53 protein-coding genes and 3 tRNA genes are annotated in these 54,303 nt (G+C 55.5%); 23 read left to right on the top strand and 33 right to left on the bottom strand.

Annotated elements, in window-relative coordinates:
• Positions 1–611: 611 nt before the first annotated feature.
• Positions 612–1,763 (top strand): cell division protein FtsZ, encoded by a 1,152-nt coding sequence (locus WC370_07110; protein MFA5309235.1) that lies wholly within the window; start codon positions 612–614, stop codon positions 1,761–1,763.
• Positions 1,764–2,319: 556 nt separating this feature from the next.
• On the opposite strand, the gene WC370_07105 is transcribed toward WC370_07110, so the two are convergent.
• From WC370_07105 to moaA, 6 genes are all read right to left on the bottom strand, one after another.
• Positions 2,320–2,526, bottom strand: a complete 207-nt coding sequence (locus WC370_07105; protein ID MFA5309234.1) for a type II toxin-antitoxin system HicB family antitoxin — start codon at positions 2,524–2,526, stop codon at positions 2,320–2,322.
• Positions 2,527–2,535: 9 nt separating this feature from the next.
• Positions 2,536–3,669: a DNA polymerase III subunit beta gene (dnaN, locus tag WC370_07100; protein MFA5309233.1), complete on the bottom strand. Its 1,134-nt coding sequence runs from the start codon at positions 3,667–3,669 to the stop codon at positions 2,536–2,538.
• A 52-nt stretch (positions 3,670–3,721) separates the two neighbouring features.
• On the bottom strand, positions 3,722–4,204 hold the full coding sequence (gene moaC / locus WC370_07095) for a cyclic pyranopterin monophosphate synthase MoaC (GenBank protein MFA5309232.1): 483 nt from the start codon (positions 4,202–4,204) through the stop codon (positions 3,722–3,724).
• Positions 4,204–4,569, bottom strand: coding sequence for a DUF5615 family PIN-like protein (locus tag WC370_07090; GenBank protein MFA5309231.1), 366 nt, complete (start codon positions 4,567–4,569; stop codon positions 4,204–4,206). Before WC370_07090 ends, moaC begins: the two co-directional genes overlap by 1 nt.
• The gene (locus WC370_07085) at positions 4,566–4,790 is read right to left on the bottom strand and encodes a DUF433 domain-containing protein (GenBank protein ID MFA5309230.1); all 225 of its coding nucleotides are present in this window, start codon (positions 4,788–4,790) and stop codon (positions 4,566–4,568) included. Before WC370_07085 ends, WC370_07090 begins: the two co-directional genes overlap by 4 nt.
• A 61-nt stretch (positions 4,791–4,851) precedes the next feature.
• Positions 4,852–5,835: a GTP 3',8-cyclase MoaA gene (gene moaA / locus WC370_07080; protein ID MFA5309229.1), complete on the bottom strand. Its 984-nt coding sequence runs from the start codon at positions 5,833–5,835 to the stop codon at positions 4,852–4,854.
• A 165-nt stretch (positions 5,836–6,000) separates the two neighbouring features.
• On the opposite strand from moaA, the gene WC370_07075 reads away from it, so the two are divergent.
• The 3 genes from WC370_07075 to WC370_07065 all read left to right on the top strand — a co-directional run bounded on the left by WC370_07075 (position 6,001) and on the right by WC370_07065 (position 8,232).
• Complete coding sequence (locus tag WC370_07075; GenBank protein ID MFA5309228.1) at positions 6,001–7,017, top strand: serine hydrolase domain-containing protein; 1,017 nt, start codon at positions 6,001–6,003, stop codon at positions 7,015–7,017.
• Between the two features lie 78 nt (positions 7,018–7,095).
• Complete coding sequence (locus WC370_07070) at positions 7,096–7,662, top strand: 2'-5' RNA ligase family protein (protein ID MFA5309227.1); 567 nt, start codon at positions 7,096–7,098, stop codon at positions 7,660–7,662.
• A 54-nt stretch (positions 7,663–7,716) separates the two neighbouring features.
• Positions 7,717–8,232, top strand: a complete 516-nt coding sequence (locus WC370_07065) for a hypothetical protein (GenBank protein ID MFA5309226.1) — start codon at positions 7,717–7,719, stop codon at positions 8,230–8,232.
• 49 nt (positions 8,233–8,281) lie between these two features.
• Here the strand turns inward: WC370_07065 and WC370_07060 are convergent, their stop codons facing one another.
• The 5 genes from WC370_07060 to WC370_07040 form a co-directional block, all read right to left on the bottom strand.
• Positions 8,282–8,881 carry an XTP/dITP diphosphatase gene (locus WC370_07060; protein ID MFA5309225.1) on the bottom strand — a complete coding sequence of 200 codons (600 nt, stop codon included), beginning with the start codon at positions 8,879–8,881 and terminating at the stop codon, positions 8,282–8,284.
• A gap of 2 nt (positions 8,882–8,883) precedes the next feature.
• Positions 8,884–9,420 (bottom strand): cob(I)yrinic acid a,c-diamide adenosyltransferase, encoded by a 537-nt coding sequence (gene cobO / locus WC370_07055; protein ID MFA5309224.1) that lies wholly within the window; start codon positions 9,418–9,420, stop codon positions 8,884–8,886.
• A gap of 67 nt (positions 9,421–9,487) precedes the next feature.
• Positions 9,488–10,072 carry a glycerol-3-phosphate acyltransferase gene (locus tag WC370_07050; GenBank protein ID MFA5309223.1) on the bottom strand — a complete coding sequence of 195 codons (585 nt, stop codon included), beginning with the start codon at positions 10,070–10,072 and terminating at the stop codon, positions 9,488–9,490.
• 9 nt (positions 10,073–10,081) lie between these two features.
• Positions 10,082–10,166, bottom strand: a tRNA-Leu gene (locus WC370_07045).
• A 174-nt stretch (positions 10,167–10,340) separates the two neighbouring features.
• Entirely contained in the window at positions 10,341–10,604 is a 264-nt protein-coding gene (locus WC370_07040) for a hypothetical protein (GenBank protein MFA5309222.1), read from the bottom strand.
• Between the two features lie 246 nt (positions 10,605–10,850).
• On the opposite strand from WC370_07040, the gene WC370_07035 reads away from it, so the two are divergent.
• From WC370_07035 to WC370_07010, 6 genes are all read left to right on the top strand, one after another.
• Complete coding sequence (locus WC370_07035; protein MFA5309221.1) at positions 10,851–11,618, top strand: hypothetical protein; 768 nt, start codon at positions 10,851–10,853, stop codon at positions 11,616–11,618.
• A gap of 395 nt (positions 11,619–12,013) precedes the next feature.
• Positions 12,014–12,937, top strand: coding sequence for a Mu-like prophage major head subunit gpT family protein (locus WC370_07030; GenBank protein MFA5309220.1), 924 nt, complete (start codon positions 12,014–12,016; stop codon positions 12,935–12,937).
• Positions 12,938–12,998: 61 nt separating this feature from the next.
• Complete coding sequence (locus tag WC370_07025; GenBank protein MFA5309219.1) at positions 12,999–13,457, top strand: hypothetical protein; 459 nt, start codon at positions 12,999–13,001, stop codon at positions 13,455–13,457.
• A gap of 675 nt (positions 13,458–14,132) precedes the next feature.
• Positions 14,133–14,612: an HNH endonuclease gene (locus tag WC370_07020; protein ID MFA5309218.1), complete on the top strand. Its 480-nt coding sequence runs from the start codon at positions 14,133–14,135 to the stop codon at positions 14,610–14,612.
• A complete protein-coding gene (locus tag WC370_07015; GenBank protein ID MFA5309217.1) occupies positions 14,602–15,021 on the top strand; it encodes a hypothetical protein in 420 nt (139 codons plus the stop codon). Before WC370_07020 ends, WC370_07015 begins: the two co-directional genes overlap by 11 nt.
• A 673-nt stretch (positions 15,022–15,694) precedes the next feature.
• Positions 15,695–16,339: a hypothetical protein gene (locus WC370_07010; GenBank protein MFA5309216.1), complete on the top strand. Its 645-nt coding sequence runs from the start codon at positions 15,695–15,697 to the stop codon at positions 16,337–16,339.
• 438 nt (positions 16,340–16,777) lie between these two features.
• On the opposite strand, the gene WC370_07005 is transcribed toward WC370_07010, so the two are convergent.
• From WC370_07005 to WC370_06990, 4 genes are all read right to left on the bottom strand, one after another.
• The gene (locus WC370_07005; protein ID MFA5309215.1) at positions 16,778–17,866 is read right to left on the bottom strand and encodes a hypothetical protein; all 1,089 of its coding nucleotides are present in this window, start codon (positions 17,864–17,866) and stop codon (positions 16,778–16,780) included.
• 94 nt (positions 17,867–17,960) lie between these two features.
• The gene (locus WC370_07000) at positions 17,961–18,851 is read right to left on the bottom strand and encodes a tyrosine-type recombinase/integrase (protein MFA5309214.1); all 891 of its coding nucleotides are present in this window, start codon (positions 18,849–18,851) and stop codon (positions 17,961–17,963) included.
• A 217-nt stretch (positions 18,852–19,068) separates the two neighbouring features.
• Positions 19,069–19,557, bottom strand: coding sequence for a hypothetical protein (locus tag WC370_06995; GenBank protein ID MFA5309213.1), 489 nt, complete (start codon positions 19,555–19,557; stop codon positions 19,069–19,071).
• Positions 19,558–19,722: 165 nt separating this feature from the next.
• Positions 19,723–20,427, bottom strand: coding sequence for a GAF domain-containing protein (locus tag WC370_06990; GenBank protein MFA5309212.1), 705 nt, complete (start codon positions 20,425–20,427; stop codon positions 19,723–19,725).
• 226 nt (positions 20,428–20,653) lie between these two features.
• On the opposite strand from WC370_06990, the gene WC370_06985 reads away from it, so the two are divergent.
• Positions 20,654–20,911: a hypothetical protein gene (locus WC370_06985; GenBank protein ID MFA5309211.1), complete on the top strand. Its 258-nt coding sequence runs from the start codon at positions 20,654–20,656 to the stop codon at positions 20,909–20,911.
• A 309-nt stretch (positions 20,912–21,220) separates the two neighbouring features.
• Here the strand turns inward: WC370_06985 and WC370_06980 are convergent.
• Together WC370_06980 and WC370_06975 are read right to left on the bottom strand one after the other, a co-directional pair.
• A tRNA-Cys gene (locus WC370_06980) sits at positions 21,221–21,295 on the bottom strand.
• A 140-nt stretch (positions 21,296–21,435) separates the two neighbouring features.
• A complete protein-coding gene (locus WC370_06975) occupies positions 21,436–21,729 on the bottom strand; it encodes a DUF6504 family protein (GenBank protein MFA5309210.1) in 294 nt (97 codons plus the stop codon).
• A gap of 113 nt (positions 21,730–21,842) precedes the next feature.
• Between WC370_06975 and purM the strand changes: the two genes are divergently transcribed.
• From purM to WC370_06960, 3 genes are all read left to right on the top strand, one after another.
• The gene (purM, locus tag WC370_06970) at positions 21,843–22,880 is read left to right on the top strand and encodes a phosphoribosylformylglycinamidine cyclo-ligase (GenBank protein MFA5309209.1); all 1,038 of its coding nucleotides are present in this window, start codon (positions 21,843–21,845) and stop codon (positions 22,878–22,880) included.
• Positions 22,881–23,014: 134 nt separating this feature from the next.
• The gene (locus WC370_06965) at positions 23,015–24,544 is read left to right on the top strand and encodes a nicotinate phosphoribosyltransferase (protein MFA5309208.1); all 1,530 of its coding nucleotides are present in this window, start codon (positions 23,015–23,017) and stop codon (positions 24,542–24,544) included.
• A gap of 14 nt (positions 24,545–24,558) precedes the next feature.
• Entirely contained in the window at positions 24,559–25,416 is an 858-nt protein-coding gene (locus tag WC370_06960; protein MFA5309207.1) for a YhfC family glutamic-type intramembrane protease, read from the top strand.
• On the opposite strand, the gene tilS is transcribed toward WC370_06960, so the two are convergent.
• Both tilS and WC370_06950 read right to left on the bottom strand, forming a co-directional pair.
• Positions 25,413–26,843: a tRNA lysidine(34) synthetase TilS gene (tilS, locus tag WC370_06955; GenBank protein MFA5309206.1), complete on the bottom strand. Its 1,431-nt coding sequence runs from the start codon at positions 26,841–26,843 to the stop codon at positions 25,413–25,415. The genes WC370_06960 and tilS overlap by 4 nt on opposite strands.
• A gap of 42 nt (positions 26,844–26,885) precedes the next feature.
• Positions 26,886–27,533, bottom strand: coding sequence for a TIGR03936 family radical SAM-associated protein (locus WC370_06950; protein ID MFA5309205.1), 648 nt, complete (start codon positions 27,531–27,533; stop codon positions 26,886–26,888).
• A 207-nt stretch (positions 27,534–27,740) separates the two neighbouring features.
• On the opposite strand from WC370_06950, the gene WC370_06945 reads away from it, so the two are divergent.
• On the top strand, positions 27,741–28,028 hold the full coding sequence (locus tag WC370_06945) for a type II toxin-antitoxin system HicB family antitoxin (GenBank protein ID MFA5309204.1): 288 nt from the start codon (positions 27,741–27,743) through the stop codon (positions 28,026–28,028).
• Here the strand turns inward: WC370_06945 and WC370_06940 are convergent.
• The 3 genes from WC370_06940 to nrdR all read right to left on the bottom strand — a co-directional run bounded on the left by WC370_06940 (position 28,021) and on the right by nrdR (position 31,395).
• A complete protein-coding gene (locus WC370_06940; GenBank protein MFA5309203.1) occupies positions 28,021–28,275 on the bottom strand; it encodes a type II toxin-antitoxin system HicA family toxin in 255 nt (84 codons plus the stop codon). The two genes, WC370_06945 and WC370_06940, sit on opposite strands and share 8 nt — an antisense overlap.
• Positions 28,276–28,291: 16 nt before the next feature.
• On the bottom strand, positions 28,292–30,541 hold the full coding sequence (locus WC370_06935) for a vitamin B12-dependent ribonucleotide reductase (GenBank protein MFA5309202.1): 2,250 nt from the start codon (positions 30,539–30,541) through the stop codon (positions 28,292–28,294).
• Positions 30,542–30,861: 320 nt separating this feature from the next.
• Positions 30,862–31,395 carry a transcriptional regulator NrdR gene (gene nrdR, locus WC370_06930; protein MFA5309201.1) on the bottom strand — a complete coding sequence of 178 codons (534 nt, stop codon included), beginning with the start codon at positions 31,393–31,395 and terminating at the stop codon, positions 30,862–30,864.
• 160 nt (positions 31,396–31,555) lie between these two features.
• Between nrdR and WC370_06925 the strand changes: the two genes are divergently transcribed.
• Entirely contained in the window at positions 31,556–32,863 is a 1,308-nt protein-coding gene (locus tag WC370_06925; protein ID MFA5309200.1) for a folylpolyglutamate synthase/dihydrofolate synthase family protein, read from the top strand.
• Between the two features lie 510 nt (positions 32,864–33,373).
• Here the strand turns inward: WC370_06925 and WC370_06920 are convergent.
• The 3 genes from WC370_06920 to ribD all read right to left on the bottom strand — a co-directional run bounded on the left by WC370_06920 (position 33,374) and on the right by ribD (position 36,007).
• Complete coding sequence (locus tag WC370_06920) at positions 33,374–33,787, bottom strand: endonuclease domain-containing protein (protein ID MFA5309199.1); 414 nt, start codon at positions 33,785–33,787, stop codon at positions 33,374–33,376.
• A 254-nt stretch (positions 33,788–34,041) separates the two neighbouring features.
• On the bottom strand, positions 34,042–34,890 hold the full coding sequence (locus WC370_06915) for a hypothetical protein (GenBank protein ID MFA5309198.1): 849 nt from the start codon (positions 34,888–34,890) through the stop codon (positions 34,042–34,044).
• 19 nt (positions 34,891–34,909) lie between these two features.
• A complete protein-coding gene (gene ribD / locus WC370_06910; GenBank protein MFA5309197.1) occupies positions 34,910–36,007 on the bottom strand; it encodes a bifunctional diaminohydroxyphosphoribosylaminopyrimidine deaminase/5-amino-6-(5-phosphoribosylamino)uracil reductase RibD in 1,098 nt (365 codons plus the stop codon).
• A gap of 109 nt (positions 36,008–36,116) precedes the next feature.
• On the opposite strand from ribD, the gene WC370_06905 reads away from it, so the two are divergent.
• A tRNA-Lys gene (locus tag WC370_06905) sits at positions 36,117–36,192 on the top strand.
• A 250-nt stretch (positions 36,193–36,442) separates the two neighbouring features.
• Positions 36,443–37,438: a DUF4382 domain-containing protein gene (locus tag WC370_06900; GenBank protein ID MFA5309196.1), complete on the top strand. Its 996-nt coding sequence runs from the start codon at positions 36,443–36,445 to the stop codon at positions 37,436–37,438.
• Between the two features lie 214 nt (positions 37,439–37,652).
• On the opposite strand, the gene WC370_06895 is transcribed toward WC370_06900, so the two are convergent.
• The 6 genes from WC370_06895 to WC370_06870 all read right to left on the bottom strand — a co-directional run bounded on the left by WC370_06895 (position 37,653) and on the right by WC370_06870 (position 44,146).
• Positions 37,653–40,241 carry a cation-translocating P-type ATPase gene (locus WC370_06895; protein MFA5309195.1) on the bottom strand — a complete coding sequence of 863 codons (2,589 nt, stop codon included), beginning with the start codon at positions 40,239–40,241 and terminating at the stop codon, positions 37,653–37,655.
• A 427-nt stretch (positions 40,242–40,668) separates the two neighbouring features.
• Positions 40,669–41,271 carry a flavodoxin family protein gene (locus WC370_06890; protein ID MFA5309194.1) on the bottom strand — a complete coding sequence of 201 codons (603 nt, stop codon included), beginning with the start codon at positions 41,269–41,271 and terminating at the stop codon, positions 40,669–40,671.
• Positions 41,272–41,327: 56 nt separating this feature from the next.
• On the bottom strand, positions 41,328–41,645 hold the full coding sequence (locus WC370_06885) for a type II toxin-antitoxin system PemK/MazF family toxin (GenBank protein ID MFA5309193.1): 318 nt from the start codon (positions 41,643–41,645) through the stop codon (positions 41,328–41,330).
• On the bottom strand, positions 41,645–41,899 hold the full coding sequence (locus tag WC370_06880; protein MFA5309192.1) for a ribbon-helix-helix protein, CopG family: 255 nt from the start codon (positions 41,897–41,899) through the stop codon (positions 41,645–41,647). Before WC370_06880 ends, WC370_06885 begins: the two co-directional genes overlap by 1 nt.
• Positions 41,900–41,968: 69 nt before the next feature.
• A complete protein-coding gene (locus WC370_06875) occupies positions 41,969–43,183 on the bottom strand; it encodes a methyltransferase (protein ID MFA5309191.1) in 1,215 nt (404 codons plus the stop codon).
• Between the two features lie 96 nt (positions 43,184–43,279).
• Complete coding sequence (locus WC370_06870; protein MFA5309190.1) at positions 43,280–44,146, bottom strand: presenilin family intramembrane aspartyl protease; 867 nt, start codon at positions 44,144–44,146, stop codon at positions 43,280–43,282.
• 198 nt (positions 44,147–44,344) lie between these two features.
• Here WC370_06870 and WC370_06865 point away from each other — a divergent pair, with 198 nt between their 5' ends.
• From WC370_06865 to WC370_06855, 3 genes are all read left to right on the top strand, one after another.
• Complete coding sequence (locus tag WC370_06865) at positions 44,345–46,192, top strand: aldehyde ferredoxin oxidoreductase family protein (protein MFA5309189.1); 1,848 nt, start codon at positions 44,345–44,347, stop codon at positions 46,190–46,192.
• Positions 46,193–46,601: 409 nt separating this feature from the next.
• A complete protein-coding gene (locus tag WC370_06860) occupies positions 46,602–48,362 on the top strand; it encodes an ABC transporter ATP-binding protein (GenBank protein ID MFA5309188.1) in 1,761 nt (586 codons plus the stop codon).
• Entirely contained in the window at positions 48,359–50,173 is a 1,815-nt protein-coding gene (locus WC370_06855; GenBank protein ID MFA5309187.1) for an ABC transporter ATP-binding protein, read from the top strand. The genes WC370_06860 and WC370_06855 overlap by 4 nt, the downstream gene beginning before the upstream one ends.
• Positions 50,174–50,353: 180 nt before the next feature.
• Here the strand turns inward: WC370_06855 and WC370_06850 are convergent, their stop codons facing one another.
• Positions 50,354–50,650 (bottom strand): GIY-YIG nuclease family protein, encoded by a 297-nt coding sequence (locus WC370_06850; GenBank protein MFA5309186.1) that lies wholly within the window; start codon positions 50,648–50,650, stop codon positions 50,354–50,356.
• A gap of 201 nt (positions 50,651–50,851) precedes the next feature.
• The gene (locus tag WC370_06845) at positions 50,852–51,706 is read right to left on the bottom strand and encodes a class I SAM-dependent methyltransferase (protein MFA5309185.1); all 855 of its coding nucleotides are present in this window, start codon (positions 51,704–51,706) and stop codon (positions 50,852–50,854) included.
• A 152-nt stretch (positions 51,707–51,858) separates the two neighbouring features.
• Here WC370_06845 and WC370_06840 point away from each other — a divergent pair, with 152 nt between their 5' ends.
• On the top strand, positions 51,859–52,140 hold the full coding sequence (locus WC370_06840) for a MoaD/ThiS family protein (GenBank protein MFA5309184.1): 282 nt from the start codon (positions 51,859–51,861) through the stop codon (positions 52,138–52,140).
• 259 nt (positions 52,141–52,399) lie between these two features.
• Positions 52,400–54,046, top strand: coding sequence for an ABC transporter substrate-binding protein (locus WC370_06835; protein ID MFA5309183.1), 1,647 nt, complete (start codon positions 52,400–52,402; stop codon positions 54,044–54,046).
• Positions 54,047–54,303 lie beyond the last annotated feature (257 nt).

Raw genomic sequence — 54,303 nt, 5'->3', positions numbered from 1 at the left:
GAAAGGATTATAATACTGTCAGGCCGCATAGCTCATTGGGCGGCTTGGCACCCCAGGATTTCATAGAACTAGCCGGAAGACGCTAAGATGCAGATGGCACTAAGAATGGGGTAAGGTCAACGGGGGACAATAAAAAAGGGGAGCATCTCTGCTCCCCCAATTATCACTAATTTAAGTTCAAATTACCACTGTACAAACATTGGGATGTGTGATTTGCTTTCACTATGACAATTCCACCGGAAAAGAGGCTGTGAGTATTTTACCATTGAGTGAACCGTAAGTAGTTTAGGAATTCGTCTAGGGCGCTGTTACTCGCGTTCTCAAACCGGATGGGTAACAAATACTCAGAATATGACGTTTAACGAACTGGACGAGGGTAAACCCTCTAATCACGTTTAACAGTCCTTTTGGGGGGCTAATTAAGAAATATAAAGGAATCTTACCCCCAAATTAGGGTTATTTACCTACTTGCGCTGAACATCTACGATGCAATACAAGGAACAGCCAGACTCGATCTCCAGGTTATGGCGAAAGCAATATTTTATTTATTGCAAATAATTAGGACACCCAATATAATGTTGGCATACAATAAAGGAAGGAGGGTTAAGAAAATGAAATTAATGATAATTGGTTTGGGACAGTGTGGTAATCGTATTGCTGACGAATTTGCAAGACTTGGAAATAGAGCGCAGCGAGAGCGTGGAGCGAATGTAATCACGGATGCCTTTGCTGTAGACACTGATGCTTCTGCCATGGGTGGGCTACAAGTTATCAGTTCTCACAAAGACCGGCGCATTGTTATTGGCGAAGCCAAGACTAGAAGTCACGGCACTGGAGGGCTTGCTGAGCTTGGTGCTCAGATAGTCCAAGAAGATGGTTACAAAGTCGTTGATGCTGTAAGAAAGGCAAAACGATTCCCGGAAACTGATGCCTTCTTGCTTATTGCTGGCGCCGCCGGAGGTACTGGGTCGGGGGGCATTCAAGCATTGATACGGATTATAAAAGAGCGTTATACAGATAAGCCGGTATACGCTGTGATTGTTCTACCATTTGAACATGAAGAGGAGATTGACGAAAGAACTACTTACAATACGGCCGTGTGCTTGAAATCCGTTTACTCTATAGCTAATGCAACCTTTTTGATTGATAATCAGAGATATTCGGCAAAAGGTTATTCTTTAGCCGACAACATAGAAAAAACTAACAAATTAATCGCTGAACCATTTTTTAGCCTCTTATGCGCTGGAGAAGAAAAAAAGAGAAAGCGTATAGGTGTCCATATTCTTGATGCTGGAGGCATAATACAAAGTCTGTCCGGATGGACGGTTCTAGGTTATGGGAGGTCGAATCTACGTTTGATTACACTTCCGTGGGACGAAGTCAAGAACAAGGGCAACGAGACAATGGAAATAGCTCTTAGTGAACTTTCGTTAAGCTGTGATACCAAACATGCAGCGAAGGCGTTGTACTTGGTCTCGGCTCCACAGGAAGAAATGAACATCGATTTAGTAAAGCACATAGGAGAGCGCATTCGTAGTATTGCCCCTGAGGCAACAATTAGTTATGGCGATTATCCTTTTAACAAGGGATCGATAGATATCACTCTCACCTTTTCCGGTCTTAAAGATGTGGAAAAAGTAACGGCCTACTACACCAAATCCGTCAGTATTGCTGAGAATTTGAAAAGAAAACAAGATGAGGCTGCGAGTACACCCAGTACAACCGAGGAGGCAGCGAAAGATGTTCCTCCATTAGGGAATTAGATTAGTCTTTCATACCATACCCCACAACCGCCCATATGACTCTTGGGGAGATATAAAAAATAGTATGTTGTTGGATTAAAATAAAATACTTCTGTGATATTAATGGAACATAGTTCATATAGCTTTTCCGACGTCCTGTTAGCAGGGTAGGTCGTTTAATTTAAAGCTATTACTGGTGTTGGAGGCCCCCGCGAGACATGGGAACGGGGGGCAATAAAAAAGGGGAGCATCTCTGCTCCCCCAATTATCACTAATTTAAGTCCAAATTACCACTGTACAAACATGGGGATTTGTGATATCACGCGGGTGCTTTGACGAAAACCAAATACTCCAGTTACTTCAGGAATTCTTTTTGGGGAATCCCGCTGCCTTCAATAATACTTTTTATTGTTCCAAGCGGTAGTTGTCTGCCTTGATGATAGGGGATGATGACCTGTTTGAGAGTGGCATCATTGCGCCATTTCTGGTGGCTCCCCCGTTGTGAAACAAGAACAAAACCGTGGTATTGAAGTATCTTGATAACCTCGCCGGCTTTGAGCCGTGGAAGCTTGCGCCATCAGACCGGTATTTCCACCTCGAAAACCTTTTCATCAGGGTTGAGCTTCAATGAGCTTGGTTCAAGGTAGAGAGCAATCGCTTCCTTGGCGTTGGTCAGCGCTTCTGCTTCGGTATCACCGGCGCTGCAGCACCCCGGTAATTCGGGACAATAAGCCGCGTAGCTTCCGGTCTTCGGGTCATATTCAGTGATTATGCGGAACTTCATCCTTTTTACCTACCACTGAACAAACATCGGCATGACCACGTGGGTATAGTTGTCCGTGCCTACCGGGCGGATAAGGCCGGGGCTGGAGGGATTGGTGGTCTCCAGCGCAACCTGGGATTCGCGGAGGACGCCCAGAACATCCGTCAGATACTTGCCGTTGAAGGCTATCTTGGCGTCGGCGCCTTCTACGGTGGCGTCGATTTCACCCACGTCGTCGCCGATTTCCTCCGACCGCGCGGATACGGAGAGTCGGCCGGGGTTCGTTTCGCTGCCGGGCGTGATTACCAGCCTGACGATGCCGCTGCCGTCGCGCGCAAAGATGGAAGCGGTCTTGGTGGCCTGCTGGAACTCCTTGACGCTGACCATGACGCGGGTATTATAGCTCTTGGGGATGAGCTGGGAGTAGTTGGGGAAAGTGCCCTGGACGAGCTGGGAAACAAGCTCCGTGCTCTTGAGGCGGAACAGCACCTGGCTCTTGTTGGGATTCAGGGTGATGCTGACGGCCTCCTCCTGGTCGCCCATGAGGCGGTTCAATTCGGCGAGGGTGCGGGCGGGGATAATGACCTCGGTCTTCTGTTCGACCTTGTCCGTAATGGGGAGCTTGAAAACGGCTAGTCTGAAACCGTCCGCGGCGGCGAGGGTAAGCGTGCTGCCTTCGAACTGGGCGCAGACGCCGGTAAGCACGGGGCGGGACTCTTCCGTGGCGGCGGCGAAAACCACCTGGTTAATCGCCTGGCGCAGGGTTTCAACCTCCACGCTGGTGGTAACTCCCTCGTCAACGCTGGGAATCGGGGGGAATTCCTTGGCGTCAACGCCGCTGATGCGGGCTTCAAAGCGGGCGCACTTGAGTCCGAGCGTCTTGGTCTGCGGCGAAAGGTTAATGGCTATCGTATCGCCGGGGAGCGAGCTCACGAACTCCGTAAGCAGGCGGGCCGGTACGGTGATAGCGCCCTCCTCCTCGATTTTAGCGCCAATCCAGCAGCTGACGGCCATTTCCAGGTTGGTAGCCACCAGTTTAAGCTGGCCGTTCTCCGCGCTGAGGAGGACGTTATTAGTGATGGGGAGGGTCGTCCGCGTAGCAACCGCCCGGCCGACAATGCCAAGTCCCCGGTTAAGATTTTCCTGAAGACAGGTTAATTTCATTGCGCACCCCCGAAAAATGCCTTGGTGGACTAGTATACAACATTATAGGGTTCTATTCAAGCTCGATGGCGCCGCTCTTGCCGCCGCTTTTTTTCACCAGGCGGATATTCTCTATTTTCATGCCCCGGTCAACGGCCTTGCACATATCATAAATGGTCAGGGCGGCAACGGAGACGGCGGTAAGCGCTTCCATCTCCACCCCGGTCTGCCCGGTGCTCTGCACGGTAGCGGCAATGCCGATGGTGCTATCCGCTTCATCCGGCGTAAAGTCCACCGTCACGCTGCCGATGAGTATGGGGTGGCAGAGGGGAATAAGGTCCGGCGTTTTCTTGGCGGCCATGATGCCCGCCAACTGGGCGGTGGTAAGCACGTCCCCTTTAGCCATGCCGCCGCTCATAATGAGTTTAAAAGTGGCAGGCCGCATACGCACCAGCCCTTTAGCGATGGCGACACGGGCGGTCTCCGCCTTGGTGGTCACGTCCACCATGCGCGGTCGGCCGGCGTCATCAAGGTGGGTCAGTTTTTTACGGGCCATTATCTTCTCCTGATTCTATGAACCTCGGCAATCAACAGCTTGCCGGTATAATGGTCCATATTATCATGGTCTGATAGATATTTAGTTAGCGTGGCTAAAAGCCCCGGCAGGATTTCCGGGTGGTTTTCCACTTGAAGAGTGATTATTCCTTTGTATTCCGCCGGCGGAAAATTCACAATATCGGCGAAGTCTCCATTCAAGGAGAGTAAAATCGCATCCAACTCCCGGGCTTTAGCGATAACGCCGGCATCTATTGAATCCGCCGGAAGGTACTCTTTAAGCCTTAACACTTCATGGCCGGCGCTTCGAAGCGACTGAACTACCGATTCGGGAATACAATGGTCTGCGAAGAACCTTAAGCTCACGCAGTGATAACCTCGAACTCGGCCAGCTCACGGGCGTAATCCAGGCAGGCGGCTACCTGTTCCCCGGTAAGGTCCGGTAACTCCTTTTTTATCCGGGCGCTTTTGCCTGCCGCCAGATAGCCCAACACCAGGCTCACGGGAATCCTGGTCCCTTTAAGGCGGGGTTTGCCGTGTAAAACCCCCGGCGTGCTGACGATATAGTCTTTCCAGTTTACCTGCATCAGAGCCTCTCGGGCTTATCATAGCACCGTTTTTTTTATTTTACCAGACCCTTGACCCCTATTATCCCCCCACCTGGGAGAAGGGGCGGCCTTTGTGGGTGACGCCCTCGGCGAGGTGATGGCCCTGCGGTTTCCTGGCGATGGCGTTTTCCATCAATGCTTTCAGCTCGGCGACGGAGGCGCCGCTGCGCAAAGGGTCCTTGAGGTCGATTTCATCCTCGTTGAGCAGGCAAAGGCGCAGCTTGCCGTCGGCGGTCAGGCGGAGGCGGTTGCACTGGTAGCAGAAATGCTCGGTAACGGGCGTGATAAAGCCGATGGTGCCGTTGGCGCCGGGCAGGCGGAAGTACCTGGCGGGACCGTTGCCCACCTCCACCTTCCAGGGTTCCAGTTTGCCCAGCGGCTCGATGCGCTTGCGCATATCGCTGACGGAAAAGAACCCGGGGGAGGCCGTCGCTTCAGAGTTGACCGGCATCTGCTCGATAAAGCGGACGTGCCAGCCGTCATTAACGGACTTCAGGGCGAAATCGGGAATCTCATCATCGTTGACGCCGGCCATGACCACCATGTTGATTTTCACCGGGGTAAGGCCGGCCTCGCGGGCGGCTTCGATGCCGTTCAGGGTGTCCTTGAGGTCGCCGCAGCGGGTAATCCGGCGGAACCTTTCCGGCTGGAGGGTATCCAGGCTGACGTTGACCCGCACCAGTCCGGCGTCCTTAAGGTCGGCGGCGTAGCGCGCCAGCAGAATGCCGTTGGTGGTGAGGGAAATATCATCGATGGTCTCTATCTCCGCGATGAGCCGCACCAGGTCCGATACGCCCGCCCTGACCAGCGGCTCCCCGCCGGTGAGCCTGATTTTATTGATGCCCAGCTCCGCGGCAACTTTGACCAGGGTGTAGATTTCCTCGTAGCTCAGGATGTCATAGTGGGACATCAGGCTGATGCCTTCCTGCGGCATGCAGTAAACGCAACGGAGGTTACAGCGGTCCGTTACGGAGATGCGCAGGTAGTTGATGGGGCGCTGGAAAGAATCCGATATTCCGGTCATATTTTTGCCTCTAGCTAGTATTATACAGTAAAGGGGAAGAGGATTACAGGGGAGGGAGAAAAGCAGCAAGTAACAAGTTACAAGTAGCAAGGAAGTAGTAAGGATTGAATAGAAAAGAGAAAGGGGGTAGAATGTGGCGGCATGCCATCATAAAGGCAGTATCAAATGAACACACTCATTCAGCAAATCAGGGATAAAGCCGCGGCAACATCCTTTTCCGGGGTAGCGGCTATCCACCGGGGCGGAAAAGCGCTTTACCGGGAGGCCTTCGGGGATGCGGATAGGGCAAATAAAAGGAAAAACACCGTAACTACCAGATTCGCGATTGCCTCAGGCACCAAGTTGTTCACCGCTTTAGGTATCGGCGCGCTGATAGACGCGGGGAAACTATCACTGGAAAGCACGGTGCGGGACATTTTCCAGAAAGACTTCAGCTATATAGACTCTAAAGCGACTGTCGCCCAGCTGCTGACACATTCCTCCGGCATTTACGACTACTATGACGAAGATTGGGACATCGACTCCGAGAATTTCTTCGTGGATATACCGTGGTACAAGCTGGAAACGCCGACCGACTACCTGCCGCTGTTCGCCGGTAAGCGCCCGAAATACAGCCCGGGCGAGAGATTTTCCTATTCCAACGGCGGTTTTATCCTGCTGGGCGTGATTATCGAGCATATCACCGGGCGGCTTTACCGGGACTTCATCCGCGAGAGCGTGTTTGCCCCGGCGGGCATGAATGATTCCGGGTATTACGCCTTCAACCGGCTGCCGGAGAACACGGCCTACGGATACAAGAAAAACGGCGGAACCGGTGAAACCAATATTTACAGCCTCCCCATCCGGGGCGCGTCCGACGGCGGCGCTTTCACCACCGCCCCCGACCTTCTAAAGCTCTGGAAAGCGCTGTTCGGTAATAAAATCCTATCCAAAAATCTCACCAAAGCCTTCCTGACGCCCCATATCACCGTGGACGCGCCGGTGGCATACGGCTGCGGGATATATATTTCCAGATACAGCGGCATGGATATGTATTTTATCGTGGGTGGGGACGCGGGGGTGGGGTTCGATTCGCGCTATATCCCGGAAAAAGACTTGCAAATAAACATCATCTCAAATATCACGGACGGAGAAGAAACAATCCGGGACGTGCTATACGGCGGTCTGCAAGCAATTTTGTAAGGGGCAGCATCGCCGCCCCAGTTGCGTCCGGGTGGTACAATAAATATAAACGAAAACCGGATTGGAGAGGAGCGTAATATGCTGACCAAATACGCGGCGGACACCAGCCGCTGGGAAAACTGGCAAAAGGAGTACCGGTACGGCGCCATGCTGATTATTCCACCGGACCCGCCGCTGCTGGGGATGGAAATGCTCCGCCGGAGGTATGACCCCAAAGCGCAGGCCATCTGCGGCACCCATATCAGCCTTACCGTTCCTTTTCCCCGCCCCCTAAGCGATGATAACTGGTATGAAATGAAGTCGATAGCCGCCGGCATCGAGCCTTTTACCGTAAAGTACGGGCCGCTGATAAACTATCTGCCCGCCCCCGGCGTCTGCCTGGCGATAGAGCCGTTTGCCGCGCTGGATAACCTGCGCGCCGCGCTGGAAAAAGCCGCGGCTTTTAAAGGCGCTTTACTGCGGAAATACCCGTTTTCCCCGCACATGACCATTGCGGAATATATTACGAGAGACTACACCCGGGAGCTGATGGAAAAGCTCAAGGACAAAACGCCGTCCGGCTCCTTCTTCTGCAGTAGTGTTTCTTACCATGTGCCGGACGATAAATTCCATTTCACGGAACGCGGCCGGTTCGACTTCGCTTGATACCCCCGCCAACATCCCTATTACTACCTTTGCCCGCAAAAAGGAGGCAAATAAGTGGATAAAAAATCAAAACCCAATACTTATTTCATACAGGTTGCGGACCGCCCGGCACGGAAGCTGATTCTGAAAAGGGGCATCAAGGCTACCCACTACTTTGAGTATTGCCAGGAAGTAAACTGCGATTTTCTTAGCGACCTTAAGGCTGTGAAAGATGCCCTTTATGAGCCTTGCGGGATGTGGCTGCCTGAGAGCTTACAAAAACCGGGAACATCGGAATACGCGCAGGGGGTGGAAATGCCGGCGGATTATGCCGGCCCGGTGCCGGACGGCTATGAAATTATCGACCTCAAGCCGTGCAAGATGATGGTCTTCCAGAGCCAGCCCTTCGATGACGCCGAATCCGTCAAACACATCATGGCTATGTGGGATATGTTGGAAACCTATAATCCGGAACTGTACGGCTTTGCCTGGGCGGATGAAGACGGCCCGCGACTCCAGCTTGAGCCACTGGGCTACCGCGGCTATATTGAAGCCCTGCCGGTCAGGCAGGTAAAAGTAAAACAGCGATAATCCCGATTAAACCGGCGCGGGCTGTTTACGCCCGCGCCGCCCCTTTTCCCTACCACTCCATCAGCTTGGCCAGTGCCTGCTCCGCCGCCCGCGACCGGTGACTGATGAGGTTTTTTTCTTCCATGGTCAGCTCCGCCATCGTCTTGTTTAATTCCGGGATGAGAAAAACGGGGTCGTACCCGAAGCCGTTGGTTCCCCGCGGCTCCTTGATGATAACCCCCCGGCAGATGCCGGAACAAAGCTCCACCCGGCCGTTAGGCTCGGCGATGGCGATAACGCAGCGGAACTGCGCCGTCCTTATCTGGTCGGGCGCGTCTTTCAGCTTCTCCAGCAGATGATTTATTCTATCGGCATCGGTGGCGTTTTCCCCGGCAAAGCGGTGGGAGCGGGCACCCGGCTCGCCGCCGAGGGCGTCCACCTCCAGTCCCGAATCGTCGGCCAGGGAGAGCAGACCGCTAAGCGCGGCCAGGGTGGTGGCTTTCAGGGTGGCGTTTTCCTCAAAGCTCTGGCCGATTTCCGCCACCTCCGCGGTAATGCCTTCATCGGCCAGGGTAACCATATCGAAAGGGATGCCCTGGAGCAGGCTCCGGTACTCGCGTAGTTTGCCCGTATTATTGGTCGCCAGCAGCAGCTTGGGTCTATCAGGCATGATTAATACTCGATTCCTTTCCTGGCTTTGATACCACGGTCATAGGGGTGCTTGATTTTAACCATCTCCGTCACGAGGTCGGCGGCTTCGATAATGCGGCTATCGGCGTTGCGGCCGGTCAGGATAAGCTCCAGGCGGGTCGGTTTGTCCCTGATGAGCCCCAGGACGTCCTCCGCCCGGACCAGCTTGAAATCCACCGCCATGTTGATTTCATCCAGCACCAGGAGGTCGAATTCCCCGCCCGTCACCGCCGCCCGCGCCGCGGCCAGGGCGGCCTCAGCCTCCGCTTTTTCCGCCGGATTTATCTCATTGTTCTTGTAGATGAACTGCCGCAGCCCGAAGCTCTGTACTTTAACATTGGGCAGCCCGGCCAGGGTGCGGTATTCCCCGATGGATGATTTGCCCTTGATAAAAAAAATAATCCCTATTTTCAGGCCGTGCCCGGCGGCCCGGACAACCGTCCCCAGGGCGGCGGTGGTTTTACCCTTGCCCCCGCCGGTAAAGACCTGCACCAGCCCTTTTTCAGTCGCTTTAGTCAACGCCGTCCCCCGCAAAGAAAATAAGGAATTTACTGACATTCAAGTTTAACAATCCACCCTGGTGGTGTCAATCAGCGGAGGAGTTGCGGGGCTGGTTGAGCGCTTTGGGGCGGGTGCGGAAAAAGGTGGTGATGCCCACCAGGGCGGGGAGGGCAATCCCGTAGCCGATGAGCAGCGGCGGCACTTTCAGCCACCAGTCTATGAAGGGAAGAAAGATGAAGAGGAAGGCCATGGACGGGGTGACGTTGCGCCGCCAGATGAGGACCAGCAGGGTGGGGAGGGTCAGGATGAGCATGGGAATGGTCACCAGGACGTAGAGGATGCCGATGGTAATGCTGACGCCCCGACCGCCGCGGAAACCGAGGAAGACCGGCCAGTTGTGACCGGCCACCGCCGCGATGCCGGCCAGCAGCACCACGGCCTGGGACATGTTGCCCGCCTGGGCGACGAGGATAATCAGCGAGCCCTTGGCGGCGTCTATCACGCCGACGATGATGCCCACCCTGGGGCCGAGCTCGCGGTAGGCGTTGGCCGCGCCCGCGTTTTCATCCCCGATACGGCGGATATCGCCGCCGGCGATAACGCGCCCGGCGAGGTAAGCCGTGGGGAAAGCGCCGAGGAGGTAGCTGAGGATAACCACTATCCAGGGCATGTTCACCTCTGGTGCCGGGAGAGGGACTCGAACCCACAAGGATTTCTCCGGCGGATTTTAAGTCCGCTGCGTCTGCCTGTTCCGCCATCCCGGCGTATCCGAGTTAAATTGTACGTGGTGCCGTTCAGGGTGTCAAGGCTTTGTTTTTTGCTTAACGCTTTGCTTAACACTTTTTGGCTTGCAGGACGCTTGCCATTCCTTACCTGTGACAAGTAGCTTGCTGACACCCCCAGTTCCTTTGCCAGTTGCCTTAACGATTTTTGCTGCATTACTTTGCCTCCGTTTTCTTAGCTGCTTTCCCCTTGGTGCCGGGCAGGGTGGTGGTTTTGGCAGTGGCTGTGGTGGCCTTGGTGGTGTAATGTTCAAGCGCAGTCCTGAAGATAGTGTTGTCCGGGTACTTGGCTGCAAGCAGCTCTAACTCAAACTCTAGCCAAGCCCTATTGCCCTTTAGGCGTTTGAGTTCGGCCAGTACGCCCGCTGCCGTTAACGGGTTGTGGGGTAAAAGGTTGCCGGGTTGTTTTTGCTTTGCCATTTTGTACCTCCTTTTTTGGCTGCCTTGGCAGCCTAGTTTGATGATAGTGGGAACTGGGAACAAGAGCGAGCCAATTGTCCGTTGTTGTCGGCTATTGTCCCGCACTGTGGGCAGAATTTAAGCGGATACAGGTGGTTGTCTGTAGTTATCATAGGTATCAAGCGGCATGAGGGAGTTGCTCCATCATATGTTCTAGGTTAAAATCGAGTATATAAGCGCCTTTAACTAACAGGGGGGAATAATAACGTGAGCGAAAATAAACAGAAAAAGGGCAAGCATTATACAAAACCTGCAAGGCTTGCGCTGCTAAAATTATGTAAAAGCCCTGCTTTTAAAGAGAAGATTATGCAGCTAAGGCACGAGTGGCAAATAACGGCGCTTGCCAAGTCTCCGTCTGAAGCTGAAATTTTTTGGAAAGATTTATGTGCTGCTGATAGAAAAGATGTAAATTACCACGACAAATATGATGAAGGAACGACCAGACACCAGCGATTTCAACGAGCGCTTGAGAATCTAAGTCAAGACCCGGCCCTTGGGCTTCCTACTGACCCCACTATGTGGGTGGTTTTGTACCAAATTGTTTTATGGCTCAACCTCGATAATATAACAGAAGAAGACATACGAACACTGCCTGCGCCTGCTTCAAAGGTACGTACATCTATCAGCGCTAGAGACAATCACCTATACCTTGAAGTTACCTTCGCCACAAGAAAAAACGTAGCAGAGGTGTGGAAATCGGTTGAATGGTGGCAAAAGAATGTTCGCCCCAAACTTATAGAAAGCGGGCTACTCCAAGATATAAGCGAGGGTATAAAAGCAGGAAGGCCCCCAATACCCGATGAAAAGTGTATTGAAGCTGCGAAACTCAAAAGCGCTGGGCGGACGTATAAAGAAATAGCCACAATCCTTGGATTTCCAATACAAAATGATGCTTATGAGAAACCAACGCAATCAAGAACTGCTCAAGAGGCAGTTAAACGAGGGCGTGAACTACAAAAAATTTTACATACATAAACTAGTACACTATTTACTGCCTATATTAACCCTAAAAGCTCTGGCATAGAATAAAAACATGCTAGAGCTTATTTTTTATGCCAACAGACCGCTGCCGTGGCTTGAGGGCAGGCCCTGCGGAAGGCCGGGAATACCGACTGATGCAGCAGAGGCGTTGCCGGGAAGTGCGCAGTCTAATTGCTGGTAGAAGTAAGCAAAAGGGAGGGCTTATGGGTAATCAAAAGTGGCGGGGTGTGCCAATCGAAACACTTAAAAAGTACCTCGCCGGGCAGCCGACACACGTTCATACAATGCTTGTTGACGAACAGGGCGAGGTGGTGGAAGTTACGCACAACGAACCACCAGAGGTTGTCCCACAGCCCAGCGAAGAATAAATTAAAGGAGAGACTAAAACTATGGCGCTTGTTACTAGCGACTTTTTAAGTGGGGTTTTAACCAGTTTCAAAGCAATATTCTTAAATGCCTTTACCGAGGCAGACAAGGTTGCGGCATGGCGTGCCCTGTGCCTGCTTACGGACAGCTTTAGCGACAAGGAAAGCTACAATTGGCTTGAAGCCGTCCCGGCCCTGTCAGAGTGGAAAGACATGCGCATCGTTACGGGCTTATCGGCCAAGGGTTACGAAATCACCAATAAAAACTACGAGGGCACCATTGGCGTTGACCGCAATACCCTTGAAGACGATAAATATGCCCTTATTGCCCCCCGTGTGCGCCAGCTGGCAGTGCGGGCGGCTAACCACCCGGCAAAGCTCATTTACCAGCTGCTTAATGCCGGGGCCAGCACCGTAACCTATGACGGCGTAAACTTCTTCAGCGCCAGCCGCACCTTCGGCAACAGCGGCAACATCAACAACATCGCTGGCGGGGCTTACGCCGCCGATGGCGATAAAATCCGGGCGGGCATTGCCGCAGCGGTGCAGGCCATGCGTAACTTTAAGGACGACCGGGGCGAATACCTCGACCTCGTGCCGGACACCATCGTATGCAGCGCTGTCATGGAACTGCCCATCCGCAACGCCCTGCTGCCTGCCGTGGCGGGCACAGAGCGGGCGGAAGCCGAACTAATCAAAAACATCGTTGTTTCCCCTTACTTTACCAGCGGCGCCACCGCCGGGCACGACTATTACCTCGTGGCCACCCAAAACGAACTCAAACCCATGCTTTTCCAGATGCGCAAAAAGCCTGAATTTGTTGCGCTGGACAAGCCGGATAACCACGATGTTTTCATGAAGCGGCTCGTGCATTACGGCATAGATGGCCGTTATGCTGCCGCCCTGCTTGAGCCGAGGGCTGCGGTCATGGTGGACTGCTCGGACTAAAATAAAAGGTGGGCGGGGTGGGTTTAGCCTACCCTGCCTGCCTAACTTAAGGAGTGTAATTATGGCACTTTCAAGTAATAAAGATAGGGGCGTTAAAAGCGCCGGGCCTTTACAGACCTTTCTGGTGGAAGATAATAAACACATCTACAAAGGTGCTTTGGTGGTGGCCAACAATGCCGGATATGCCGAACCAGCGACCAACGCCAGCGGCAAGGTGCCGTTGGGTGTGGCGCATGAAGAATGCGATAACACCAAGGTAGGGCATACACAGGGCGGCAAGTCCGTCCGGGTTATCAGGGGCGGCACCTTCCCGTTTACCACCGCCGACCTGGTTCAATCAGACGTGGGGCTAAAGTGCTATGTTGAGGACGATGACACCGTAAATGACGCTGGTACGGCCACACAGGGCATCGTAGCTGGTATTGTCACGGAAGTGGTTTCGGCCACGGAGGTGCTCGTTGACATCACTCTTGGCCTTGTACAGGGTGCCTTAAGTGCTGCCGTTAACGACGATACTTAGAATTCTAGACCCGCTGCGATATGGGCAAATTGCGGTAAATGTTACTACGCTGCCTTGCCCCATTGCAGCCGCAAGCTTATGGGCACATCAGCGGGTAAATCGGAGCTGCCTCCTAAGCGGCTAACCCTGCTCCGGCGGTTTTTACCGTACAAGGTGGGTTAGCTAAGGCCGGGCGCCTGTTTTACGGCAAGCAGGTGCCCGGCTAACTAATTTTAAAGAAGGTATTAAAATGTATGACGCACATAACAAAGGATTGTACTTGTTAAACGAACTACTACGAGACGGCCATAACCAAAACACACTGCCGCTGCCACCCGGTGCCCTAGAACGTATTGAGGCTGGCGAGACATTTACAGGGCAGGAGCTGGCCGCCTTAGAAAAAGCGTACAGTAAAAGCTATGGGCATAGCAAACCATTGCCCAAGTAGTTAGAGCCTGAAAATTTGCATTGTGTCGCTTGACAGGAGGCTCTTATGCGGGTAACTACCATTAAAAATGGTAAACGGGCTTGCGTGCATTACTGGGTAATTGCAGCACCTAACGGCCCCACCAGCCGGGGCGTTTGTGAACGATGCGGGGCGGTGAGGCCTTTTATTAACGCCTATTCAACTGCTCTTGAACAGGTGCCATACGGTAAAACACTTAGCCTAGAACACAATAGGCGCAGGAGGCGGTAATGAGCAGCAAAGTAGAAAACGCAATTAAGGCGGTAAAAGGACGCTTTGAGAAAAAGGTAGATAAAAATGGGCCGTTAATGCCCGGAATGATAAGCCGCTGCTGGGTATGGCTGGGCGTTAGCTCTTTGAATGACATTTACGGCAGGCTGAATATCAAAGTAGGTGACCGATGGCTGTTAAAGACACCATACAATTGCGCATGGGTATTAGCTGGCGGCCAGTTACCGCCCCCCGGCTTTAACCTACACCATCTCTGTAAGAACACGCAATGCGTAAACCCCCACCACCTTGCTATGGTTACGGCCACGGGGCATCGAAGGTTCCATATCATAGTTTTAAGCGCCACCTGCCCCAACGGCCACCCCTTTAACGAGGTAAACCCTTTAGTTGATGGTAACGGTTACCGCCGTTGCCGGGAATGCGCCAATGAAAGCAGGCAGCGATATAACGAAAGACGAGGGCAGAAACATGCCGCATAAAGCAGGGGCTAGGTTACTTTACCAAACAATAAGCACCAGCGAGCGCATTGCGGGGTTGGGTGTAAAAGGGGCCTTAATTTATACGTGGCTGTTGGCCCACGCAGACGACCAAGGGCGGTATGCTGGTGGTGCCCGCAAGGTTAAGGTTCAGGTTGTGCCCTTAATTGATGAGATCACTGAAAAAGAAGTGGAAAGCGCCTTGGCAGCTATGGCCAAAGTACAGCTTATTATCCGTTACACTGGCGGCGGCACGCAGCTAATACAAATTACCGACTGGTGGGAATTCCAAGCAGGGTTGAGGTTTAAGTTTGGCAGCCGTTACCCGGCGCCGGAGGGGTGGGAAGACAAGGTAAAGATGCCGCCCGAACGCAACGAAATGGGGAAGTTTAGGCAGCCCGGCAACCTGTAAACCAAGAGGCAAAGCTAACAACTGCAACGCCTCTGCAACGGGCCTGCAACACTACTGTAAACCATGGGGTAAGGCTAACTGCTGTTACCTCACCTGTTACCTCTTTGTTACCTTACTGTTACTCAAAGCTAAAGCCCACTAAGCCCGGTAAGAAAAACCATGAGCCAAAGCTACGAACTGCAAACGGTGCTGCAAACGCTCTGCAAACGGACTGCAAACACCAGCCAACGCTTTGGCTTCCAGCTTACCGATAACGGTGCCGGTAACGGTTACGGGTAACGGGGGGAATAGTATAGAACAGAAACTGAAACAGAATAGAAGATGAAGAGAATAGAATTAGGTTTTGAGGTTTATTATCTTCGCCCTGCTGGTTCAGTTCCTGGGCGCAAGCACCAAGCTGCCTGTATCTAGCTGTAAATATGCGAGTTTGGGCAGGGTTTGAAGTACGGCCACCACCCACCACCCTGTTTCCAATATGCCGCCACCAAACTGCTATATCTGCTGCTATGGGTCTGCTATGGGTGTAATAATGCGCCCCGCCCCTGAATAGGCCGCTAAGCTGCAAGTATATGTACCAGCGCCGTGTGCCCGGCAGCATGGCGGCGGGAGGTTAAATGCCTCCCCACCCTGCATTACCCTTGACAACGGAACACGAAGCCCTACAATATAGTTAATGGACTGGCTTAATAACATCAAGGATTTCTTGGGCACTCCCCAAGGTCAAGTTACCGTTGTAGTTAGCCTCTTAGTTACCATTGCCACCATCATTCTCAACCACGCTGTTCCCGCATTTGGTAAGTTCATTTGGCACCTGCCAAAAAACTCTAAAAAATGGTGGCACACGTATGGCTGGCAGTTTAAGGTATGGAACTATTGGAGGCGGTTCAGCCCCAAGTATGCGATTATAGGCCATGGGAAAGTGGTAATTGAGTTTGTAAATAATATGTATCAGCTTAGCCTTTCAATTACTATAAGGTGCCAAAAAAGCGATAACCTAAACACTATGCTGTGGCAGTGTGAAACCATGAGTATGAGAATTAAACCTAAAGGCGTTAAGGGGCGAACTACTGACTTTCACCTAACATATTCTCAAGGCACATCGCAGTTTAGTTTTGTTTCCTCCACCTCGGCAGAAGCAACATATAACCTTCGTGTATTTAACCAAATTAAACCAACGTTAGATAAAACAGCCCTCTGCGATAAGATTTACCTTGGTACTGTGCATACCCAAGGAATGGCAAAGACGCTAAAGGCAAAGAGCTTTATTGTTGATGTAGACTGGTCTAAAATTAACCCACCTACTAACCCTGTGAAATAACTCAAGCGTGGGGTTATTGCGGCGGAGGCAGCGAGGCACGCTGTACTGCGAATCCTCTGGCTCAAACCTTCTAGGAAGTATTGTCTTACCTACCAAGTGTGGGGTTGCGACAATTTGTTGAGACACCGTATAATACACGACACAGGGTGTTGTGCCTGTGGTGCCTATCTAGGGCCTTCTTCCCCGGCCCCACCGCCCTGCGCAGTAAATCAGAACGCATGAGCTAACATAAGCCTAGTTGTGCGCCCCACTTTTAGCTTTGTCAGGCACACAACCTAAGCGTACTAGGCGCCATTGCCACGGTAAATCCAAGGGAAATTGATATTTGTAAGGGGGTGTACTCCAAGCTGCGGGGGGTAGTGCTTTTAAGGATAAATGCTGATAAAATTGTGCGTAATTATTTGATAAATAAGGAATAATGGGTGCCGCATACCCACTTTACTTTTTATCTTTTCTCCTAAATATTCTCTTAAACCTATCGGTAACAGCTCCAAGCCCCACCAACTTAGGTAATAATATCAAAGTCAGCCACATCCCTATAATCAACGAAATAGCAGCCCCATAAAATGTCACGGCATATATGACCTGAAATGCCCAAACCCATGACCCAGACTGTGGAATTAAACATGCCTGGTCTGCTGCTTGATAAAATCCGAACACTACAAAAAAGATTGCTGAGAATATATATAATCCCCCTACCCACCTTAGTTGTTTTTTAATTCCTTCCTCCACCTTCTCTCCAAATGAGGTAACAAGGGGGAAACCTCCCAGTAACCCAGCAACTGTTGCCAATGCGAATGGCTCAAAATCCCCTTCCTTATACTTCGCCACTAGGTATAATACCATTCCTGTAAGTACGATTCCGAAGAAAAGTTGACCAGCGCCCATTAGTAATGGTGGAGCTAGTTCTTTCCACCAATTAATCTTTTTCTTGTCCTTTTTACTTTCATCTGCCATTACTTTGCCTCCCCGTTTTGGTCTGCCGCATATCAGCCTGCACAATTTTTTAACTTCTGATAACGTAGCAGCACTTACTAATCCTTCAAAATAAAGTGGTGCATTTTCTATCAAGGCTCGTGCTTCTACCAAGCGTGGCTTATCGGCCCATTTGTAAACCTGTGCCATAGCCCTTAAATCCCATAAAAAAGCTTCGGTCTTCTGCATTCCAGCGCCTTGAACTTCAACCACACCAACAAGGCTTCCAGCAGCAGCAAGATTTTTCATAGACACCAATCTTTTATTAAACTCTAACCCTGCAAATACTTTTGTTGGGGGATTGGAAGAAAGGGCAATAAAAAGAGCAATAAAAGCTATAGCAAGGGAAACAAGCCCAAGTGAAATCCCTAAAAGAGATAACCCAAAAGACGTTAAGTGACCGGGGGATTCCTTTTCAATAGAATCTGCCGCTGGTATATAAAAAATACCTAAGATAATTAACGCTGCTGCGAAGATAAGAAGTATAACTCTAAATACTTTCATATTTTTACGATTTAAGATTAAAGAAACTAGTGTAACTGATAATAACATGAGCCTTGCTAGGTGTCAACGGTAAAGATTGGTAAAATAAAAAGCCCCTAGACACTTGCCGCCTAGGGGCTTTGTTGCCGTGTTCTTTAAAAACCTAATTAACTATGGCCGCATAAAACTTCATGCTGTCTTCAAACCTTACCGACCTTGTGTAACGCTCAACCATAGCTATACTTTCCCACCTACCCAGCCGCATAATGTGAAGGCTATCAACACCCCGCTTGGCCAAGATACTGGCAAACGTGCGGCGGAAAGTGTGGGCTGAAAAAGTAATGCCAGTTTTGGCGCTTAGCTTTTCAAGCATGTCGGCAATAGTGTAGCTCCCTATGTGCCACAAGCTGCTATCTGCCGGGCGCTGCTCTAGCCATTCCTTAAGCAGGGCTGCGGTTCGCTCACCAAACAGGGCGTAGCCTTCCTTGTTACCCTTGCCCCGCACCTTTATCAAACGCCTGTTCCAATCAATATCCTGCGGGTTAATATTGGTCAGCTCTTCCAGCCGCAGGCCGCTGTCGTTAAACAGGCTTACTATGGCCTTGTCCCTAACCCGCCCCGCTTGGTCAATAATGTAGTCTACCTGTTCAAGTGTTAGGCTCGGCAGTATTTTCTTACCCTGTTTTGGGGCATCAACACCAAGTATGGGGTTGTCGCTCAGCTTTAGGCCGTACCCGGCCTTGGGGGAGTAAAACCAGTTGTAGAAGGTTTTCAGTACCCGGAAATAAGCGTGTTTGCCGCCGTTGCTGCAAGGCAGGGCTTTGATAAACTGGTTTATGTCGTGGCTGGTAACATTGAAGCCAATAACGGCCCCGGCCCTGCGGAGGTAACCTTCGTAAAAATCTCGTGTATTGAGTGACAGCCCCTCACGCCGAGACTCAAAGAAATTGCTTAACACATTGCTTAACACTCCACCCTGTGCAGTAGACTTCCTGCTTGCCACGTGCATTCTTTGGACAGGTTTTAAGTCCGCTGCGTCTGCCTGTTCCGCCATCCCGGCCTGTGCTGAAAGATTCGGGGGACAAGTAAGCCGGTAAACCGGCCTGTCCGAGTTAAATTGTACGTGGTGCTGGAAATGGTGTCAAGAACGGCAAGGCGCTGTCCCCCGCCCGGGACCCGCTTCATTGGCTGACCGCGGTAACCGTACGGGTGAGGCAGCGCCTTTTTTGCCCGATGATTAATATATTAAATTACTCTTTAAAGCCGTAAGCCTATTGTGCCGGAGGCGCCGGGGGCGCCGGAGGGGGACTGGCCGGCGGGGGATTCTGGGTGGGAGGCTTAGCACCGGCTTTGAAACGGTTCATTATGTTGGCAATGGGCATATTCTTGTAGTCCATATAAGCAAGGGCAATCAAAGCTAAAGAGACGATAAGCGCGATGATAAGACCGGCACCGGCGCCGACGCCGCCGCCGAGGTTAACGCCCATGTGAATGACTATGCCCAGCAAAGCCAGCACACCGGCCAGCAGCGTGAACATCGCCCTGGACCTCTGGGGAGTGATGAAAGACAGCCCGGCTGCGGCGATGCTCATGATGAACGTAAGAATGCCCCAGCTATGTATGCCGTTCTGTGACGCGCTAATGCTATAGCCAAAGTAGCTTGCGCTCGCGGTTAACCAGGGTAAAAAGACCATGATGAAAAGTAAAACAGCGGCAATTAACGTGGGCAGATAGGGTCTGGTGTTGAATTTAATGTTCAATGTGCTCCTCCTTAATTATTAGGTTCGTCAGGGGGATCGGTTAGTCTATCTTCTCCGAAAAGCACCTCCTTGAAGATTGCTGCGTATGACAATCAGCAAAATGCACAATGATAGACCTATTGTAAGTATTTATGTGAAATGTGTCAAGGAATTGTTAAAACAGCATTAACGGTGGGACTTGCGGAAGGACTGCATTTTGCGGGTGTGGGAATTGAAAGCGGCGTCCGCGGGCCGGGGCGGACTTTTTTTAGGCGGGGGGACGGGGGATATTTTTTCAGGCATTACCTCTTTGGCGGTACCAGGCGGGGGAAGGATTACTTTGGTATCCGGAATAATAGCGGCGGCGATATCGGGAGGCGACGCCGCCGGCTGCGGTTCGCGGCCGGGCGGTTCCGCGGGCTTTTTGCGGGCGGGGAAACCGCGGGCCAGGTGCGCTTTATTCAGAGCGCCGGCGATAAGCCCGGCGATAACCATAACGAGGTCGGCGGTATCTTTATGGAGGATTCTGCGGTTATGGGAGGCGGCGCCCAGGATGCCGTAAACCCGGTAGGTCATCAGCGGCACGGCCACCAGCCACCTGTACCCGGCGCTGCCGAACGAGCCCAGCCCGTAAGCGCCGTCGTTATTAATGTCCGGGATGATGATTTTGTGCCCCATGCCTACTATCTGGCTGCTGAAGGCGTCATTCATGTCCATGTCGAGGATTTCCGACCTCATGGCGTCGCTCAGGCCGCGTTCGGCCGCCAGCGTCAGCACCTTATCTTTCTTATCGCCGACGGTCTGTATCCAGCAGCATTCCACGTTCAAAGATTGGGAAAAAATATCCAAGGCGGTATTGGCCAGCTTTTCCGGTTCGTTGCTGAGGGACAATACTTCGTTAATCTCGCTGATTATGGAAAATATCTGTCTGGTCTTGATGTCAGGAAAACCTCGGGGAAATATAAATCCAGTAAAATTATAGAACAAATCCGTTCATAACAAAAGTTTATTTACATTATATGCGGACGCGCCGCGGCAGGTATTCTTTTTAACGGCGGAGATAAATGGTATTTTTCCGGGTATTGACAAACCGGCGATTTCGTATTATCATGCGCAAATGATGATGAAGGACAGGACCGGCAAGCCCAGGTACGCCAAGGGGCAGAAGGTTATCATCAAGCCCATCAGCGAGCAGGGCGTGACCCAGCGCGAGTACAACGTTAACGAGTACGCCGGGCGGGTGGGTGAAATCTCCAATTTCTACTGGATAAGCCCGCGCACCGGGCAGATATTCTACATCTATAACGTGAAGGTGGGCAAGGAGCGCAAGGAAATAGTGGTCTACGAGGACGAGCTGGAAGCCTGCCTGTCTTAGATTTCCCCCTTGTCATTCTGAGGGAGTCTCAATGTAATCTGAGCGGCCGTGTATGTACACCGAAGTGCGTTACGGCACACAGGCGCGAGAATCTACCTCGCCTTTCCTCAAAAAAGACATATTGAAAAACGGGACCCAGTTGGGATATTGTTGCTGAAATTACGGGAAATCAGGCCAATCCCGAATCACTGGATTCCGGTTTTCACCGGAATGACAAAATAAAAAGGTCTGGATTCCCGTTTTCATAATTAGCTAAAAGAAAAAAAGCGGGCTGCCGTAAACGCGGCAGCCTTTTTTATAGAAAAAAAATGGAGGCGACGGGCGGATTCGGACCGCCGAATAGGGGTTTTGCAGACCCCCGCCTTGCCACTTGGCCACGTCGCCTTATACGGTTACCATTCTATGATAAATCAGGAAATGATGCAATACGGGATAGCTGTCTTATGCTCACCGGGCGCCGGGGGGAATAGTGTTTGAGCCGGGTATGAAGGCGGTGGTTTGTATTCAAAAAACCGGAGGCGGCCCTACAGTTTCCGGCTGAGGTACCATTTTTTTAGCTCCGGGTGTTTGAGGTTGGTGCCGCGGTCGTAATAAATTTCAAAAACAGCGCCGTCCGCGGTTTTCACGCGGAAACAGGTGCGGTGGTGACGCTCCCGCCAGGTCCGGCTGGTAGTGCTGCGCCCGAAGCCGTAGTCCGGCCACGACTCCAGCACTTCCGCGACAGTGTAGTCGCGCCCGTCCAGCTTGAAAGCGACGGGCGTTTTGACATCGCCGCCGGTGGTGACTTCCAGCGGCTGCCCGAAATAGCGTTCCGGCATTTTATTATCCCTCGCGCTAATGATATTGATAGCGGCGGAACCTGTCAAATGGTTAGTAGCTTGACCATAAAATATGATATCATGGGGTAACGTTATCCGCGGGAGGAACTGCGATGAAAGAGACCTATGCCGCCGCCGGCGTGGATATCGACCTCAAGTCCAGGGTCATCTCCAGAATCAGCCGGTACGCTAAAGCCACCCACCGCCCGGAGGTATTGAGCGGGGTGGGCTTTTTCGGCGGGCTTTTCGAGATGAAGGGCTACAAAAACCCGGTCATCGTCTCCAGCGTGGACGGCGTGGGCACCAAGCTCAAAATAGCCTCCGCCCTGGGGAAATTCGACACGGTGGGCGGGGATATCGTCAACCACTGCGTCAACGATATTTTCACCTGCGGCGCGGAACCGGTCTTCTTCCTCGACTACATAGCCACCGGGAAAGTGGTGCCGGACAGGCTGGAAGCTATAGGTAAAGGCCTGGCGGAAGCCTGTAAAGAGGTGGGGGCGGCGCTCATCGGGGGGGAAACGGCGGAAATGCCCGGCATCTATCACGGCGACGACTTCGACCTGGTCGGCTTCGTCGTCGGTGTCATCGAAAAAGATAAAATCACGATGGGCAGCGGCATCGCCGCCGGGGACGCGGTAATCGGGCTGCCCTCCAACGGCCTGCATACCAACGGCTACTCCCTGGCGCGTAAAATCTTCGGGGAGACGAAAGCGGCCCTGAACAAACGCTACGCCGCGCTCGGCGGGACGGCGGGCAAGGCGCTGCTGGCAACGCATATTTGCTATTACAACCGGCTCAAGCCCCTGCTCAAGAGCATCAAGGGCATGGCGCACATCACCGGCGGGGGCATGGTGGGCAATATCCCCCGCTCCCTCCCCAGAGGGCTGGCCGCGCGGCTGGACAGCAAAAAGTGGGATGTCCCCCCCATTTTCACCCTCCTCCAGAAAAAGGGCGGGGTGGAGACGGCGGAAATGTACCGCGTTTTCAACATGGGCGTGGGCATGGCGGTGGTATGCGCGCCGGAGAGCGTTAAAAAGCTGACCAAAGCCCTGCCGGAAGCCAGAATCATCGGCGAGGTGGTGCGGCAAAAGGGGGAAGCCCGCGTCATCATCGACGGGGAGGGCTACCGGCAGGACAAAGTGGCCTGAGCGGAGAAGATACAAGAAACAAGATATGCCGATTACATGCGGCATCCCGTATGAGGAAAGGAATCGGGACAAGAACTAAATTAATTTGTATCTTTTGTCCTGGTTATCGGGGCGGGGCAAAAAGGAGGCGGCCCATGGCTAACGCCGTACTGGTCATCGATATGCTGCGGGGGTTCATGGAAGAGCCGTGCCCCTTATACTGCGGGGCGGCATCGCGCCGGATTATCCCCAACATTCAAAAGCTCCTGGCAAAAGAGACCGCCGCCGGCGCCGGAGTTTTTTATATCTGCGATTCCCATGATAAGGACGACCTGGAGTTTAAAATGTTCCCGCCGCACTGCATCGCCGGGACGGCGGAAGCGGAAGTCATTCCGGAATTAGCCGGATTCCCCGGCGAAGTCATCAAGAAAAAACGCTACTCCGCCTTTTACGGCACGGACCTGGAACAGAAACTCAAACAACTAAAGCCGGAAAAGCTTATTGTCTGCGGGGTATGCACGGATATCTGCGTCTGCCACACGGTAGCCAACGCCCGCAACCGGGACTATACCGTAGAAGTGCCGGTGGACTGCGTGGCGTCCTTCGATGAAAAGGCGCATTATTATGCTTTGGACCACATGGAAAAGGTGCTGGGCGCCCAGCTGGTCTATACCGCCGCTAAAAAACCGCCGCAACCCAAATTCAAGCCGTCGGCGGAGGTGCTGGACGGCGGCACGGCGGACGTCTATTTCGTGCGCACCCTGGAAATCCTGAAAAAAGAAAACCTCAACCCGGTAACCACGATGGAGGTATTCGGGAGCAGGGCGGGTTTGCTCTGCGGCATCGAGGAAGTGAAAGCGCTATTGGCCGAAGCGCTGCCCGGAGATAAACGCGAGGTCTGGGCCCTGGCCGAGGGCGAAACCATCGCCGCCAAAGAGGTGGTGCTGCGCATTACCGCCCCCTATCAAAGCTACGGCCTTTACGAGACGGCCATCATCGGCATGCTGGCGCAGTCCACCGGCTGGGCAACCGCCGCCCGGGAGTGCGCGGCCGCCGCGGCGGGGACGCCGCTTATCAGCTTCGGGGCGCGGCACGTGCACCCCAACGTGGCCGCGGTAATGGACTACGCGGCGGTGGTGGGGGGCTGCTCCGGCTGTTCCAGCGTCAACGGCGCCAGGCTGGCCGGGGTGGAGCCTTCCGGCACCATGCCCCACGCCCTCATCCTGGTGGTGGGGGACACGGTCAAAGCCACCATGCTCTTCGATAAGCACATGCCGCCGGAAATCGGGCGCGTATCCCTGGTGGACACCTTTAAAGACGAGGCGGAGGAAAGCCTGCGCGTGGCCGCGGCGCTGGGCAAGAAACTCAAGAGCGTGCGGCTGGACACGCCAAGCGAGCGGGGCAGGGTTACCGCCGAGCTGGTCAAAGAGGTGCGCGCCCGGCTCGATTTAGCCGGCTTTCAGCACGTAGGCATCTTCGTCAGCGGCGGCATCGACCCCGATAGAATCAGGTATTTCAAGGAGCGCGGCGCGCCGGTGGACGGGTTCGGGGTGGGGAGCTATATCAGCGGCGCCAGGCCTATAGATTTTACCGCCGACCTGCACGAAATCGACGGCAAGCCAATCGCCAAACGTGGGCGCATACCGGGTATTACGCCTAACCTGCGGCTGCAGCGGGTATTTTAAGGTGGGAGGTTGTTATGCTCTGGGAAACGATGACTGAATACCTGAAGTCCTGGTTCAACTACTCCGGGCTCGCCGTAAACATGCTGCTCATCGGCATCGCGGTGGCGCTGGCTTTCGGCGCGATATGGCTCCTGGCGCACTGGCCGCCGCTTTTCAAGCAGCACCGGCTGTGGGCGGTGCTGGTGGCAAGCGCCTTTTTAACCCTGCTGGCGATAGTGTTCGTGCAGATTCCGCTGCAGTGGTACGCGTCCAAAGCCCTGAGCCATTACTGGGATTCCTATACCCTTTACCACTGGATGCTGCTGGCGGGGCTGCCTTCCCTGATAATTTCCGGGTTCGTACAGGAGGGCGCCAAGATGGTGCCTATGGTTTTCTGGTGGTGGCGGAGCGGTAAGACTATCACCCCCCAAATGGGGCTGGCTATAGGAGCGCTGGCCGGGGCGGGCTTCGGCATCTTCGAGGCGACCTGGGCGCACGGGCAGACCTTCCTTGCCGGATGGACGTGGGACGTGGTAAGGCTTTCCGGCCTGACACAGGGACTCCTCCCGTTCTGGGAACGGTTCTGGGCGGTAGCCATGCACATCGCCGTTTCGGCGCTCGTGGGCTACGGGCTGGCTAAAGGCAAGGGCTGGCAGTTCTATATTCTGGCTTCTGTCCTGCACGCCGCCGTCAATTTCCTGGTGCTGCCGTACCGCAGAGGCATGATAACGTTAAACCAGGTGGAAATTTACCTGGCCGCTGGGGCGGCTTTGATTACCCTGGTGGTCTTGTGGCTGCGCTGGATTCCGCAGGATGATGACACGGTGATGACGCCGGTGATACCGATACCGCCGCCTCCCGGCCCCGAAAAGCCGGACGGGGTGGATGTCTAGGCGCGCCTGAATTCAAGCCTGAGGACTTTTTCCGTGTCCGGCCGGACCCTAGCGCGTTCATCGATACGGCAGCCGACCACCCATAGCATCCGGCCGCCGCCGCAGACGACGGGCACCCGGCGCCGCCATGACCGGGGAATGCGGGCGTCAATCATGAAGACATTCAATTTCTTCGGCTGCGCCAGGCCCAGCGGCTGAAAGCGGTCGCCGGGAAGACGACGCCGCACGGTTAAAGGGCTCCCGACGCGGGCAAAGTCCAGGCAGGCGGTAAAATCATCGTTCCCGCTTACTTCCGCCTCTTGCGGCGGGATGACGTCCGCCGTGATATCCCAGCCGGAGAAAGAAGTCCGGCCCGGCACTTTTAACGTTATTTCACCTTCCAGGGGCGGGAAGGGGCAAAGCGCGGCGGCATCCGCGGCCAGCACGTAGCGGTCGTATTCGACGGTGAAGCTAAGCCCGAAGGGCAGCCCGATGACTTTGCCGGCCGGCTTATGCAGGCCGGCGATGATATTTTCAATGTGAACGGCCTCGATGTCTTTAAGGTTGCCCAGCAGCGCCTCTATGGCGGAGCGCAGGAGCTGGCGCTGGAGGGCAGGAGGCAGGGCCAGCAAAGCCTTTTTATCCATTACCACCGAATCCGGCATTGCCGTTACAACCTGGATCCAGTGGCGGCGGGCCTCCCCCTCGATAAAGTCCATGTCCTCGGCGGTGGCGCGGGCTAAACGGAGCAGGGCTTCCCTGATGCGCAGGTTGTACTTGCGCAGCTCCGGCAGCAGCTTATGGCGGACGCGGTTGCGGAACGGCTGGGTGAGAAAATTGGACTTATCGGCGCGGGGCTGGAGGCGGTGTTTGCGGCAGTAGGCTACGGTGTCCGGCCGGCTTAGCTCCAGCAGCGGCCGGATAACGGTGAGATTATAACCGGATACCTGCCGGCGGCTGACGGGCAGCAGCCCCCTTAAGCCCCGCCCCCCGCTGCCGCGCAGCAAATGCATCAAAATCGTCTCTATATGGTCGTCGGCGGTATGGCCTACCGCGATACCCGCCGCCCCGATATTGGCCGCCACCTCCCCCAGAAAAGCATACCTTACCTCCCGCGCCGCTTCCTCTAAAGTGAGGCGGTGCTGCGCCCGGTAAGCGCGCACGTCCCGGGAGGCGATGGTGGCGGGGATATCGAGTCGCTTTGCCAGCCCGGCCACGTAAGCGGCATCGGCGACGGAGTCTTTGCCGCGCAACTGATGGTTTAAATGGGCGATATGCAGCGTGATGCCCAGCTCTTCCCGCAAAGCCGCCAGGATGTGCAGCAGGCACACGGAGTCCGGCCCGCCGGAAACGGCGACCACCAGCGTCTGACCGCTGGCGGCGAGCTTTCTGGCGCGGATGTATGCCAGCACCTGCTGTTCCAAAGGGGGGATTTTAGCTGTTGGCAATTTTTCTTCCGCCTTCCCTGTCACGCCGGCGGGCGCCGCCGTTTAATTAGCCTGGAGAATCAGCTTGCTGCGGTGGATGGAGGCGGGGTATTTTTCAAAGCCCAGGGCGGCGGCCACCTGCTCCGGCCGGCCAGCGCCGCTGCCATCACTGCGCAGCCTCATGCCGATGGCGCAGCGGCCGGGGCGGAAATCGATGAGCCAGAGGTCATCCACCAGGGTGCGGAGGTCGTATTTATGGGGGCCGGTGTCCCGCTGGTGCTGCCAGGGCAGAGTCTCTTTCTCCAAAAGGGCGTTGAGGGCGGACTCGATAGTGTTCTGGTCTTGATCCGTTTCAATCTCCACTTTATATTCCGCCTGCCGCACCTGGGACTGCAAGGAGGGCATGATCAGGGGGGTGTTGTAAACCCCGTCAAGGGATACGCCGCGCGGCAGCTGCCGGTCAATGGCGGCGGTAAAGGTGTGGGGAGAAACGAACTTGTCCAGGAAAATGTCCATGAGCTCCGCGTCCGAGGTGACGCCCATGGCCAGGGCCTGCGCCACGGAAATCTGGGGGTGGGGGTTAAATCCCTTGGAATAGGATAATGGCATACCGGCGCGGTTGAGCGCCCGCTGCCACAGACGGATTAAGTCCAGGTGGGAGATATACTTTAGCTCCTCCCCCCGGCTGAACCTGATGCGCAATCTCTGCATAGTTGACCCCTAAGCAATAATAACATTGGGGGAGGGGGGCGTCAAAAAAGAAGGAGGAGGGGAGGTTAATTATACCGGCGAATAATAACAGGCTATGCTTGACAGGGGCTTTACAAAGTGTATACTTTATAGAGAAAGCGGTAGTATTAATTTTAGGTATATCTAGTGCTTTTTTCAGGTGAATTTGGGTTGGGACGGAGGGGGAGAATGATGTCTGATCATAAACCTACCATAGAATTCAAGATAGAAATAGTTATCGAGCCTGATGAAGGCGGATACCACGCGTATTGTCCCGCGTTAAAAGGTTTACACACTTCCGGTGAAACACGGGAAGAGGCTTTACAGAACGCCAGGGAAACGGCTATCGTGTATCTTGAATCCCTAATAAAGCATGGCGAACCGATACCCGTCGGGGTGAGCAAGCGAGCGTCCTACTCGGCGGCTTCAAACATTAGTCGCTATAAAGAAGAGCTCAAAGTAGCTTGCGCTATTTAACCAGTTTCAGTCTTTTTAAATCAGCTTCTTTCCAGCCGATATCTTCAAACAAATCCCTCAACAACTTAGGCCCGAAGGTCTTGTGCGGGTGAAAGTGTATGGCGACGAGCCTGCCATCCGGAAACCGATAAACCCGGGCAACCCCTCTCGATGTATCTAAAGCAGCCCCATCCCTTTCAAGTGCGGAAACGATATCCTCTACTGATTTATTCTTGAGCTGGTCCCAAACCTGTTTGGGAAACGCCATTGAGTACCTTTTCCCCCTAGCACTTGGTATAGCCGCAGGCCGGGCAGTGGTAGCAGCCCTCCGAATAGACGAGCATGTTGGAGCATTCCGGGCACTGGCCGGCCATGTTCTTGGCCAGGCCGTAGTCCTCCAGCTTGGGCTTGTCCTCGCCGTCGATGTGCTTTTCCAGCACGCTGGCGATAGCGTCCGCGCAGGAGAGGATGGACTTGCCGCCTTCCCAGGCGATGGACGGGCAGCGGATGCCCCGGAGCTGTTTGACCACCTGGGCCACGTCCACACCGGAGCGCAGCGCCGTGGAGATGAGGCGGCAGATGGCTTCCAGCTGGGCGGAGGCGCAGGCGCCGGACTTGCCGAGGGTGGAAAACACTTCAAAAATGCCCTTGTCATCGTAGGCGACGGTGATATAGAGGCCGCCGCAGCCGGTATTGACCTTGGTAATCGTCCCCCGGGTCTCGGCGGGGCGTTTGCGGGGGGTGCGTTCGGAAGGCTCGGCCGCCTTTTCCGGTTTCTTACCGGTGGTCAGCACTTGGGTGTCCCGGGAGCGGTCGCGGTAGATGGTGATGCCCTTGAGACCCTCCTCGTAGGCCAGCAGGTAGGCGTGGGACACGTCCTCGCGGGTGGCTTCGTGGGGGAAGTTGACGGTCTTGGAGACGGCGTTGTCCGTGGACTTCTGGAAAGCCGCCTGCATTTTAACGTGCCACTCCGGGGTGATTTCATGGGCGGTGACAAAAACGCGCTTTACCTTGTCCGGCACGCCCTTGATTTCGCCCAGGTGAGCGCCTTCCGCCAGCTTTTTCATCAGGTCGGCGGAATAAAAACCGCCTTTTTGGGCGGCTTCTTCAAAGTAGGGGTTGACCTCGACGAAGGGGGTGCCGTCCAGCACGGTCTTGGTATAGCTTAAAGCGAAGAGCGGCTCAATGCCGCTGGAGCAGCCGGCAATCATGCTTAAAGTGCCGGTGGGGGCGATGGTGGTGCGGGTAGCGTTGCGCAGCTGCGGGCCTGCCGGCACGTCATAGATACTGCCCTCGAAAGCGGGGAACACGCCGCGCTCTTTAGCCAGCTCCACGGAAGATTTGAGAGCTTCTTCACCGATAACCCGCATCAGCTTTTCAGCCACGTCCAGCGCCTCCCCGGAGTTGTAAGGCACGCCGAGCATGACCAGCATATCGGCGAAGCCCATGATGCCCAGGCCGATTTTGCGTGTCTTTTTGGTCATTTCCTCGATTTGCGGCAGCGGGAACCTGTTGATATCGATAACGTTATCCAGGAAGCGGACGCCGGTCTTGACGGTGCGGGCGAGTTTGGGGTAATCGATTTCCCAGCCAGCGCTCTTTTTCTTCATCATCCTGGAGAGATTGATGGAAGCCAGGTTGCAGGACTCGTAGGGGAGGAGGGGCTGCTCGCCGCAGGGGTTGGTGCTCTCGATTCTGCCGAGGTGGGGGGTGGGATTGGCCTCGTTAATACGGTCGATGAAAACGATGCCGGGGTCGCCGGTGCGCCAGGCCATGTCCACGATTTTATCAAAGACCTCTTTGGCGTTGAGCGTGCCGGATACTTTTTTGGTATGGGGATTAATCAGCTCGTAGTCCTCCCCCGCCTTGACCGCCTCCATGAATTCCGCCGTCAGGGCCACGGAGATATTAAAATTGGTGAGGGCGGTCATGCTTTCCTTGGCGGTGATGAACTTTAAAATGTCCGGGTGGTTGATATCCATGATGCCCATGTTGGCGCCCCGCCGCGTGCCCCCCTGCTTGGTGACATCGGTGACGGTATCAAAGGCGCGCATAAAGGAAACGGGGCCGCTGGCCACGCCGCCGGTGGAGCCCACCATGTCATTTTCCGGGCGGAGGCGGGAGAATGAAAAGCCGGTGCCGCCGCCGCTTTTATGAATCAGGGCGGTGTATTTCACGGCGTCGAAAATCGACTCCATGGAGTCGTCCACGGGCAGGACGAAGCAGGCGGAAAGCTGCCCCAGCTTTTTCCCGGCGTTCATTAAAGTGGGGGAGTTGGGGAGGAACTCCAGGCCGTGCATCAGCTTGAAAAAATCGTCCTCGACCGCTTTCACGTTAGCTTTGGGATTATAGATAAGCTCTGCCGCGGCAATCGCCGACGCCACGCGGCGGAACAGTTGCTCCGGTGTTTCCGTCACCTTGCCCTGGTCGTCCTTCAGCAGATAGCGTTTTTCAAGCACCTGACGGGCGGTATCAGTAAGACCGTTAGCGGATGTTGTTTCCTGCGGGGTCCTGACTTCAGTTTCGGTTTCCATTTTGGCATTGTCCTCCTCTTGTTGTACTGGCTGGTGCGCGTTAAGGACTTCCATGACCATAGCTTCTATTTCCGCATCGGTAGGCATCCTGCCGCGGAGGGATAAACGGGACTTGCGGTCCACCAGGTCTTCCATGCCGGGCAGGGTGGGCAGCACCTGGGCCTGGGCTTTTTCCAGCCGTTCGATGACCTGGGCCGTCAATTTCTCCACGAGCTTGCGATCGCGGATGCCCATGGCGGCGGCATTATCAAAGACGATGCGCGCCACCTGGCTGCGGTTGACCGGCGCGGCGTTCTTGCGGCCGGCGTGGTTGTTAACATTCATGGCCGCTGCCTCCGGGGCGCCCGGAACTGCACCGGCAGCTCTTCCACCGGGAAGAGGGGAATCTGGTCGGCGGGGGGAAGAATAGCGTGTCCGGCCAGGCTGTCCACTTCTTCCTTGAGCGTGGTGATATCCTCGAACTCGCGGTAAACACTGGCGAAGCGGATATAGGCAATATGGTCGAGTTTTTTAAGCCGCGCCATGACCGCGTCACCGATGGTGGTGCTGGGGACCTCGGCTTTGCCCATCTGGAAAAGCTCCGCTTCAATATCGTCGGCGAGCTGGTCGGGCGTGTTGCCGGGCAGCGGCCTCTTTTCACAGGCTATCTGGATACCGCGGAGCAGTTTTTCGCGGTTGAACTCCTCGCGGCGGCCGTCCTTCTTTATCACGAAAACGCTGGTGTGCTGCAAGCGCTCGTAGGTGGTAAAACGCAGGTCGCACCGCAGGCACTGGCGCCGGCGGCGGATGCCGTCATTTACGTCACGGGAGTCCAAAACCTTAGAATCCGGGTGTCCGCAGAATGGGCAATTCACATAATATCTCCACAAGTGGTAGTGTCAAGGCTTATAAGTTACCACAACAGGTAGTGTTTGTCAATAGTTTTTTTATCACAAATATTAACCTATTATTTTGTAATTATTTGCTTTACCGTAAACCTGAGATAGGCTATGATGAGTGAAAGGGAGAAGAAATATGAATTATCAAGAAGCCCTGGAATATGTTTTAAAGTACGCCGACTACGAGAGGCTGCCGCGCTCCGGCATAGTTTGGGACCTGAAGCGCATCGAGCGGCTGCTGGCGAGGCTGGATAACCCGCATTTAGCCGCCAAGTCCGTCCACGTGGCGGGGACGAAGGGGAAAGGCAGCACCGCCGCCATGATTGCCTCGATACTCAAGAGCGCCGGCTACAAGACCGGGCTTTATACCTCCCCCCACCTCCTGTCATACACGGAGCGGATACAGGTGAACGGCCAGCCTATCAGCGAAGAGGACTGGGCAAAGCTGACCGAGATTATCCAGCCCCACGTGGAGGCGGAGAACGCTTTGGGCGACCTGGGGGAGCTGACCACCTTCGAGATTTTCACGGCCATGGCGTTCCTGCACTTCGCGCAAGTGAAGGCGGACTGGCAGGTGATGGAGGTGGGGCTGGGCGGCAGGCTGGACGCCACCAACGTGATACAGCCGCAGGTCTGTGTGATTACATCCATCAGCTACGACCACATGGACGTGCTGGGGGATACTTTGGCCAAGATAGCCCGGGAGAAGGCGGGCATCATCAAGCCGGGGGTGGTGGTCGTCAGCGCGCCGCAGTTCCCGGAGGCTTTGGAGGCAATCGAGGGGGTGTGCCGGGAGAACAATGTGCGGTTCGTGATGGTGGGACGGGACGTGACGTGGGAGCTGCGCAACTTCGATAGCGAGGGGCAGAGCTTCCGCCTGAAGGGCTTGAAAAGGGATTACGAATTGCGGATACCGCTGCTGGGGGAGCACCAGGTGGAGAACGCGGCCAACGCCGTAACCACCGCGGAACTGCTCCGGGAAAAAGGCGCGAAGATAACGGCGGAAAACATCGCGGTAGGGCTGGCCCAGGTCAGCTGGCCGGGGCGTTTGCAGGTGCTGAAAAAGGAGCCGTGGGTAATCGTGGACGGGGCGCATAACGCCTATTCCATGCTGCGGCTGAGGGAAGCCTTAAAAATCTATTTCAACTACGATAAGGCGAAGCTGATACTGGGGTTCGGGGCGGACAAGGACATAGCCGGGATGGCGGCGGAGGCGGTCAAGATTACGGACGACATTATCATGGTGACGTCCCGCCACCCCCGGGCGGTGAAGGCGGAGGCGTTAATAGCGGAGTTCCGGAAGCACGGGGTAACGCCGCGGGTGGCGGCCAGCGTCAAGGAGGCGGTGAACCTGGCGGTGGGGGAGGCCAAGCCCAACGACCTCATCTGCGCGGCGGGGAGCATCTTCGTGGAGGCGGAGGTCATGGAGTGGGCGAAGGAGTAGAGAATAGAGATTAGGGGATAGAGATTAGGGGGAAGGGGCTAGGGAACAGGGATTGTTTTTGTTTAAAATTTTTTTTGTTAACGTTCACGTACGGTTTGTAGCTAACCATTTGTTTTTTGATTTATGTTAATTCAGCTTCAAAATCCGGGGAGTTGTTTTTTAGTTTATGGTAAGTGAGTTTACAGTTTACAATGAACAGTTAACAGTAAATAGTTTACAGTTATCAGTATAAGGGGGGCGGGGGAGAAAAGGAAGGGGATGGTGTCGCGGGGGAAGAGGGGGGAGGGGTGAGGGGGGAGGGAGAAGCTAAAAAGTTCCCGATTTCCCTTCGGTCATGCGGGATGCCGAATGAGGTAAAGAACCGGCACAAAACCACAGGTAACAGGTCCAATCTAAAAACCCTCTCTAGCTTACTTTCCGATTCACGGCGTTCATACGGAATCTGCGACTTTACGAAAGGGGGAGGATGATTGGTAAAAACCCTCACTATCTCCTTCCGATTCACGGCGTTCATACGGAATCTGCGACTTTACGAAAGGGAGAGGATGAGTTTCCCTCTTTCGTAAAGAGGGGAGGAGGGAGATTTCTCCCAATTACTTCCAAAACACCTTCTATATTTTGCAGCACATCAGTATTTGTAAACCTTAGCACTGTCAATCCCAGACTACCCATAAATTCATCTCTGATCCTATCGTATTCAACAGAATCATTAGTAAAATGCTGTCCTCCATCGACTTCAATTACCAGCTTCGCCTGATAACAATAAAAATCTGCGATATATGCGCCCAATGGCTTTTGACGCGAGAATAACAAGCCTTGTAGCTGTTTCATCCTGAGCTTAGACCAAAGTACCTTTTCGGCATCGGTCATGTTTTTTCTAAGCTCCCGTGAAAGCTGCTTTAATTTGGGATTATATGGAAGCATAACACCTATTATATAATAATAACCTTTTTAAAAACCCTCTCTTATCTCCTTCCGATTCACGGCGTTCATACGGAATCCGCGACTTTAGGAAAGGGAGAGGATTAGTTTTCCTCTGTTGTAAAGAGGGGGAGGGGGTTTTACACAAGAACTTTTCGGGGGAAATCATTATTACCCATCTTGTGTTTCAGGTAGTCCTCACTGCCTGTTTGTCAATACACATATCTCCGGGTTCTCCCGCCTCCCAGTTATGCCATCTATTTAACCACGCTTTTCAGTTCCGCTATCAGGCGGCGGATAAAGTCCGGGGTGAGGCGGTTGGGGAAGCGGATAGCGTCCAGCTGTTTTTGGCCTTTGGCGATGTCCAGGAGGTCTTCCCGGCTGATGACGTTGTAGGCGGGCATATCGCACATCTCAGCGTACTTTTCCCGGACATCAAATATCTCTTTGAAGACGGCCTTTTCATCACGGGCCAGGGCGTGGTAACCTTTCATCCTCAGGTACTTTTCCGCCGGGTCACGGGTATAGTCCCGGTTCTGCACCTGGAGGTTTTTCAGTGTATAGACATCCAGCAAATTGGCTTCGTAGAGTTTTTTAAAGAGGGTGTCCTTCAGCTGGAACAGGTAAATAACGTCATTCAGGGCGTAAGCGATGGCGTCTTTATCAAAGGGGCGGCGGTTCCAGTTGTGCTGCTGGTATTTCTCTTTGCTCTTGAGGGTGACGCCCAGCTCCGCGGCGATGACCGAATGCAGGTCCTGTTTTTTAAAATCCAGCAGCTCCACCGCCGGCCGCAGGTCCAGCAGGGATTTAAACTCGATATTATAGGCGTTTTTCAGAAGGGAAGAATCGCTCGAACCGTCATAGACTATTTTCAGGATGCCGCGGCTTTCGAAGAAAGATTTAAGGGTGGGGGTATCGATTTCCAGGGGGTCGATTAACACCCTGGCGGCGCCGTCGTAAACCTGTACCAGGCACAGCTTCTCGCCGTAGGCATGGAGGTTAGTTTCCGCCTCGATATCCAGCGCGATAACGCAGTTCTTCCGGTCGTTCAGGCCGGCAAGGTAAGATTTAAGCTCGTGTTTCTTTTTTATCCAGGTATAATCCATGATACAAGTCCGGCGGGGTTCAGTCGGCCGCCCTTACGGCCTCCACCACAATATCCTCCCCGCTCCGGTAAATTTTGTTAAAAGCCAGCGCGTAAGCCCGGGTCAGGTCCATGATATCGAGGTCGGCTATGGCGGGGGTGCCCCGGCCCAGCAGTCTGGGGGCGATGATGACCACCACTTTATCCCCCAGCCCCGCGCGCAGGAAAGAGGTAATCACTTTAGCCCCGCCCTCCACCAGCAGGGAGGAAACATCCCGTTCCCCCAGGGCTTTAAGCAGGTTTTTTAAATCCACCCGGCCGGCGGCGTCCGGCGGGGTAACAAGCACTGGAACGCCCATCGACTGCAAAGCGGCGACTTTTTCTTCAGGGGCGGATGGGGTGGCAACGACCATAGTGCGGGCGGTGTCCTGGCCGGTCAATACCTTAGCGTCCGGCGGAATCCGGAGGGTGGAGTCGAGGATAATGCGGAGCGGGTTCCGGCCTTTGACCAGGCGGGTGGTAAGCTCCGGGTTATCCTTAACGACCGTCTCCACGCCCACCAGGATAGCGTCGTGTTCAGCGCGGAGGCGGTGCGCCAGCTTCAGGGAGGGGGGGGAGGTAAAGCGGCTGGAGGTGCCCCGCGGGGCGGCGATTTTACCGTCCAGCGTCTGCGCCCACTTGAGCGTAACCCAGGGCAGGCCGGCGGTGCGGTGTTGGATATACTTCTCGTTCAAAGCGCGGCAGGCGTCTTCCATCACGCCCACGGCGGTCTTTATCCCATTAGCGTTCAAGAGTTTAACGCTTTCCCCGCTCATCCGGGGGTCCGGGTCCAGCATGCCGATAACCACACGGTCGATTTTATTCCTTATGATGGCGTCCGTGCAGGGCGGGGTCTTGCCGAAGTGGCGGCAGGGCTCCAGGGTAACGTAAAGCGTCGCCCCGGCCACATCCGCCTGAGCGTGCTTGAAAGCGTCAACCTCCGCGTGGTCCCGGCCGAAAGCATGATGATACCCCCGGGCGATAACGCGCCCCCTCTTAACGATTACAGCGCCCACCATGGGGTTCGGGGAGGTCTTCCCTAGGCCGCGGCGGGCCAGCCCTAAAGCCTGCCGCATAAAAAGCCCGTCGTTATCTATCATTATGTCTGCAATTATAACGCAAAGGGGCGGGGAGGCACAAAAGCGTACATAACAGTTGCGCAGGGCAAGGCTGATTTGATAGAATAGAAAGCTGGAATCCCTTTTACACGGGCCGTTAGCTCAGCTGGTAGAGCAGTGGACTTTTAATCCATTGGTCGCAGGTTCGAACCCTGCACGGCCTACCAATTAGCCCCCGGATACACCGTCTACCCGTTGCCGCTTTTTACGCGCGAAGTACTTAACACCCTCGAACCAGAGAACGCTCACCGCCCCGGCCCCGATGCATATCAGCATGTCCGTGAAGTGCAGGATGCCAAAGCGGCACAGGTCCCGCCGCCAGTTTTATAAAAATGTTACAGATAAAATCCCGGTGTTATGAAAATGTCACCCGTTATGTGTTACATTAATGACAAGGAATAAACGGGAGGGTATATTATGTTGAAACGTAAGAAGAAGCTATCCGGGATCATCACGGCCGCCGTCATCCTGCTCATGATTACGGGAATATTATTAACCGGCTGCTCGAGCGCCGAGACCACGGCCCCCACCACGACCGTGGTCGCAGAAGGCAGCGTGATATTCACCGTAGCCGATGCCGCCGCCAATATGGAAGCGATATCCAGCGCAGAAATAACCGTGGACAGTATCGAAGCGCATGCCCAGGGGGGCGCCTGGACCACGGTTTCCACCCAGAGCCAGGCGTACGACCTCATGGAACTGAGAGCGGACGGCAGCGCGAGGCTGATGGCCCAGGCCGATATGGCTTCAGGTACTTACGATAAAATAAGAATCAATGTTTCCCAGCTTACCATAGCAGACGCCAGCGGCGCTCACCAGTGTGTCATGCCGAACGGCGTTTTTGAAATGGCCGGGCAATTTGAAGTGAAGACCGGCGCCACGGCGGCGGTGAAAGCGGACTTCCTGCTGGACGAATCACTGCACATGGCCAGCGACGGGCGGTATGTCTTCGCGCCGGTAGTGCAGCTTGAAACGCGCAACAATTGTGAGGCGCAGGTACAGACCTCCAACAAAGTAGAAATTACCGGGGGACAGGTAGTAGCCAATGTTAAACTGGGCATGAACCTGCAAGGTGAAATGGGGGTGGGGCTGGGGATAGGCCCGGGCGCGGTCCTTGATATCAGCGGTTCCGGGATGATCACCATCGGGGGAGGCAACGGCGGCGGGAACGGCGGCGGCAACGGGAATATTATGACGGCCACCGGCACGCTGCAATCCGTTAATACCGTCATGGGCACGGTAACCATCAATACCAGCGGGACCAGCCTGACGCTGGGGACAAATGCCAGCACCGATATCAAAGTCGGCGGGATGGTCTCTACGGTCATCAAGCTGATCTCCAACGTAGGCGATGCCATGACGGTGGAGTATGATGCCAGCACCAACACAGCCACCAGCATAACAATACAATAAACCAGTAGAGCGGATCGGCCGCCGGGCGCATTCCGGGGGTGTGATTACAGGCTGTCCCGAGTTCAGCCTACAAGGACCGGAGCGCCGGGCGGCGGATTTTTTCAGCCGGGGCCGGGAGGGCGACACCGCCAACAGGTAACAGCACCGGGCGCGGTGAACAATTCCCGTCCCGGGGCCGGGCCGCGCTAACGTCCCGGCGGAAGGCATCAGCTTTTCAGGACCGACCCCCGGCCACGCCGTCCACCCGCTGGCGCTTTTTACGCGCGAAGTACTTAACACCCTCGAACCAGAGAACGCTCACCGCCCCGGCCCCGATGCATATCAGCACGTCCGTGAAGTGCAGAATGCCGAAGTGGCACAGGTCCCGCAGCCAGGGTAAATAAATCATCAGCCCCAGGAAAACGACGGCGGAGAGGACAATCCACCTTAAAGCGATGTTGCGGGCGCGGAAGCTGCCGAGTATCGTGCTGGACCAGTTGCGGTTGGTGAGTATCAGTCCCAGGTTAGCGATAACGAGGGTGGCAAAGGTCAGCGTGCGCGCTTCCATGGCGCCACGGCCCAGCACCAGGCTCAATTTATAGACCGCCAGCGTCACCGCCAGGACGACAACTCCCTGTAAAAGACTAAAAATCACTGTCCGGCGGTTGAAAAGCGGCTCATGCCGGTCCCGCGGCGGGCGGTTCATCACGTCCGACTCCTCCGGCTCGGCCTCAAAGGCGATAGAGCAGGCGGGGTCGATAATCAGCTCCAAAAACACGACGTGCACCGGGTAAAGCACCAGCGGCCACTTGAACAGCACCGGAATCAAAGACAGGCCGGCGATGGGCACGTGGATAGCCAGGATATAGGCCATGGCCTTGCGCAGGTTATCGAAAATGCGCCGGCCCAGCCGCACCGCCTTGACGATGGAGGAAAAATCGTCGTCCAGGAGAACGAGGTCGCCGGCCTCACGGGCGACGTCGGTGCCGCGTCCCCCCATGGCGATGCCGATATTGGCGGACTTGAGCGCCGGGGCGTCATTAACGCCGTCCCCGGTCATGGTCACGATTTCCCCGTTAGCCTTGAAGGCGTTGACCAGGCGCAGTTTTTGTTCAGGGATAACGCGGGCGAAGACGTTGACCGCTTTGATGCGCTCCTGCAAATCAGCGTCACTCATGGCGTCCAGCTCGGCGCCGGTGATGACCTTTTCCGGTTCCTTCAAGCCTATCTGCCGGGCGATGCTCCGGGCGGTGACGGGGTAATCGCCGGTAATCATCACCACGCGGACGCCGGCGTGACGGCACTCTTTAATGGCCTCCGGCACGGAGGGGCGGATGGGGTCGCTAAAGCCCACCAGCCCCAGGAATTCAAACCTGAAATCGTGCTGATTGCCCGGCAGGGCGGTCTGCTGGAAACCGGCTTTGGCCACCCCCAGCACCCTCAACCCCTCCCCGGCCATATCGCTGATTCTGTCCTGAAGCTCCCGCGCGCGGGCGGCGTCCAGGTGGCAGAGGTCGATGATGGCTTCCGGGGCGCCCTTGGCGGCGATAACGTAGTCGCCCCGGTCGCGGGACTCCCAGACGCGGGACAGGGCCAGCAGCTCCCGCGAAAGCGGATATTCCTTCATCAGCCGCCAGTCCAGGTGGAGGTGCTCGGTCAGGGCGGGGTAATATTCGCCCAGCTCCCTTAAAGCCTTCTCCATGGGGTCGAACGGCCGGGTCTGGCTGGCCAGGATGCTGAACTCGACAAGACGGTGGAACTTTTCCGGCGGAGGGGTATCGTGATTAGCGGCGATATCAAAGAACTCACCGCCGGCGTAGATTTTATCGATAGACATGCGGTTAACGGTGAGGGTGCCGGTCTTGTCCACGCAGAGAACGGTGGCCGCGCCGAGTATCTCGATGGCGGGCATGCGACGGGTCAGGACGTGGCTCTGCGAGATGCGCCAGGCGCCCAGCGCCAGGAAAACGGTGAGCACCACCGGGAACTCCTCCGGCAGGATGGCCATGGCTAAAGTGATGCTCGCCAGCAGGCCGTCCATCCATTCCCCGATAGTCAGGCCGTAAACCAGCGCCATCAGGGCGCATAACGCCACGGCCACCAGCGCCAGGTTGCGCACCAGCCGCCCCGTTTCCTTCTGGAGGAAGGTCTGCTCTGTCTCTATAGTCTGCAATGACTTGCCTATTTTACCGAACTCGGTATGCAGGCCGGTGGCGGCGATGCGGGCGACGCCCAGCCCGCTGACCACCAGCGTACCGGAATAAACGAAGGAGGAGTGGTCGCCGCCGGGGCGCTCCATCTCCGTGGTCTCCGGCAGGCATTCCAGCTTGTGCACGGGCACGGACTCGCCGGTGAGCAGGGACTCTTCCACCAGCAGGTTGTTACAGGCTAAAACGATGCCGTCGGCGGGGACGCGGTCGCCCTCGGACAGGACGATAATATCGCCGCGCACCACCTCCCGCCCGGCGATTCTCCGGGTAGCGCCGTCCCGGATGACCATCGCCCGGGGACTGGAAAGGTCGCGCAAAGCTTCCAGCGTACGCTCCGTCCGGCGCTCCTGGTAAAGGGTGATGCCGATGATGACGAAGACGAAGAAAAGCAGCAGCAGGGCTTCCTGGATATCCCCGAGCACCATGTAAATGATGCCGCCGGCGATAAGGAGCAACAGCATCGGCTCCCGTATCACCCCGAAAGCGATGGCCAGGAAGCTGCGTTTCCTGGCGGAGGGGATTTCATTAAAGCCCTCCGCTTTCAGGCGCGCGGCGGCCTCGGCTTCCGGGAGGCCGGAAATCAGGTGCAGTTTATTAAGGTCATATGTTTCCATATATATACCGTTTAAAGGTAATAAAAAAACCCGCAGGACGCTCGGTCCCACGGGTTATTACTCCGCTGCAATGATAAGCCCGGCTCTCCTCAAAGGGGGCCTGCTCCGAACAATAATATTTTAACCCAGGCGTGATAATGTGTCAACCGGGGAGGGCGACTAAAATCCCTCTCTTATCTCCCTTTTACAAAGGGAGACGTCAATACCCATAAATGTTTAGCAAACATCACCTTACCCCCTGACCCTCCACCTGCGCTGGCAGAGAAGGGGGGTGAGAAATTAAAAATCAAAACTCAAAAATAAAAAACACAGATAAAAAATAAAAGATGAGGCGGGTAACGGACCTCACCCCCTTATGTTCCCCCTCTCCGTTTACAGAGAGGTGGAAGGGGAAAAGGAAAAATTAACGGACTGAAAATGACCTTATTTATTTGGGGGGCGGGGCTGGCGGCCAGGGGCCGGAGGTAGGCCTGGTAGCCAGCCATTTGCCGGTCATCTCCAGCATGGGTATTTTTATATCTATATTCTGGCGGCGTAACGGAATCATGTCCACTACGTCAAAGCCGCAGGTCTGCAAGACGCGCTCCAAAGTGGCGGCGCAGGACACGGTGCCGTTGCCGCTGCCGCCGGCGTAGCATAAACCGACCGCCGGCGTGCCTCCGCCGGCGGGGAAACCGGGGCGGGGAGCGGCGCCGGGCTTAAAGAGCGTGCGGCGAAAGCGGTCCGTAAAGGCCCGCATACTTTCCGAAAGGTCGCCGAAATAGACCGGATTGGCGAAGACCAAGGCGTCCGCGGCTTTCACCTTGTCCGTCAGCATGGCCAAATCATCCTCGATAACGCAGCGGCCTTCTTTGCGGCAAAGCCCCCAGCCATCGGGGTCGCACTGGCGGCAGCGCTCCAGCTTAAGCTCCGTCAGGAAAATGACTTCCATTTGAGCTTTGGCCGCCGTTGCGCCTTTGCGGATAGCCCCGATAGCGCGGGCGGTCTGGCCCTCGCGGTTGCGGCTGCCGGATAACACCAGAATGTTCATTTAATACCTCCAGGGAGTTAAGTCGGGTTTCTATAATAAAGACTAGCACAACCGGATTATTTTGCAATACCCAGCGCGAAGCATACGGCGGCTTCTACCTCTTTCATCTTTTTAAAATTGAGGACGGCCAGGCAATTTTGCAGGGAGTCTTTGGGGATGGTGGTAATGGTATCCAGATTGGCCGCGCAGTCTTGCGGCAGACCTTCCGCGATACCAAGGCGGACTTCAGACGCGATACCCCGGATGCGGGTGGTGACCGGCGCGACCACTATCAGAGACCGGACGCTATAGGCTTCATCACGGGAGAGCAGTAAGACGGGACGCCGGCCGGACGGCGGCGGCAACTCCGCCCACCATATCTCCCCGCGGCGCATTACCAGGGTTCCTCTTTAAGGACGGCGCCGGCTGAAACACGGGCGGCCGCAATTTCCTCATCCGTTTCCGGCAGCTGCCGGTAAGCGCGGATATACTGCTCGCTCATCTCACGCTCTTTACGCTGGCGCAAAAGCAGCTCTAAAGCGCGGCGGAAAAGCTGGCTGCGGCTTTCACCGCTGCCTTTCCTTTCTTTTTCCGCGGCGGCCAGCACGTCCTCCGGCAGGCTGATGGCAATCTTGGCGGTCCTGGGCATAGCACTTACCCCTTCATACCAGAATCATACCATAGTATGAACCGATGGACAGGGATTGTCAATATCCGGCTAAGTTTTCTCCAGTACCAGCAGGCTAAAGCCCCGCCGCCGCTCCCGCGCCCTGACGCGGAGGTCCGGCCGCGAGGCTGCATAAGATACCAGGCGGGTGACGGCCGTGGAGCCGGCGGCCAGCACTATCAGTCCGCCCGGCCTAAGCCGCGCCGCCATATGATCGAGGTCTTGAGTGATAGCGTCCCTGCCTTCCGCCTCCCGCAACACCCCCAGAAAAAGGTCGGGGGTTTCTGCGGCATCAAGACCGATTCCCGCCTGGTGCCTGATAAAAATATTTTCCGGCGGGCAGCCGTTAGCGACCAGGTTAAGCCGCGAATAGCGCAGCGCCAGCAGGTCGCGGTCGACCAAAGAAATAGTCCGGGGGTGGAGGAGGCGCCATAAAGCCAGGGCTACATGCCCCTGGCCGGGGTTGAAGACCACCGCGCGGCGGCCGTCCCGGCCCGGCAAGTCAGGCAAGGTTTTCACCAGCATCTCACTGGCGTAGCTTAAAGAGTCGAACTCCGGCAGGCCGTGGGCGGTCTGCACGGTACAGTCCATATCGCCCAGCCGGATAGCCACTTTCCGGCGATGGTAAATACCGCGCTCGAAAGCGGTAAGGGAGGGCGGGGGCGGGGCATTTTCACCGCTGAAGCGGTAGTGAAAGACGGCGTGGCCGGGGCGGTCGCGTTTAAGGATAATTTCAGCGCCGGGGGTTTCGGCGAGGGTTTTGTCCACCAGCTCGGCCAGCGGGGCGACCACCACCGCCGCCGCCAGGCCGCCGGGCTTTAGAAAATACGGCGCTTCCCGCAGCAGGTAAGCGATAACGTTTTCCCCGGCTTTACCGGGGATATTGGCAACAACAAGGTCGAAGTCCCGGCGGGCAACATCGTCGTAGCCGAGGGAGCCGTAAATCTCCACGCCGTCCAATTTGTTCAGGGCAGCGTTTTGCCGGGCATACGCCACCGCTAAAGCGTCCCGGTCCACCAGGTGGGCGGCGCTGTCCGGGTAAAGGCTTTTAAGCGCCAGCCCCAGGGGGCCATAGCCGCAGCCCATATCCAGAATATTTCTAAAGTCGCCGTAACCGCCCTCCATGATGGTGCGCAGCAGGAATTTTGTCCCGATATCGATATCATGGCTGCTGAAAAGCTCCTGGGAGGTGCGGAAAAGCAGTCCCCGCGGTCCGGCGCGGAAGGGGACGGTCTTGTGATAATAAATGGCTTCTTCCATGAGCATATTGTACCTTAAAACATACCGGGCGGCACGTATAAGATTAGTGTTCCCGCATGAGAGGTAATCCGGGGGGATAAGGGGAGCATGACGGCGGCGCGGCTACTTCAGGAAGAAAAATACGATGAGATAGCCGACCAGGGACATAAAAGTGACCGGGGGCAGCGCCGGCATGGGTTTGCCTTTGAGCCAGAGTTTTTGAATCAGGAAAGCGCCCATCAGCCCTAAAGTCGCCAGCGCGCCCACCAGTATGCCGCCGGCCAGGCCGTATTTAAAGTTAACGGACACCGCCATCATTAAAGGGAAGCCGATGTCACCGCCTCCCAGGATAACGTACTCCCGCTTGGCGGCCTCCTCCTTGCGGAGCTCGTTGAACTGCACCACCTTGAGCTTGAGCGCCACGTCGCCGGGGTTCTTGGGGAAGATAAAAGCCGGCAGGGAGGTGGTATCGGAAAGCTTGTCCGCCATCCAGACCATGAGGCCGAAGCGCACCGCCAGGATATCGTAAACGGAGACCACCAGCATGAAAATCATGAAGGTGAGCGGGGAGAAAAGGTAGCCGAAGATAGCGGCGGCGGCGGCCAGCGCGACGAGCAGAAGCAGGTCGTGCAGCCATATCCTGGCCCAGAACAGCCAGATAAGCGCGGCCACGCCGGCCAGGGCATAGGCGGCGGGGGTGGGTATCTTAAAGAAAGTGACGATAAATATGCCCCAGCCGAACATCACGGCGAAGACGATGCGGAAAACATACTTGAGTTTATCCAGCGGTATGAAAAAGAAGATAACGGCGATAACCACTATCGCCGCGAAGAAATAGACCAGAATCACCCAGAGCGAGCTGCTCTGGTAGGGGATATCGCCGGAAACGAAGGACGGCTTGATAAAGCTCGCCACCCAGAGCGCCAGCGCTAGGGACAGCGCCATGACGGCGGTACTCCAGATATAAGGGCTGAGCCTGAGTTTTTTCATAAAGTACGACAAACAGGGTATTACCTTAACTATATATGATTGGGTCGGTCTTTGACAATAATATAAGCAACATCATCTTTTGTTAGCCGGACACGCACAGGTACGGATTATCTAATTCCGGGCAATATTGTATAATGACTGGATAGCCACCCTCTCGGGTTTCAGGCGAGAGAAAATAACGGCTTACCGGAGGCAATCATGGCCGGAGGATACCTGGGCAAAATACTGTGGGTTGATTTGACCGGCGGCACGCTAAAGGATGAGCCGCTGGATGAAACGCTGGCGCGGCAGTACCTCGGGGGCTACGGCATCGGCGTGCGGCTGCTGTTCAACCGGATGAAAGCCGGGGCGGACGCTCTCGGCCCGGACAATATCCTGGGATTTACCACCGGGCCGCTGACCGGCACCCGGGCCATCTCCGGCACGCGCTTCACCGTGGTGGGCAAGTCTCCGCTGACGGGCGGCTGGGGCGACGCCAACTCCGGCGGCTACTTCGGGGCTTATCTGAAATTCTCCGGGTACGACGATGTGTTTTTCACCGGCATCGCGCCCGGGCCGGTCTATCTCTATATAGATAACGGGAAAGCGGAACTGAGGGACGCCGGGCACCTCTGGGGCAAAGACACCTACGAGACGGAAGCAATACTGAAAGCGGAGCTGGGCCAGGACACGGCGATAGCCTGTATCGGGCCGGGCGGGGAAAAGCTATCGCTCATCGCCGGCATCGTCCACACGCGGGGCAGCGTGGCGGCGCGCTCGGGGCTGGGGGCGGTCATGGGGTCGAAGCGCCTTAAAGCCGTCGCGGTCAAGGGCAAAATGAAGGTGCCCATCGCCGACGAGCAGGGCCTGAAAGAACTAAGGACCAGGTACATGGCGCAGGTGGGCGGTCACGTGGATATCCTGCGCAAGTACGGCACCACCTTCACCACCGTTTCCAGCATCGAGGCCGGCGATTCGCCGGTGAAGAACTGGGGCGGGGCGGCGATTACCGATTTTCCGGAGGCCGGGGACATCGGCGCCGAGGCGGTGGCGGCGCGCAGCGAAAAGCGTATCGCCTGCTACCAGTGCCCGGTAGGCTGCGAGGCCGTGATGAAAGCCGGTGCCGGCGAATACGAGTACGCCGCCGGCTCCTACCGCCCGGAATATGAGACCATCGTCATGCTCGGCAGCAACTGCCTGAACCATAATATCGACTCCATTATTAAAGCCAATGATATCTGCAACCGGCTGGGCATAGACACCATCTCCGCCGGGGCGGTTATCGCCTTCGCCATGGAATGTTACGAAAAAGGGCTTATCAGCCGGCAGGATACCGGCGGCATCGACCTTACCTGGGGGAACCACCGGGGCCTGGTGGCGATGACGGAGCAGATGGGCAGGCGGGAGGGCTTCGGGGATATCCTGGCGGACGGCGTGCAGGCGGCGGCGCGGCGCATCGGCGGGAGGGCCGCCGAATACGCCATGCACGTCCACGGGCAGGAAGTGCCGGGCCATAACCCCATCGCCACCTCCGCCATGGCCACCACCTATCTCACCAACGCCACGCCGGCGCGGCATACCCAGGGCTCGGAAGAGCACCACAACAAGGGGCTACTGCCGGAAATCAACCGGCAGCTTTATACGGGCCGGGCGGAGGCGCACAAGCGGGGCAGCAATTTCCAGCACTCTTTGATGTGCTCCGGCATGTGCCTTTTCGTTAATTCCGCTTTGCCCCACGCCGATGTCATCGCCGAGTTTTTGTGCCCGGTCACCGGCTGGGATATGACCACCGAGGAAATGGTGACCACCGGGGAGCGCATCGAGAACCTGCGGCAGGCATTCAACCTGCGGGAGGGCGTGACATTATCCCAGTTCAAGATAGCCGGCAGGCTGCTCGGCAAGCCGCCGCATAAAACAGGGCCTATCGCCGGGGTCACCGTCGATGAAGAGACGATGATTAAAGAGTATTTCACGGCCATGGACTGGGACGCTAAAACGGGCCGGCCGGGTCGGAAGCGGCTGGGGGAGCTGGGTCTGAGGGACGTGGCCGACGCGCTAAAGCTTTAAGGGCGAGCCGCCTTCCGTTAAGGATAAACCCGTTTTCAATAACCGTCCCGGGGAAAGCTGGGGCGCGGGTATTATCGCATCGTGAAAATCACCGGACTCCCGTATGTGCCGGCATGGTGAAATTTACATCCCCTTTACCCCCAAACAAACAGCCGGGCGGGAGGAACGGAAGAGAGTCACAGCAATAAATATATTTCACCCTTCGACAAGCTCAGGGTGAGCGGAAGAATTACAGTAATTAATTCCTTGTTGATATAAGGCTCCCCCAAACAAACAGCCGGGCGGATTTTGTTAAAGTAATGTCACAATTTTGGCTTTACAGCCGGAAAATACTTTACGGATAAGTTGTTTAGGAGTAAAATACTATCACGTTATATCGGTATAATTTCAGCATTCCGGGTGCATTCTCATGAAAGTAATTGTCAGACTGCTGACGTTCGTGCGCGGCTACTGGTATATCCTGGGGCTGGCCTTCCTGTGCATCGTTCTCCAGACCGGCCTGGGACTGGCTATTCCCCGGCTGCTGGGTGACGGCATAGATTCCGTTCTGCGCAACGGAGCGCGCAGCTATATCTGGATAATCGCCGGGGCCATCATCGGCGTGAGCATCGTACGCGGCGCGTCCGGCTACGGGCAGCGCTTCCTCATCGAGTTCGTGGCGCAGAAGGCCACCTACGCCATGCGCAACGCCCTGTACGAGCGCATCCAGCGCTTGAGCTTCGCCTTCCACGACCAGAGCCAGACGGGGCAGCTGATGTCCCGCGCCACGGTGGATATCGAGGCGGTGCGCATGTTCGTCTCCATGGGGCTGCTGGGCCTGGTACAGGTAGTCCTGATGGTGCTGGTGGTGGCATACCTGCTGCTGATTATCGACTGGCAACTGGCGCTTTTCACCCTCGCCTTCGTGCTGCCGGTGGGCTGGCTGGCGATAAGCTTCGGCCGGAACATACGGCCTATCTGGCTCAAGGTGCAGGCCGTCATGGGCACCATGGGCACCACGCTGGAAGAAAGCCTGGCGGGCATCGGCGTGGTCAAGGCTTTTTCCCACGAGAAAGAAGATAACCGCCAGTTCGCCAAACAGGCCACCGTCCTCTCCGACGAGCAGGTGCACGCCGCCAAGCTGATGGCGGTTAACGCCCCCACCATGGGGCTGCTCTTCACCATCCCCACCGCCATTATATTATGGTACGGCGGGCAGCAGGTGATTAACGGCAGCATGAGCATCGGGCAGGTGACCCAGTTCATCCTGTACATCGGGATGCTGGCCATGCCCATCCGCCGGCTGGGGATGATAGTAAACCTCTATTCCCGGACGATTTCCGCCGGGCAGCGCATCCTGGAAATCCTGGACACGAGGTCCGAGGTCACGGAAAAGCCGCACGCCATCCAGCTGGGGAGGCTCAAGGGGCAGGTATCCTTCCAGGACGTGAGCTTCAGCTACAACACCATGTCCGCGGCGCTGAAGCATGTCAGCTTCGAGGTGCAGCCGGGGCAGCTGGTGGCTTTGCTGGGGCGGTCCGGGAGCGGCAAAAGCACCATCGCCAATCTGCTGGCGCGGTTCTATGATGTGACCGACGGCAAAATACTGGTGGACGGCGTGGACGTGCGCGATGTCACCCTGACTTCCCTGCGCAAGAACGTGGTGGCGGCGCAGCAGGACGTTTTTCTGTTTTCCGCCACGATTAAAGACAATATAGCCTACGGCGCGGTGAACGCCAAGATGGACGAGATAATCACGGTGGCCAAGGCGGCCAACCTGCACCAGTTTATCCAGGCGCTGCCGGAGGGGTACGATACCTGGGTGGGGGAGCGGGGCGATACGCTTTCCGGCGGGGAAAAACAGCGTTTGTCCATCGCCCGCACGCTGCTGGTAAACCCGAGCATCCTTATCCTGGACGATTCCACCGCCAGCGTGGACGCGGCCACGGAAAAGCTCATCCGCCAGGCGCTGGACCAGCTCATTAAAAACCGGACGACCTTTATTATAACGCACCGCCTGCCCATCATCCGCAACGCCGATGTTATCCTGATGCTCCAGGACGGCGAGTTGGCGGAAAAGGGCACCCACGACGAACTGATGGCGCGGGGCGGCATTTATCAAAAGCTGTACGAATCACAGCTTTCCCTGAATAAAGACATTATCGACGAGGCAGCGGAGGAAATGCCATGATGCGCGGAGGACCCGGCGGCGGCGGGGGACGTCCCGGCGACCGCTTTGATGCGGACGAGGCGCTGGGCAAGGTCTATGACAGCCGCGTTATAGGCAAGCTGCCCAGATATCTGCGGCCGGTCAAGGGCTGGATAGCCATCGGCGCCAGCGGCATGCTCGTACGCACGCTGGCCATGCTGGCGGCGCCGTACCTGGTGGGCATCGGCACCGACCATATCATAGCGGGCGATATGCACGGGACGCTGATTATCGTCCTTTATTTCCTGCTGACCGCTTTCCTCACCTGGGGCGGGCAGTACCTGGAAAACGCTTACCTGGCTTACGCCGGGCAGTCCATCATCTACCGCATGCGCACGGAGATGTTCGACCATTTGCTGCGGCTTTCCCTGAGCTTCTTCGACCGCTCCAAGGTGGGCAAGCTGATGTCCCGCGTGCAGAATGACGTTTCCCAGATACAGGAGCTGGTCACCCAGGGCATCTTAACGCTTTTAACCAGCGTGCTGACGCTGGTGGGCATAGCGGCTATCATGATGGCCATGGACTGGCGGCTGGCTTTATACACGCTGACCGTTATCCCGGTAATGATTATCATGACCGCCATCTGGCAGAAGTACGCCCGGCAGGCTTTTATCCAGGTGCGGCAGAAAATAGCCATCGTCAACTCCCAACTCCAGGAGGACATGGCGGGGGTGCGGGTGATACAGAGCCTCTCCCGGGAAGAAGAGAACATGGAGCAGTTCGACCAGGTAAACCGGGCGCACCTGGACGCCAACGTCACTGCGGTCAAGCTGGAAGCGCTGATAATGCCGATGGTGCAGATTTCCACCGGCGTGTCTTTCGCCGTGGTCATCATCGCCGGAGGCTTGCTGGCGCTCGACGGGGGCATGAGCATCGGCGTACTGACCAGCTTCCTGCTCTACGTACAAAGGTTCTTCGACCCCGTCCTGGAGCTTTCCATGCAGTACACGGAGCTGCAGCGGGCCATGGCTTCCGGGGCGCGCATCTTCGAGCTGCTGGACGTGGTGCCGGAAATCAGGGACAAACCGGACGCCGTGGAGCTGCCGCCGGTGAAGGGCGAGATAAAGTTCCAGAATATAACCTTCGCCTACGAAAAAGACAAAGACGTGCTGCACGATATCAGCCTGACGGTCAAGCCCGGCGAATCGGTAGCCATCGTGGGGCAAACGGGGTCGGGCAAGAGCAGCCTGGTCAGCCTGGCCGCGCGCTTTTACGAGACGACCAGGGGGTCGGTGACCGTGGACGGCTATGACGTGCGCGACGTGACCCAGCAATCACTGCGGCGGCAAATAGGCATCGTGCCGCAGGACCCCATTCTCTTTTCCGGCAGCATCGAGGAGAATATCAAGTTCGGGCGGCTGGAGGCGGACCACCAGCAGGTGATGGACGTGTCTAAAATGGTGGGCGCGCACGGCTTTATCAGCCGGCTGGACAAGGGCTACGATACGCTGGTGGGGCAGCGGGGGGTCAATTTGAGCGCCGGACAGCGGCAGCTTATCTGCATGGCGCGGGCGATACTGGCCGACCCGCGGATTTTGATACTGGACGAGGCTACATCTAATATAGATACCAATACGGAGCGCATCATGCAGCGCGCCTTGCGCAAGCTGACCCGGGGGCGCACCACTTTAACGATTGCGCACCGGCTGTCCACCGTGACGGAGTCCGACCGCATTATCGTGCTGTCCCAGGGGAAAATAGCGGAGGAAGGCTCGCACCAGGAGCTGCTGGCGAAGCAGGGGCTGTACTACAAGATGTACCAGACGCTGAGCTCGCCGGACATGACGGGGTAGGGTATTTTTCTTAACAATACCGATGCAAATCGGTATCCAGATAGAACAGCATCAGTTGAATTTACGTCAAAATGCAGCCGGAAGTTAATACCTGGATACCGGCCCCGATAAATACGGGGTATACTACTTTCGCCGGTATGGTTTATAGCTATGATTACTATTATTCATTGACCGAGTAACTCACTCGCCGGTAATGAGTCTGTCATATAAATCCTGCCAAAGCGGATTTGCCTTCTCAATCAATTCCAGCTTCCACTTTCTTTGCCATTCTTTGATTTGTTTTTCCCTGGCCAATGCGGCATCGTGATTATCACATTGTTCATAATAAACAAGATTGTGAACTCCGTATTTACTGGAAAATCCTTTAACAAAATCGTTTTTATGCTCGTAGATACGCCTTAGAAGGTCGTTGGTAACACCTACGTAAAGCGTCCCGTTACGCTTATTGGCTAATATATATACGTAGTAATTGTTCATACCGCAATAACAATAAAACTAAATTATTGTCTTATAAACGTCAAGTATATACTGAAGGGTAATACCTGGATACCGGCTTTCGCCGGTATGGTTAGTGGTTTAGTTTTTGCTTTTACACGTCAAGCATGTGCTGAAGGTAATGCCTAGATTCCGGCCCCGATAAATACGGGGTATACTACTTTCGCCGGAATGGTTTATGTATTAAGGCTTTTTCCTCACGGCCATGATGATATGGCTGCCGCAGTTTACCAGGCCGGGGTCGTGGTTGATTTTCTTTTCCAGCTCCACCACCGCCGCCCAGGCGGCGGGGTCGGCGGCCACCCGTTCGTTGGACGGCGCGTATTCGCGCAGCGCCACGTTGGAGCCGGCCGTTTCCAGTATTTCACATCCCGTAAAAAGCGCTTGCAGCTCCGCTGCGGTGAAAAGGTGCATGGGGGCATGCATCATACCGGCGGCCCTTGAAGGAAAGCCGGAGAGGTCGCCGGATGCCAAAACATCCCATAGCGCCGGGCCGTGGTCCGTGGGCTTATCCGGTTCCTTTAACGTGACCAGATCCGGCTGCTGCGCCACTCCCTGTACCGCCCCGAGCTTGCTCCCCACCCCCACCAGGATAACGCCGCCCGGCCGGGTGACGCGCACCAGTTCCGCCGCCGCCTGACGCCGTTTTTCACAAACGTAGGTCAGCACCGCGCCGAAGCAGATGACCATATCGAACCGCCCGTCCGGGAACAGGGAAAGGTCGCAGATATCCGCCCGGACACAGCGCTCGATGCCCGCCGTCTGGCCGGACTCCGCTATTTTCTGCCCGGCAATCTCCAGCTGCTTATCGGAAATATCCAGGGCGGTGACCCTGGCTCCGGCCCTGGCGGCCAAGATGCTGAACCGCCCCGGCCCGCTCCCGGCATCCAGGACGCGGTCGCCGTGTTTCAGGTAGCGCCGGATAAAGTCCTCGTGGATAACCGCCTGGAGCCGCCCGTAGGCCGTGGCTTCCAGTCGCGCCCACTCGGCGGGGCCGTAGGCATTATAAAAAGTACGGGTGTATTCCGGGTTGTACATAATTTGGTATTATACCATAACACCGGGAACGAGCGCCTTTTCATCACCGGCGGACACAATCGTTTTATTGAAAAACGTTGACCTGGTGGTAATGGGGTGTTAGAATAATAAACCCGTCAAATCAGTCTCAGAAAAGGTCAGGAAAACAAGCTATGTTCAAATGCATTATTCCGATGTACGGGCTCCCCAGGGAAATCACGGAGCTCAGGGAGGCGGAGGTGGAGTTGAGTGACGGCGCCGGCATGGCGGAAGTGGTTGCCGCGCTGAAGAAAAAGGTGCCGTCTCTGGAAGGGCCGGTAATACGCCGGGGGGAAAACCGGCTGGCGGAGCTATACAAGTTCAATATCAACGGGCGTTTTTACTTTGACGGCCAGGACTTCATGCTCCGTGAGGGTGACCGTATCGCGCTGCTGGTGCCGATGACCGGCGGCTAGGCTGCGGAAGGCTTAAAAAAAAATAAAAAAACGCCATTAGGAAATTACTTGACAAGGTGAGAGTATAGATGTATTATTCTGCCAAAATCAGATGTTAAGGAAAGGTTAAACTCGCCGCTCCTGGCAAAATCCAGGTTGTCGTAGAAGGAGGCGGTTATCCCGGGTGGCTGTAAGAAGTCTTAAAATTAAAGGAGGTGATGGATGCCTGCATAAAAAAAAGAACGGGTCACTAAAATATCTAAAGGAGTGAAAGGAAATAATGAAAAGATTAATCTTTCTTACCTTGGCAGTTATTTTGATATTCGGTCTCGTTCTTGTCGGCTGCAAAAAAGCAGAAACCACCACCAGCAAACCTCCTACAACCACAACACCGGCAGTCACTACCACCCCCGCGCCCACAGATGCAAGATTACCCAACCTAGGCAGCCTGGCCAAACCGGATGGCGGTAAAGCAGGCGGACGTCTCCAATTACAGGCCACCGGCAACATCGCCAATATCGGCGATCCCATGGTTTCCGCCGGCCCGGCTGATGCGGCTTTCTCCTTCCTGGTAGTAGAGCCGCTGGTCATCGTCGGCGCGGACGGCAACCTGAAACCCTGGCTGGCAGAAGAAATCATAATAGCTGATGACGGTTCGTCAATCACGCTGAAACTGCGCCAGGGCATCAGCTTCACGGACGGCACGCCCTTCAATGCTGACGCCGCCAAGTACAACCTGGACACCGGCATCAATAGCACCATGTGGCCTAACATGCTGTCCGTCCAGGACTGTGTAATAATCGATAATTACACCATCAAGTTGAACTTCAAAGACGGAAAGTGGGACTGGGGCGCCGCCAAGAGTCTGGCCAGTTTCTGGAGCGTCATGATGTTCTCCCCCACGGCGCTGCAGAATCAAACGTCCGACTGGAAAATGACCCACGTAATAGGTACCGGCCCCTTCAAACTGACCGAGTTCGTCCGCGACCAGAAACTGGTTTACGACCGCAATGACGACTACTGGAGAGGCAAGCCTTACCTCGATGGCGTCGACTACAATATTATTCCTGATGCGACAGTCGCCCTGCTGGCGTACAAGTCCGGGCAGCTGGACACTATCGGCGTACAGGCGCAGGACGCCGAAGGCCTCATCAACGACGGTTTTGACATCGTCACCTCCACCGATATGGTCTTCAATATGTGCCTGATTCCCTCCAGCAAGAACTCGGATTCACTTCTAGCCGATGTCAATATCCGCCGCGCCGTAGAGCATTCCATTAACAAGCAGGCGCTGGTAGATGCGTTCACTTACGGCTACGGTGAAGCCACCAACCAGGAATTCTGCATTCCTCCCTACATGGACCCCACCTGTGTCGGTTATCCTTATGATATCCAGGCGGCCAAGGACCTCCTGACGGCCGCCGGCCATCCCCAGGGTATAGAAATCACCCTGTGGATTGTGGACTCCATGCCTATGGATGTCCCGACAGCGCTGCAGGATATGATGAAGGACGCCAATATCACCCTGAACGTTGAGAAAGTGAGCGTCATCCAGTTCATCGAGATGATTGGCGGCGGCGGCACCGGCTGGGACGGGTACGTGTATTCCTACGGTTTCCCGGGCACCACGGTTGACGCGGCCAGCACCCTGATTAACGGCCCGTTCAACGGCAATACCACCTGGATAAGCTGTGTACAGCCTGATGACCTGCAACTGTTATCTCAGCAGGCCGCTCAGGAAACAGACAGCGCGACGCGGACCGCGATGTACCAGGAACTCTCCAGGAGAATGACCGATGATTACTGCATGTGGACATTCATGTACTACACGCCTGGAATTTCCACCGTGGCCCCTTACCTTAAGGGCCATACCATCGGCAAATACACGGAATTCTTCGCCTATACCTTCGCCTGGCTGGACAAATAAACGTTAGCCAAAGAGCCGTATAGCTTAGACGGCCGGGAAATAAAATACGGGTCGCGGTTACCGCGACCCGTATTCTTTTGTCTTTAAAAGCGGGATGGACCGGCAGTTTCAAAGCCGGGAATGCCTGTCCGCTAAACTCTGATACAGGCTACGAAGTGCCCGTTGCCCACGTCACGCAGCGGCGGCCGGGCCTGGCTGCATTCCGGTATGGCCATATGACAGCGCGGGTGGAAATGGCACCCCGGGGGAGGATTCAC

This window comes from Dehalococcoidales bacterium, assembly GCA_041652735.1.
Lineage (GTDB): Bacteria > Chloroflexota > Dehalococcoidia > Dehalococcoidales > RBG-16-60-22 > RBG-13-51-18.
The sequence above is the reverse complement of the archived record's forward strand: the minus strand, read 5'-3'. Positions and strand labels throughout refer to the sequence as shown.

Coding starts and splice junctions, on each gene's coding strand:
- ribD (MFA5309197.1), bottom strand. CDS start 36,007: ATGATAGATAACGACGGGCTTTTTATGCGGCAGGCTTTAGGGCTGGCC.
- WC370_06975 (MFA5309210.1), bottom strand. CDS start 21,729: ATGCCGGAACGCTATTTCGGGCAGCCGCTGGAAGTCACCACCGGCGGC.
- purM (MFA5309209.1), top strand. CDS start 21,843: ATGAAAGAGACCTATGCCGCCGCCGGCGTGGATATCGACCTCAAGTCC.
- WC370_07110 (MFA5309235.1), top strand. CDS start 612: ATGAAATTAATGATAATTGGTTTGGGACAGTGTGGTAATCGTATTGCT.
- WC370_07010 (MFA5309216.1), top strand. CDS start 15,695: ATGGACTGGCTTAATAACATCAAGGATTTCTTGGGCACTCCCCAAGGT.
- WC370_06920 (MFA5309199.1), bottom strand. CDS start 33,787: ATGCTTCCATATAATCCCAAATTAAAGCAGCTTTCACGGGAGCTTAGA.
- WC370_06965 (MFA5309208.1), top strand. CDS start 23,015: ATGGCTAACGCCGTACTGGTCATCGATATGCTGCGGGGGTTCATGGAA.
- WC370_07015 (MFA5309217.1), top strand. CDS start 14,602: ATGCCGCATAAAGCAGGGGCTAGGTTACTTTACCAAACAATAAGCACC.
- WC370_06850 (MFA5309186.1), bottom strand. CDS start 50,650: ATGAACAATTACTACGTATATATATTAGCCAATAAGCGTAACGGGACG.
- WC370_06860 (MFA5309188.1), top strand. CDS start 46,602: ATGAAAGTAATTGTCAGACTGCTGACGTTCGTGCGCGGCTACTGGTAT.
- WC370_06950 (MFA5309205.1), bottom strand. CDS start 27,533: ATGCAGAGATTGCGCATCAGGTTCAGCCGGGGGGAGGAGCTAAAGTAT.
- WC370_06855 (MFA5309187.1), top strand. CDS start 48,359: ATGATGCGCGGAGGACCCGGCGGCGGCGGGGGACGTCCCGGCGACCGC.
- WC370_07020 (MFA5309218.1), top strand. CDS start 14,133: ATGAGCAGCAAAGTAGAAAACGCAATTAAGGCGGTAAAAGGACGCTTT.
- dnaN (MFA5309233.1), bottom strand. CDS start 3,669: ATGAAATTAACCTGTCTTCAGGAAAATCTTAACCGGGGACTTGGCATT.
- moaA (MFA5309229.1), bottom strand. CDS start 5,835: ATGACCGGAATATCGGATTCTTTCCAGCGCCCCATCAACTACCTGCGC.
- WC370_06845 (MFA5309185.1), bottom strand. CDS start 51,706: ATGTACAACCCGGAATACACCCGTACTTTTTATAATGCCTACGGCCCC.
- WC370_06865 (MFA5309189.1), top strand. CDS start 44,345: ATGGCCGGAGGATACCTGGGCAAAATACTGTGGGTTGATTTGACCGGC.
- WC370_07075 (MFA5309228.1), top strand. CDS start 6,001: ATGAACACACTCATTCAGCAAATCAGGGATAAAGCCGCGGCAACATCC.
- WC370_06925 (MFA5309200.1), top strand. CDS start 31,556: ATGAATTATCAAGAAGCCCTGGAATATGTTTTAAAGTACGCCGACTAC.
- WC370_06895 (MFA5309195.1), bottom strand. CDS start 40,241: ATGGAAACATATGACCTTAATAAACTGCACCTGATTTCCGGCCTCCCG.
- WC370_07005 (MFA5309215.1), bottom strand. CDS start 17,866: ATGTTATTATCAGTTACACTAGTTTCTTTAATCTTAAATCGTAAAAAT.
- WC370_06935 (MFA5309202.1), bottom strand. CDS start 30,541: ATGGAAACCGAAACTGAAGTCAGGACCCCGCAGGAAACAACATCCGCT.
- WC370_06900 (MFA5309196.1), top strand. CDS start 36,443: ATGTTGAAACGTAAGAAGAAGCTATCCGGGATCATCACGGCCGCCGTC.
- WC370_06885 (MFA5309193.1), bottom strand. CDS start 41,645: ATGCGCCGCGGGGAGATATGGTGGGCGGAGTTGCCGCCGCCGTCCGGC.
- WC370_06985 (MFA5309211.1), top strand. CDS start 20,654: ATGATGATGAAGGACAGGACCGGCAAGCCCAGGTACGCCAAGGGGCAG.
- WC370_07030 (MFA5309220.1), top strand. CDS start 12,014: ATGGCGCTTGTTACTAGCGACTTTTTAAGTGGGGTTTTAACCAGTTTC.
- WC370_07060 (MFA5309225.1), bottom strand. CDS start 8,881: ATGCCTGATAGACCCAAGCTGCTGCTGGCGACCAATAATACGGGCAAA.
- WC370_06835 (MFA5309183.1), top strand. CDS start 52,400: ATGAAAAGATTAATCTTTCTTACCTTGGCAGTTATTTTGATATTCGGT.
- WC370_07070 (MFA5309227.1), top strand. CDS start 7,096: ATGCTGACCAAATACGCGGCGGACACCAGCCGCTGGGAAAACTGGCAA.
- WC370_06880 (MFA5309192.1), bottom strand. CDS start 41,899: ATGCCCAGGACCGCCAAGATTGCCATCAGCCTGCCGGAGGACGTGCTG.
- WC370_06890 (MFA5309194.1), bottom strand. CDS start 41,271: ATGAACATTCTGGTGTTATCCGGCAGCCGCAACCGCGAGGGCCAGACC.
- WC370_07000 (MFA5309214.1), bottom strand. CDS start 18,851: ATGGCGGAACAGGCAGACGCAGCGGACTTAAAACCTGTCCAAAGAATG.
- WC370_06915 (MFA5309198.1), bottom strand. CDS start 34,890: ATGGATTATACCTGGATAAAAAAGAAACACGAGCTTAAATCTTACCTT.
- WC370_06960 (MFA5309207.1), top strand. CDS start 24,559: ATGCTCTGGGAAACGATGACTGAATACCTGAAGTCCTGGTTCAACTAC.
- WC370_06945 (MFA5309204.1), top strand. CDS start 27,741: ATGATGTCTGATCATAAACCTACCATAGAATTCAAGATAGAAATAGTT.
- WC370_07025 (MFA5309219.1), top strand. CDS start 12,999: ATGGCACTTTCAAGTAATAAAGATAGGGGCGTTAAAAGCGCCGGGCCT.
- moaC (MFA5309232.1), bottom strand. CDS start 4,204: ATGGCCCGTAAAAAACTGACCCACCTTGATGACGCCGGCCGACCGCGC.
- WC370_07050 (MFA5309223.1), bottom strand. CDS start 10,072: ATGCCCTGGATAGTGGTTATCCTCAGCTACCTCCTCGGCGCTTTCCCC.
- WC370_07040 (MFA5309222.1), bottom strand. CDS start 10,604: ATGGCAAAGCAAAAACAACCCGGCAACCTTTTACCCCACAACCCGTTA.
- WC370_06875 (MFA5309191.1), bottom strand. CDS start 43,183: ATGCTCATGGAAGAAGCCATTTATTATCACAAGACCGTCCCCTTCCGC.
- WC370_07105 (MFA5309234.1), bottom strand. CDS start 2,526: ATGAAGTTCCGCATAATCACTGAATATGACCCGAAGACCGGAAGCTAC.
- WC370_07085 (MFA5309230.1), bottom strand. CDS start 4,790: ATGCAGGTAAACTGGAAAGACTATATCGTCAGCACGCCGGGGGTTTTA.
- WC370_06870 (MFA5309190.1), bottom strand. CDS start 44,146: ATGAAAAAACTCAGGCTCAGCCCTTATATCTGGAGTACCGCCGTCATG.
- WC370_06840 (MFA5309184.1), top strand. CDS start 51,859: ATGTTCAAATGCATTATTCCGATGTACGGGCTCCCCAGGGAAATCACG.
- WC370_06940 (MFA5309203.1), bottom strand. CDS start 28,275: ATGGCGTTTCCCAAACAGGTTTGGGACCAGCTCAAGAATAAATCAGTA.